47 protein-coding genes (1 of these 47 running past the window's edge) are annotated in these 57671 nt (G+C 70.1%); 27 read left to right on the top strand and 20 right to left on the bottom strand.

All coding sequences use genetic code 11. From position 1 onward, the window contains the following. From ACYVKI_RS14650 to ACYVKI_RS14635, 4 genes are all read left to right on the top strand, one after another. A protein-coding gene (locus ACYVKI_RS14650) for an organic hydroperoxide resistance protein (protein WP_460691105.1) crosses the window boundary here: on the top strand, window positions 1-325 show its 3' portion. 98 nt of this gene lie to the left of the window's left edge; 325 of the gene's 423 nt are visible here — the last part of the coding sequence; its start codon lies off the left edge, out of view; its stop codon occupies window positions 323-325. 503 nt (window positions 326-828) lie between these two features. Then, window positions 829-1965: a pirin family protein gene (locus ACYVKI_RS14645; RefSeq protein ID WP_460691104.1), complete on the top strand. Its 1137-nt coding sequence runs from the start codon at window positions 829-831 to the stop codon at window positions 1963-1965. 178 nt (window positions 1966-2143) lie between these two features. After that, window positions 2144-2479 (top strand): hypothetical protein, encoded by a 336-nt coding sequence (locus tag ACYVKI_RS14640; RefSeq protein ID WP_460691103.1) that lies wholly within the window; start codon window positions 2144-2146, stop codon window positions 2477-2479. A 120-nt stretch (window positions 2480-2599) separates the two neighbouring features. Next, window positions 2600-3139, top strand: a complete 540-nt coding sequence (locus tag ACYVKI_RS14635; RefSeq protein WP_460691102.1) for an NADPH-dependent FMN reductase — start codon at window positions 2600-2602, stop codon at window positions 3137-3139. Between the two features lie 129 nt (window positions 3140-3268). Here the strand turns inward: ACYVKI_RS14635 and ACYVKI_RS14630 are convergent, their stop codons facing one another. After that, window positions 3269-4462 carry a glycerate kinase gene (locus tag ACYVKI_RS14630; protein WP_460691101.1) on the bottom strand — a complete coding sequence of 398 codons (1194 nt, stop codon included), beginning with the start codon at window positions 4460-4462 and terminating at the stop codon, window positions 3269-3271. 10 nt (window positions 4463-4472) lie between these two features. Then, a complete protein-coding gene (locus tag ACYVKI_RS14625) occupies window positions 4473-5618 on the bottom strand; it encodes a mandelate racemase/muconate lactonizing enzyme family protein (RefSeq protein ID WP_460691100.1) in 1146 nt (381 codons plus the stop codon). Between the two features lie 471 nt (window positions 5619-6089). Between ACYVKI_RS14625 and ACYVKI_RS14620 the strand changes: the two genes are divergently transcribed. The 4 genes from ACYVKI_RS14620 to ACYVKI_RS14605 all read left to right on the top strand — a co-directional run bounded on the left by ACYVKI_RS14620 (window position 6090) and on the right by ACYVKI_RS14605 (window position 10542). Continuing rightward, window positions 6090-7022 carry a carbohydrate ABC transporter permease gene (locus tag ACYVKI_RS14620; RefSeq protein ID WP_460691099.1) on the top strand — a complete coding sequence of 311 codons (933 nt, stop codon included), beginning with the start codon at window positions 6090-6092 and terminating at the stop codon, window positions 7020-7022. Window positions 7023-7140: 118 nt separating this feature from the next. Further along, window positions 7141-7989 (top strand): carbohydrate ABC transporter permease, encoded by an 849-nt coding sequence (locus ACYVKI_RS14615; RefSeq protein ID WP_460691233.1) that lies wholly within the window; start codon window positions 7141-7143, stop codon window positions 7987-7989. 215 nt (window positions 7990-8204) lie between these two features. Beyond that, on the top strand, window positions 8205-9599 hold the full coding sequence (locus tag ACYVKI_RS14610) for a Gfo/Idh/MocA family protein (RefSeq protein ID WP_460691098.1): 1395 nt from the start codon (window positions 8205-8207) through the stop codon (window positions 9597-9599). A 37-nt stretch (window positions 9600-9636) separates the two neighbouring features. After that, window positions 9637-10542 (top strand): NAD-dependent epimerase/dehydratase family protein, encoded by a 906-nt coding sequence (locus ACYVKI_RS14605; protein WP_460691097.1) that lies wholly within the window; start codon window positions 9637-9639, stop codon window positions 10540-10542. A 107-nt stretch (window positions 10543-10649) separates the two neighbouring features. Here the strand turns inward: ACYVKI_RS14605 and ACYVKI_RS14600 are convergent, their stop codons facing one another. The 6 genes from ACYVKI_RS14600 to ACYVKI_RS14575 form a co-directional block, all read right to left on the bottom strand. Beyond that, window positions 10650-11078 (bottom strand): universal stress protein, encoded by a 429-nt coding sequence (locus tag ACYVKI_RS14600; RefSeq protein WP_460691096.1) that lies wholly within the window; start codon window positions 11076-11078, stop codon window positions 10650-10652. 161 nt (window positions 11079-11239) lie between these two features. After that, complete coding sequence (locus ACYVKI_RS14595; RefSeq protein WP_460691095.1) at window positions 11240-12370, bottom strand: M24 family metallopeptidase; 1131 nt, start codon at window positions 12368-12370, stop codon at window positions 11240-11242. A 92-nt stretch (window positions 12371-12462) separates the two neighbouring features. After that, window positions 12463-14568 carry a DUF6807 family protein gene (locus tag ACYVKI_RS14590; protein WP_460691094.1) on the bottom strand — a complete coding sequence of 702 codons (2106 nt, stop codon included), beginning with the start codon at window positions 14566-14568 and terminating at the stop codon, window positions 12463-12465. Window positions 14569-14700: 132 nt separating this feature from the next. Continuing rightward, entirely contained in the window at window positions 14701-15618 is a 918-nt protein-coding gene (locus ACYVKI_RS14585) for a sugar phosphate isomerase/epimerase family protein (protein WP_460691093.1), read from the bottom strand. Continuing rightward, window positions 15615-16844, bottom strand: coding sequence for a dihydrodipicolinate synthase family protein (locus ACYVKI_RS14580; RefSeq protein WP_460691232.1), 1230 nt, complete (start codon window positions 16842-16844; stop codon window positions 15615-15617). Before ACYVKI_RS14580 ends, ACYVKI_RS14585 begins: the two co-directional genes overlap by 4 nt. Before the next feature lie 26 nt (window positions 16845-16870). Then, window positions 16871-18037 carry a Gfo/Idh/MocA family protein gene (locus ACYVKI_RS14575; protein WP_460691092.1) on the bottom strand — a complete coding sequence of 389 codons (1167 nt, stop codon included), beginning with the start codon at window positions 18035-18037 and terminating at the stop codon, window positions 16871-16873. A gap of 109 nt (window positions 18038-18146) precedes the next feature. Here ACYVKI_RS14575 and ACYVKI_RS14570 point away from each other — a divergent pair, with 109 nt between their 5' ends. The 4 genes from ACYVKI_RS14570 to ACYVKI_RS14555 all read left to right on the top strand — a co-directional run bounded on the left by ACYVKI_RS14570 (window position 18147) and on the right by ACYVKI_RS14555 (window position 25031). Beyond that, window positions 18147-19178 carry a LacI family DNA-binding transcriptional regulator gene (locus tag ACYVKI_RS14570; RefSeq protein WP_460691091.1) on the top strand — a complete coding sequence of 344 codons (1032 nt, stop codon included), beginning with the start codon at window positions 18147-18149 and terminating at the stop codon, window positions 19176-19178. A 163-nt stretch (window positions 19179-19341) separates the two neighbouring features. After that, complete coding sequence (locus ACYVKI_RS14565; protein ID WP_460691090.1) at window positions 19342-20676, top strand: ABC transporter substrate-binding protein; 1335 nt, start codon at window positions 19342-19344, stop codon at window positions 20674-20676. A gap of 325 nt (window positions 20677-21001) precedes the next feature. After that, window positions 21002-22306, top strand: a complete 1305-nt coding sequence (locus ACYVKI_RS14560) for an ABC transporter substrate-binding protein (protein WP_460691089.1) — start codon at window positions 21002-21004, stop codon at window positions 22304-22306. A 91-nt stretch (window positions 22307-22397) separates the two neighbouring features. Then, entirely contained in the window at window positions 22398-25031 is a 2634-nt protein-coding gene (locus ACYVKI_RS14555; RefSeq protein ID WP_460691088.1) for a glycosyl hydrolase, read from the top strand. Here the strand turns inward: ACYVKI_RS14555 and ACYVKI_RS14550 are convergent. Then, window positions 24938-26119, bottom strand: coding sequence for an alkylhydroperoxidase domain protein (locus ACYVKI_RS14550; RefSeq protein ID WP_460691087.1), 1182 nt, complete (start codon window positions 26117-26119; stop codon window positions 24938-24940). The genes ACYVKI_RS14555 and ACYVKI_RS14550 overlap by 94 nt on opposite strands. Window positions 26120-26187: 68 nt before the next feature. Continuing rightward, on the bottom strand, window positions 26188-27189 hold the full coding sequence (locus ACYVKI_RS14545) for an LLM class flavin-dependent oxidoreductase (RefSeq protein ID WP_460691086.1): 1002 nt from the start codon (window positions 27187-27189) through the stop codon (window positions 26188-26190). Window positions 27190-27366: 177 nt separating this feature from the next. On the opposite strand from ACYVKI_RS14545, the gene ACYVKI_RS14540 reads away from it, so the two are divergent. The 10 genes from ACYVKI_RS14540 to galK all read left to right on the top strand — a co-directional run bounded on the left by ACYVKI_RS14540 (window position 27367) and on the right by galK (window position 40618). After that, a complete protein-coding gene (locus tag ACYVKI_RS14540) occupies window positions 27367-28341 on the top strand; it encodes a Bug family tripartite tricarboxylate transporter substrate binding protein (protein WP_460691085.1) in 975 nt (324 codons plus the stop codon). A gap of 13 nt (window positions 28342-28354) precedes the next feature. Then, window positions 28355-28831 carry a tripartite tricarboxylate transporter TctB family protein gene (locus ACYVKI_RS14535; RefSeq protein ID WP_460691084.1) on the top strand — a complete coding sequence of 159 codons (477 nt, stop codon included), beginning with the start codon at window positions 28355-28357 and terminating at the stop codon, window positions 28829-28831. Further along, a complete protein-coding gene (locus ACYVKI_RS14530; RefSeq protein ID WP_460691083.1) occupies window positions 28828-30351 on the top strand; it encodes a tripartite tricarboxylate transporter permease in 1524 nt (507 codons plus the stop codon). Before ACYVKI_RS14535 ends, ACYVKI_RS14530 begins: the two co-directional genes overlap by 4 nt. A gap of 125 nt (window positions 30352-30476) precedes the next feature. Beyond that, window positions 30477-32531 (top strand): DUF2264 domain-containing protein, encoded by a 2055-nt coding sequence (locus tag ACYVKI_RS14525; RefSeq protein WP_460691082.1) that lies wholly within the window; start codon window positions 30477-30479, stop codon window positions 32529-32531. After that, the gene (locus ACYVKI_RS14520; RefSeq protein ID WP_460691081.1) at window positions 32528-33313 is read left to right on the top strand and encodes a sugar phosphate isomerase/epimerase family protein; all 786 of its coding nucleotides are present in this window, start codon (window positions 32528-32530) and stop codon (window positions 33311-33313) included. Before ACYVKI_RS14525 ends, ACYVKI_RS14520 begins: the two co-directional genes overlap by 4 nt. Window positions 33314-33638: 325 nt before the next feature. Beyond that, window positions 33639-34928, top strand: coding sequence for an ABC transporter substrate-binding protein (locus ACYVKI_RS14515; RefSeq protein ID WP_460691080.1), 1290 nt, complete (start codon window positions 33639-33641; stop codon window positions 34926-34928). Next, window positions 34925-37465 carry a beta-galactosidase gene (locus ACYVKI_RS14510; RefSeq protein WP_460691231.1) on the top strand — a complete coding sequence of 847 codons (2541 nt, stop codon included), beginning with the start codon at window positions 34925-34927 and terminating at the stop codon, window positions 37463-37465. The genes ACYVKI_RS14515 and ACYVKI_RS14510 overlap by 4 nt, the downstream gene beginning before the upstream one ends. Window positions 37466-37548: 83 nt before the next feature. Then, window positions 37549-38346: a DeoR/GlpR family DNA-binding transcription regulator gene (locus ACYVKI_RS14505; protein WP_460691079.1), complete on the top strand. Its 798-nt coding sequence runs from the start codon at window positions 37549-37551 to the stop codon at window positions 38344-38346. Next, window positions 38343-39449 (top strand): galactose-1-phosphate uridylyltransferase, encoded by a 1107-nt coding sequence (galT, locus tag ACYVKI_RS14500; protein ID WP_460691078.1) that lies wholly within the window; start codon window positions 38343-38345, stop codon window positions 39447-39449. The genes ACYVKI_RS14505 and galT overlap by 4 nt, the downstream gene beginning before the upstream one ends. After that, complete coding sequence (gene galK, locus ACYVKI_RS14495; protein WP_460691077.1) at window positions 39446-40618, top strand: galactokinase; 1173 nt, start codon at window positions 39446-39448, stop codon at window positions 40616-40618. The genes galT and galK overlap by 4 nt, the downstream gene beginning before the upstream one ends. Before the next feature lie 22 nt (window positions 40619-40640). Here galK and ACYVKI_RS14490 read toward each other — a convergent pair whose 3' ends face one another. Genes ACYVKI_RS14490 through ACYVKI_RS14480 form a run of 3 tightly spaced genes read right to left on the bottom strand, consistent with a single transcriptional unit; the run spans window position 40641 to window position 41674 of the window. Next, window positions 40641-40892, bottom strand: coding sequence for a CopG family ribbon-helix-helix protein (locus ACYVKI_RS14490; RefSeq protein WP_460691076.1), 252 nt, complete (start codon window positions 40890-40892; stop codon window positions 40641-40643). 45 nt (window positions 40893-40937) lie between these two features. Next, window positions 40938-41327, bottom strand: coding sequence for a VOC family protein (locus tag ACYVKI_RS14485; protein ID WP_460691075.1), 390 nt, complete (start codon window positions 41325-41327; stop codon window positions 40938-40940). Further along, window positions 41324-41674, bottom strand: a complete 351-nt coding sequence (locus ACYVKI_RS14480; protein WP_460691074.1) for an ArsR/SmtB family transcription factor — start codon at window positions 41672-41674, stop codon at window positions 41324-41326. Before ACYVKI_RS14480 ends, ACYVKI_RS14485 begins: the two co-directional genes overlap by 4 nt. A gap of 211 nt (window positions 41675-41885) precedes the next feature. On the opposite strand from ACYVKI_RS14480, the gene ACYVKI_RS14475 reads away from it, so the two are divergent. Next, complete coding sequence (locus ACYVKI_RS14475; RefSeq protein ID WP_460691073.1) at window positions 41886-43184, top strand: ABC transporter substrate-binding protein; 1299 nt, start codon at window positions 41886-41888, stop codon at window positions 43182-43184. A gap of 145 nt (window positions 43185-43329) precedes the next feature. Then, window positions 43330-45369, top strand: a complete 2040-nt coding sequence (locus ACYVKI_RS14470) for a beta-galactosidase (protein WP_460691072.1) — start codon at window positions 43330-43332, stop codon at window positions 45367-45369. A gap of 170 nt (window positions 45370-45539) precedes the next feature. On the opposite strand, the gene ACYVKI_RS14465 is transcribed toward ACYVKI_RS14470, so the two are convergent. Next, entirely contained in the window at window positions 45540-46295 is a 756-nt protein-coding gene (locus ACYVKI_RS14465) for a DUF305 domain-containing protein (protein ID WP_460691071.1), read from the bottom strand. 195 nt (window positions 46296-46490) lie between these two features. Between ACYVKI_RS14465 and ACYVKI_RS14460 the strand changes: the two genes are divergently transcribed. Continuing rightward, on the top strand, window positions 46491-47936 hold the full coding sequence (locus ACYVKI_RS14460; RefSeq protein WP_460691070.1) for an LVIVD repeat-containing protein: 1446 nt from the start codon (window positions 46491-46493) through the stop codon (window positions 47934-47936). A 108-nt stretch (window positions 47937-48044) separates the two neighbouring features. Here the strand turns inward: ACYVKI_RS14460 and ACYVKI_RS14455 are convergent, their stop codons facing one another. The 6 genes from ACYVKI_RS14455 to ACYVKI_RS14430 all read right to left on the bottom strand — a co-directional run bounded on the left by ACYVKI_RS14455 (window position 48045) and on the right by ACYVKI_RS14430 (window position 54853). Further along, window positions 48045-49658: an aldehyde dehydrogenase (NADP(+)) gene (locus ACYVKI_RS14455; RefSeq protein ID WP_460691069.1), complete on the bottom strand. Its 1614-nt coding sequence runs from the start codon at window positions 49656-49658 to the stop codon at window positions 48045-48047. Window positions 49659-49700: 42 nt separating this feature from the next. Continuing rightward, a complete protein-coding gene (kdgD, locus tag ACYVKI_RS14450; RefSeq protein ID WP_460691068.1) occupies window positions 49701-50669 on the bottom strand; it encodes a 5-dehydro-4-deoxyglucarate dehydratase in 969 nt (322 codons plus the stop codon). Window positions 50670-50876: 207 nt separating this feature from the next. Continuing rightward, window positions 50877-51755 carry a LysR substrate-binding domain-containing protein gene (locus tag ACYVKI_RS14445; RefSeq protein WP_460691230.1) on the bottom strand — a complete coding sequence of 293 codons (879 nt, stop codon included), beginning with the start codon at window positions 51753-51755 and terminating at the stop codon, window positions 50877-50879. A 145-nt stretch (window positions 51756-51900) separates the two neighbouring features. Then, complete coding sequence (locus ACYVKI_RS14440; RefSeq protein ID WP_460691067.1) at window positions 51901-52575, bottom strand: FadR/GntR family transcriptional regulator; 675 nt, start codon at window positions 52573-52575, stop codon at window positions 51901-51903. Window positions 52576-52606: 31 nt separating this feature from the next. Further along, window positions 52607-53740 (bottom strand): L-talarate/galactarate dehydratase, encoded by a 1134-nt coding sequence (locus ACYVKI_RS14435; RefSeq protein WP_460691066.1) that lies wholly within the window; start codon window positions 53738-53740, stop codon window positions 52607-52609. A 105-nt stretch (window positions 53741-53845) separates the two neighbouring features. Further along, a complete protein-coding gene (locus ACYVKI_RS14430; RefSeq protein ID WP_460691065.1) occupies window positions 53846-54853 on the bottom strand; it encodes a LacI family DNA-binding transcriptional regulator in 1008 nt (335 codons plus the stop codon). 117 nt (window positions 54854-54970) lie between these two features. On the opposite strand from ACYVKI_RS14430, the gene ACYVKI_RS14425 reads away from it, so the two are divergent. Both ACYVKI_RS14425 and ACYVKI_RS14420 read left to right on the top strand, forming a co-directional pair. Beyond that, complete coding sequence (locus ACYVKI_RS14425) at window positions 54971-56644, top strand: flavin monoamine oxidase family protein (RefSeq protein WP_460691064.1); 1674 nt, start codon at window positions 54971-54973, stop codon at window positions 56642-56644. A 13-nt stretch (window positions 56645-56657) separates the two neighbouring features. Then, a complete protein-coding gene (locus ACYVKI_RS14420) occupies window positions 56658-57500 on the top strand; it encodes a carbon-nitrogen hydrolase family protein (protein WP_460691063.1) in 843 nt (280 codons plus the stop codon). The last annotated feature ends 171 nt before the right edge of the window (window positions 57501-57671 follow it).

Genomic DNA, 57671 nt, shown 5'->3' with positions numbered 1-57671 from the left:
CCCGCAGGCGATGGGCGGATCCGGGGAGGGCTCCAACCCGGAGCAGCTCTTCGCCGCCGGCTACGCGGCCTGCTTCCACGGCGCGCTGCAGCTGGTCGCCAGCCAGGAGAACGCCGAGCTGGGCGACTCCTCCGTCGGCGCCAAAGTCGGCATCGGCAAGCTGCCCGAGGGCGGCTTCGGCCTGGAGGTCACCCTCGAGGTGGTCGTGCCCGACCTGCCGCAGGACGAGGCGCAGAAGCTGGCGGACAAGGCCCACGAGGTGTGCCCCTACTCCAACGCCACCCGCGGCAACATCGAGGTCAAGGTCGTCGTCTCCGACGACTGATCGAGCAGGTGGCAGAGAAGCGTCCGCGCTTCCGCCGCGCGTGCGACGGCCCGCCTCCCTGTTCCGGGAGGCGGGCCGTCGTCGTCTCAGCGGCGGTGGACGTCCAGGGCGGCCGATTCCTGAGGGGCCAGCCTCCGACGGTCCGAGGCGTCCGGGGGGTGTGAAAGGGTCGACTTAGTGCGGCTGATCCCATGCTGGCCGAAGGTCGACGCGACGGCTCCGGCGGGGACGGCCGACGGAACCACGGTTTCCGGGTCGGGATCTGTGGGGTGATGAGGCTGTGGGGTGATGGGGTCCAGGGGCGCCGTAGGCTCGGCCTGGATGCTGGATCAGCCTGAGCGCTCGTGATCACCTGGGCACCAAGATGGTCGCTCACTGTCAGCGTCTGATGAGAGAGGCGATGCTGCGAGGCTCTCGCCCCCGCGCTCCTGTCGGCTACAGTGGAGATCATCAGAAGATTCAAATCTGAATGACCCTCGTGGTGGATCGTCGGAGGTGCCGGGATGAGCAACGTCGAGCGTTCCCCGCAGGAGCGCGTCTGCGCCAATGGCCCGCAAGGCGCCGGCCCCCAGGGCAGCCGCGGCCTCCGCGACGGGGTCACCGTGGCCGCCTCTGGCATCGAGATCCTCGAACCCCGGGAGGTCCCGCTCGGAGGGCCGCGGGCGATGACCGTCCGCCGGACCCTGCCCCAGCGGGCGCGCTCGCTGGTGGGAGCCTGGTGCTTCCTGGACTTCTACGGCCCCGACGACGTCTCCGCCGCCACGCCGATGCGGGTGCCCCGCCATCCGCACACCGGGCTGGCCACCGTCTCCTGGCTGTTCTCCGGACGCATCGACCACCTGGACTCCGCCGGACACTGGGCCACCGTCCGCCCGGGCGAGCTGGCCCTGATGAACGCTGGGAGCGGCATTAGCCACTCCGAGTACTCCACCGAGGACACCACGGTGCTGCACGGCGCGCAGCTGTGGTTCGCCTTTCCGCAGGACCACCGGTTCTCCGAGCCCTCCCTGGCGGCGCACCGCCCCGAGACCGTCACCGGACGGGGCTGGGAGGCGAAGGTCTTCCTCGGCGAGCTGCTCGGCAGCAGGTCGCCGGTGCCCACGCCTCTGCCGCTGACGGGGGCCGAGCTGCGCTTGGAGCCCGGGGCGAGCCTGGAGCTCACGATCCCCGCAGACCACGAGCACGGCCTGCTCCCGGTCTCCGGCCGGGTGCGCGTCGACGGCGCGGACGTCCCCGCCGACCATCTTGCCGTCTCCGACGTCGGACGCACCACCCTGCGGATCGACGCCGCCGAGGAGCCCGTGGTGGCGCTGCTGCTGGGCGGCCGCCCCCTGGGGGAGCAGATCGTGATGTGGTGGAACTTCGTCGGCCGCAGCCACGAGGACATCGTCGCGTATCGGGCCGCCTACCAGTCGGAGATGGGCTTCGAGCCCCCTCCTGCGGGTTCCCCGCTGCACCGGCACCTGTCCGAGGGCGAGTCGCTCGGCGCGCCGCTGTCCGGGGAGCTGCGCGACGCGCTCGCTGGGGAGACCTACGACGACGGCCGCCCCTTCCCCCAGTTCGGCGACTTCCCGCCGCACACCGCGCCGCCCCTGCCGGCCCCGGCACTGCCGAACACTCGGATGAAGCCCCGCGGCTGAACTGAACCCCAGGCGTTGACCTCGGAGCTGTGGTCGCTGAGCCTCGCGTCAGTGCGTGCTCTCCGAGCAACGGTCCAGGGGCCACGTGGTGTCCGAGGGGACGGGTTCTCCGGCGGGGGAGTCCGGGCGCCCCTGATGCGGACGGGATCTGTCCTCATCGCTCCGTAGCGTGAGATTCATGATCACCACAGCGCCCCGTCAGTCGCCCCGTCAGTCGCCACGTCAGTCACTCTGCCCGTCCTCCCTGCCGGCGTCCGTGCCGACCGCCGAAGCTCCCACGCATCCGCCCCTGCTTCCCACGCCCCGGCCGAACAGCCCCACGTCCGAGAGGCCGGACACTCCGCCCCGTCGGCAGGATCGCGCCGCAGGTCGGGAGGCGCGGCGCCGTCGTCGGGCTCTGTCCCGCGAGGTCCGACTCGTCCGCGCTCGCGAGCAGGCCCTGCTGCGACTCGACGCCGAGCGGGCGGCCCGCGGGTGGCGCCTCGGGAACTCCGGGGACTTCCGCTGGCTCTGAGCAGCGGTTCCCGCGGGCTGGGACGGCGCCGCCCGGGGAGCTCACCGTCCCGTCACCTCCGCGCGTCTGTGGGGCCAGCCGTGCCAGACTGGCACCGTCGACGACGGGAAAGGAGCGCAGATGGTGCGGATCGGGTACATCGTGGGCAGCCTCGCGGAGGAATCGGTGAATCGGAAGCTCGCCGAGGTGCTGGTGGCTCAGGCGCCGGAGCGGGCAGAGCTGACCGAGATCGAGATTCGATCCCTGCCGCTCTATGACCGGCACCTCGACGACGACTTCCCCGCCGAGATGACTGCCTTCAAGGAGCAGGTCTCGGCCTGTGACGGCCTGCTGCTGGTCAGCCCGGAGCACAATCAGAGCTTCCCCGCCCCGGTGAAGAACGCGATCGACATCCTTACCCGGCCCCCGCGGCAGGGGGTGCTGCGTGGCACACCGATGGGTATCGCCGGTGCCTCACCGGGCAGATTCGGGACCATCAACTCGCAGACTCAGCTGCGGACCTTCCTGCCGCTGCTCGGGGTCAAGCTCATGGGCACCCCGCTGATGGCCGTACAGGTCACCGAGGACACCTTCGGCGACGGCGGGCCTGACGAGCAGCTCGCCACGCGCGCCGCGAAGTACATGGAGGCGCTCACCGCCTGGGTGGAACAGCACTCCTGAGCAGGTCACATGAGGTCCGCGCCACGATGACTCCGCGGTTCGGGCCCTTCTGAGGGCTCACAGCGCCGGATAGGGGCCCACACCGCGGAGGCAACTCGGTCGGCGGAGGAGACCCGGCCGGGAGGGTGTTCAGCGGCCGTGCGCCAGCAGCCCGCAGGCCTGTGCTGCGGTCTGGGTGATCAGCTCGGGCGCGCGCTCCAGCAGCTCCTGGAGCTCCGCAGCCCCGGGCGCGATGGAGAACGCCCCGGTCAGGCCCGCCCCCCGACACTCACCGGCGGTCAGCTTCACCGTGCCGGCGATGACGACGACGGCGGCGGCCTCCGGCGCGTTGCGCCGCACCGCCTCCACGACCTTCCCGCCCAATGACTGGGAGTCCAGGGAGCCTTCGCCGGTCAGCACGATGTCGGCCGCGGCCAGTGACTCGGCCAGGCCCACGGCCTCGCCCACCATCTGCGACCCCGGCACCACCTCGGCCCCGAGCAGGCTCACCAGCCCCACCGGGATGCCGCCGGCCGCCCCGAATCCGACGGCCTGCCGGTAATCCTCGGCGGCAGCACCGGTGTGGGCGGCGAGCACGCCGGCCAGGTGGGTGAGCCCGGCGTCGAGCGCGGCGACGTCGTCCTCATCCGCGCCCTTCTGCGGACCGAAGACGGCGGCTGCTCCGCGCTCGCCGGTCAACGGATTGTCCACGTCCACGGCGATCCGCCACCGCACCTCGGCGGCGCGGGGATGCAGTCCGGAGACGTCCACCTCGGCGATCTCGGCCAGCCCCTGCCCGCCGGGCGCCACCGGGGCCCCGGCGTCGTCCAGGAACTCCGCGCCCAGGGCGCGCAGCAGCCCGGTGCCGCCGTCGGTGCTGGCCGAGCCACCGATGCACAGCAGGATCTCCTCCACGCAGGTGCCTCCGGGCGCGGAGTCCAGCAGATGCCGCGCGATCAGCCCCACCCCGTAGGTGTCGGCCCGGCGCGGCTGCAGGGGCACATCGCTGACCTGCGGGAGGCCATTGCCCTGCGCCGCCTCCAGCACGGCGGTCCGCCCGTCGGCGGAACGGCCCACCAGGGCCGTGGCGGGACGCCCGATGGCGTCGAGGACCTCCAGCTCCTCAGCCTCCTGCCCCCAGACCGCCAGCAGCGCCTCCAGGGTCCCCTCGCCGCCGTCGGCGAAGGGGAGCTCGGTGATCTGCGCCTGCGGGAACACCTCCCGGGCGCCGTGGGCCAGCGCGGCGGCGGCCTGGGCCGCGGTGGCGGAGCCCTTGAACGAGTCGGGGACGCAGACGATGCGCGGGGCGGCGCCGGAGAGCGAAGCGGAGGTGAGATGGCCCATGTGCACGACTCTACGACGCCTCGACCACGGCCCGGCGCACCAGATGATCGGCCAGCACCTGCTCATCCGGGGCGAAGCCCAGGCCGGGCTCCTCGCTCAGAGTGATCGTCGGTCCCGCACCGTGCAGGCGATGCAGCCGCTGAGGCCAGTGCAGGAACGGCACCTCCAGCTCGACCTCCTCGCCCAGAGTGGCGATCAGCTCCGCCGAGGCATTGAGGGCCGGACCATAGTAGAAGCAGTGCGGGACGACGGCGACGCCGGTCTCCTGCCCGACCGTGATCACCTCCCGCATTCCGGAGATCCCGCCGATCTTGCCCACACTCGGCTGGGCATAGGCCACCGCCCCGGCACGCATCTGCTCGACCATGCCGTGGACACCCGAGGCATTCTCCCCGGCGGAGATCCGGCCGGAGGCACGGTTCAGCCGAGCCAGGGCGCCGGTGTCGTCGGGCGGGAAGACCGGCTCCTCCAGCCACAGCAGGTCCGCCTCGGCGAAGTCCTGCAGCGCCGCCGCGGCACCGGACTCGTCCCACCGGCAGTTCACATCGGTCATCAGCTGCGCCGCAGGTCCAGCCTGGGCCCGGGCGGCGGTGACCGCCTCCGGAGTGGACTCGTGCAGCTTGAACGAGGTGTATCCCGCCTGCTGGGCCCTCCCGATGTGGTGGGCCACCTCCGCCGGGTCCTCCCCGTAGTGGACCAGCGAGGCGTAGCAGCCGATGCTGTCCCGCGCTCGGGGGTCCAGCAGTCGGCGCAGCGGCATCCCGGCACGGTGGGCGGCCAGATCCCACAGGGCGATGTCGATCGCGGAGAGCGCATAGTGGACCGGCCCGGTCCGCCCGAACGCATGGAACGCGTATTCCGATTCGCGATGAACGGTCTGGGGGTCGGCGGGGCGGTCGAGGTGGAACGGGGCGACGATCTCCTCCAGGGCGGCCCATGTGGCCGGGTTCGATCGGTGTCCGAAGGCTTCCCCCCATCCCGCGACGCCGTCGGAGTCCGTCACTCTGACCAGCAGTGATTCCATCCGCGTGAAGGCCTGGGAGGAGGCGTTGTACTCATCGACGGACTCTTCGCCGACCACGCGGCGCCCCGCGGAGAAGGGCATGGAGGTCAGCAGCAGCTCGATGCGGGTGACAGTGGGGAGGCTCGGGGTCATGTCTCTCCTGGGTCTCGCCTGGGTGGGCGGTGGTGCGCAGTCTCGCCTGGGTGGGCGGTGGTGCGCGCCCCGGCGCCGGGACGGGAGTGGGGTGTGGGCCGGCACGCGCGGACACTCCGGGGTGCCCCTGAGCCTAGTACCAGCCTGTCATGCCGTCCACGGTCGAGAATGTATGGAGTGATGCTCAGGCAGCATCACAAAAATCGATTCAATTCGGGTTCCCCGACTTTCCGGGGATCTCGGGGTCCTCCGGGGTGGATCAGGCGCCGCGCGAGCCCCCTGTCGGGCGGCGTGCCCGGACTGGCGGCGTTCCGTGTGCTTGACCTCACAATGTGACCTCACTTACCGTTGACGACACGTACCTGGAAAGCGATTTCCCAAAGTTTTGGAGGAGGCAGCCGTGCTGTCCCAGACGCAGAGCAACGACCCCGAAGCGGAGCACCGCCGCGCGACGGGTCGGAAGGTGGCGCCATGAGTGTCGTCGCCGAGCTGCAGCAGCTCAAGAAGGGCCCCGAAGGTGCGCGCAAGCGCAGACACCGGGACAACAAGGCAGGCCACCTGTTCCTGCTGCCGTGGACCATCGGCCTGCTCGGCATCACGCTGTTCCCGATGGCCGCCTCGCTGTACCTGGCCTTCACCGACTACAACCTGCTCCAGCCGCCCGAGTGGATCGGCATGGACAACATCACCCGGATGATCAGCGACGACCGACTCCACAACGCGATCCAGGTGACCTTCACCTACGTGTTCGTCGGAGTCCCGGTCCAGCTCGCGGTGTCACTGGCGATCGCCATGCTGCTCGACCGCGGCATGCGCGGGCTGTCCTTCTACCGTTCCGTGTTCTACCTGCCCTCGATGCTCGGCTCCTCCGTGGCCATCGCCGTACTGTGGCGCCAGATCTTCGGCCACTCGGGACTGATCAATCAATTGCTGGGCATGGTCGGCATCGAAGGCCAGGGCTGGGTCTCCAGCCCGGACACCGCCCTGGGGACGCTGATCATCCTCCACGTGTGGACCTTCGGCGCCCCGATGGTGATCTTCCTGGCCGGCCTGCGCCAGATCCCGGACATGTACTACGAGGCCGCCTCGATCGACGGGGCGAGTCGGCTCAAGCAGTTCTTCACCATCACCATCCCGCTGCTGACGCCGATCATCTTCTTCAACCTCGTGCTGCAGCTGATCGGCGCCTTCCAGAACTTCACGCAGGCGTTCATCGTCTCGGGCGGCTCCGGCGGCCCGGCGGACTCCACGCTGTTCTACACGCTCTACCTGTACCAGCAGGGCTTCGGTCGGTTCGACATGGGCTACGCCTCCGCCATGGCCTGGCTCCTGGTGCTGATCATCGCCTCGATCACCGCCATCAACTTCTGGCTCTCCAAGTATTGGGTGCACTACGATGACTGATTCCACGACGACCACCCCGGCCGGCGCGCCCACGATGAGCCGCGCCGACGCCACCAAGTCCGACGCCACGGCCGCCCTGGCCGGCGCCAGCTCCCTCTCCTCGGAGGACCGGGAGCCGATGAAGTCGACCACTCCGGCGCAGCGGGCCATCAAGTCCACGATCAAGCACATCCTGATGATCCTCGCCTCCCTGGCGATGATCTACCCGCTGCTGTGGATGCTGGTCTCCTCGCTGCGTCCCAACGAGGCGATCTTCCGCGAGCCCGGGATCCTGCTCACCACCCTGGAGTTCAACAACTACGTCCAGGGGTGGAACGCGCTGAGCCACCCGTTCAGCCACTTCCTGTGGAACTCGGCGATCGTCGTCTTCGCCTCCATCCTGGCGAACCTCCTCGCCTGTTCGATGGCGGCCTACGCCTTCGCCCGCCTGGACTTCAAGTTCAAGATCCCGATGTTCGCGGCCATGCTGCTGACCATCATGCTGCCGGTGCACGTGGTGATCATCCCGCAGTACATCCTGTTCTCGAACCTCGGCTGGGTGAATACGTTCCTGCCGCTGATCGTGCCGAAGATCCTCGCCACGGACTCCTTCTTCATCTTCCTGATGGTGCAGTTCATCCGGGGCATCCCCAAGGACCTGGACGAGGCCGCCCGCATCGACGGGGCCGGCCACATCCGGATCTTCTTCCAGGTGATCCTGCCGCTGATGGTCCCGGCCCTGGCGACCACCACGATCTTCACCTTCATGTGGACGTGGAACGACTTCTTCAGCCAGCTGATCTTCCTGACCTCACCGGACATGTACACCGTGCCGCTGGCGCTGCGCGCCTTCATCGACTCCACCGGCGAGTCGAACTGGGGCGGCATGTTCGCCATGTCGATCATCTCGATCCTGCCGCTGTTCCTGATCTTCCTGTTCGGTCAGCGGTTCCTCATCAAGGGCATGGCCACCACCGGCATCAAGTGATCCGCCCGACCGCACGACGGTCGTCCGCCGCAGCCTGCGGCGGGCGGCCGTCGTCGGCGTCTGGGGGGGGGGGAAGATACCCGCGCAGCACATGTGCCATCCACGGAAGGCATGGACGGAGTGCTTCTCATTCCCCGCCGACACGACAAGACTGCTGGGGAGGACCTCCCCGGACGCACGCCACCTGTTCACCGCATGAAGGAGCTGGCTCACCCGTGAGCACTGAGAACCCCCGCACCCGCTACGTGATCATCGGCATGGGCAGCCGGTGCCGGATGTACACCGACGCGATCGCCGGCCCCCACGCCGACGTCGCCGAGCTCGTCGCTCTGGCGGACACCAACCCCGGCCGCGTCGAATACCACCGCAGCCGCATCCGCGAGGAGCACGGCGCCGACGTCGCCACCTTCGACCCCGCCGCGCTGACCTCCGTCATCCAGGAGCGCCGCATCGACCGGGTCATCATCACCAGCCCGGACTTCACCCACGCCGACTACATCGTGGAGTCTCTGCAGGCCGGGGCCGACGTCGTCGTGGAGAAGCCGCTGACCGTGGACGCCGCCTCCAGCGCCCGGATCGCGCGCACTGTGGAGGCCACCGGGCGCGAGGTGATCGTGACCTTCAACTACCGGTACTCCCCGCGCAACACTGCGCTGAAGGCCGCGATCCTCGAGGGCCGGATCGGGCAGGTGACCTCCATCGATTTCACCTGGGTGCTGGACACTGTCCACGGCGCGGACTACTTCCGCCGCTGGCACCGGGTCAAGGAGAACTCCGGCGGACTGCTGATCCACAAGGCCAGCCACCACTTCGACCTGGTCAACTGGTGGCTTGCCGATGCCCCCGAGCGCGTCTACGCCTCCGGCGGACTGAAGTTCTACGGCGCGGAGAGCGCCGCCGCCCGCGGCATCACCCCCGCCGAGCGCGGGACCCGCGAGGACTCCGACGCCGACCCCTTCGCCCTGGACCTGCGCAGTGACGAGACGCTGCAGAAGCTCTACCTGGACACCGAGCACCACGACGGCTACATCCGGGACCAGGACGTCTTCGGCGAGGGCATCACCATCGAGGACAATCTCGCGCTGATCGTGGACTACACCCGCGGTGCGGTGCTGAACTACTCGCTCAACGCCCATGCGCCCTGGGAGGGGTACCGGGTGGCGGTCAACGGCACCGAGGGCCGGCTGGAGCTCGAGGTCGTGGAGCGGGCCGCCGTGCTGCCCGCCTCCGGCGGTTCCCCGGTGGACCCCTCGGTGTCCGACGACGGCCGTTCCGGGGCGGTCCGCGCCAAGGGCGAGCGTCTGGTGCTGCAGCGCCACTGGGGAGAGGCCGAGGAGCTGGCGATCGTCCAGGGCGAAGGCGCCCACGGCGGCGGGGACCGGCTGCTGCTGGCCGACATCTTCAACGGACCCGGTGAGGACCCGTACTCCCGTCCCGCCGGCCTGGTCGACGGCATCCAGGCCATCGCCGTCGGTGTCTGCGGCAACCGCTCCCTGCAGACCCGTGGGCCGGTGACAGTGGCCGACGTCGACCTGGGGCTGGCATCCGCGTCGTCTTCCGGGGCCGACGCTGGGGACGCACGCGCCGACGCCGCCGTCGTCGCGCACTGAGCAGGGACTGAGGAGCAGGGGAGCGAGGAGGACAGCCATGGCAGAACGCATCATCGTCACCGGCGGGTCGGGGAGACTGGGCCGCAGCGTGGTGGCCGGCTTCGCCGCCACCGAGCATGAGGTCATCAGTGTGGACCGGGAGCTGCCCGACGAGCCCACCGCGGGGGTCGAGCACCGCTGCGTGGACCTGCTCGACGCCGCGGCCACCCAGGCGCTGTTCGAGGAGATCTCCCCGACGGCGGTGGTCTCCCTGGCGGCCATCGCCGTGCCGTTCAGCGCCCCGGAGGAGGTGATCCTGACGACCAACGCCGGCATCGCCCACCACGTCACCGCCGCGGCAGTGGCCTCCGGGGCGTCGACGGTGGTCATCGCCTCCAGCCCCTCGATCATGGGGTACGGCTCGCCGGCCGGCTGGGTGCCGCCGCGGCTGCCCCTGGACGAGGACGTCCCTCCGCGGCCCTGGCACGCCTACGGGCTGAGCAAGCATGTGGCCGAGCAGGTGGCGGCGATGTTCGCCCAGCAGACCGACGAGGTCACCTTCGTGTCCTTCCGGCCCTGCTACGTCATCGCCCCCGAGGAATGGGAGGGCGCACCCACCCAGCAGGGACATACGCTCACCGAACGGCTCGACGACCCGGCCCTGTCCGCGGTCGCGCTGTTCAACTATGTCGACGCCCGGGACGTCACCGACTTCCTGCTGACGCTGCTGGAGCGGATCGAGCGGGTGGAGAACGGTTCCGTGTTCTTCGTCGGGGCGAAGGACGCGCTCGCCCGCCGGCCCCTGGCAGAGCTCATCCCGGAGCATTTCCCAGATATGGCGCACCTGGCCGGAGAGCTCACCGGGGACGCCCCGGCGTTCTCCATCGAGAAGGCCCGCCGCGTGCTCGGCTGGGAGCCGACGCGCTCCTGGCGCACCGAGCTGGTGGGCGAGCGGATCCCGTGATCCGCGATGAGGAGATCGATCTCGAGATCTGAGACGAGATCTGAGACGACGGCGGCCCCGGCAGTGATCTGCCGGGGCCGCCGTCGCGCTGAGTCTGACGCGGGGCGTCAGTCCGCGTAGGTGTTGGCGATGTAGACGTCGCAGGTGGCGTTGTGCGAGACCGAGTTGGCCACGCTGCCGAGCACTCGACGCACCCCGCGCATGCGCTGGTTGCCGACGACGACGATGTCCGCGTCGACCTTCTCCGCATAGCTGATCAGCGCGTCGGCCGGCTTGCCGTGCACCGAGCGGGGCAGGATCTCCACGCCGGCGGCCTTCAGGGACTCGGTGACCTTCTCGGCGATGTACCGGGCGTTGTCCGCATCGGAGACCACCCACTGGTCCGACCCGCTGTTGACGACCTCGGTGCGGTCGTCGGCATAGGCCGAGACCACATGCAGCGGGGCGTTCAGCCTGGTGGCGAGCTCGCGGGCCTTTTCCGCGGCCTTGCGGGCCGTGGGGCTTCCGTCGACGCCGACGATGATCGGACCTGACATGGTGTGCTCCTTCGTGGACTGCGCGATGTGACGTGTTCAGCCTAATCGAGGATGTCCGGTTGTGGGAGACCGATGGCCCCGGTCACATCTGGGAGGGGAGCCCCCAGGCGCGCCTCGGCGCCGTCGAGCCCTCACGAGACGAGTCGGACTGACCCACTCGCTCAGCGGCGCAGCACTGCCGGACGGAATCGTCCCGCCACCTCCGCCGTCGGCCAGCGGTCGTCGACGCTCAGGACGTCGATCCAGTGCCCGCCGTCTGGGCCGTCCCCAGCTCGCAGCACCACCGTGTCCTCCACCTTCGCACCCAGGCCGAGCTGTTCGCTCCAGCCGGTGGGGTTGAAGGCGAACGCCTGGTCCTCCCGGATCAGGTCCGGCACCCCCGGCTCCACCCGGGGGTCGCGTCCCTGGTAGCCGGCCGCCCCGCCCTGGTGGTGCTTCGTCCATTCGTCGGCGTCGAACCCATGCCGGGTGTAGGACTCCTTCAGCGTCTCCAGCACGGACTCCAGCCGGGTGCCCGGGCTCAGCGCGGCGAAGGCGTCGGCCTCTACGGCGAGGATTCGGGCGTCCAGCTCTTCCTCCCCGGCCACGGGGTCGCCGAAGCCCACCCAGCGAGTGACGTTGGCGATGAGCCCGTCCCGGCGGGCGCACACCACGGCCATGGCGCGTCGGCCCAGCGGTGCTTGGGTGGGCAACGGGTGACGGTGCATGGCCCGGGACTCCCCGTTGACCAGCAGCACCACCGGATCCGCCCCGGCTTCGAGGAGCCGTGGGGCCAGCGCGGCGGCCAGCTGCCGCTCAGTGGTCTCCGGAGTGATCTCGGTCAGCACGTCGGTCAGCGCCTCGGCGGAGGTCCGGCACAGGGCTCGATAGCGTTCGATCTCCACGTCGAGCAGGGAGGCGCGGGCGCCGCGCAGCGGCAGGGCGACGGCGGTCTCGTCGGTCAACGTCCAGTCAGCGGCACGGGGCAGCCAGCCGGTGACGTCGTCGACGTCGGCATGCCAGGGGAGCTCGTGGAGACTCACCGTGCCGTCGTCGAGCAGGGAGACCAGGGGTGCGAGCTCCTCCTGGCGGATCCGGGCGAGCTCATTGGTGAACACCCCCACGGCGACGCCGTCGCGATGCACCACCGCCCGCAGGATCGGAGGACCGGCGAGGCTGATGTGCACCCGCGCCCCGGCCAGCAGCCAGGACAGTGCGCCGGCGGAGGAGAGCACCAGCGCGTCGGCGCCGGTCTCGTCGAGGACTCCGAGGAGTCGTGCGTGCTTGGTGTGGAACTCCTGCTCAGGGGTCATGCTGCTCCTCGTGGTGGGGTGCTCGGCGTCGCCTCCGCGGTGTGGGCCCTGAGGAGCGACGATCAGCGATCTCCGGGGCCCACCGTGCAGAGTCATCGAGGGGTGCGGGTCGCGGTCAGCTCTGCCGACAGTCCGCTCCCCAGTGCGGCGGCCTCCGCACGGTCCATCCGGCCGTCGAGGACGACGGCGCGCACCCGTCGGGCCACCGGCTCGCCCGGGCGGGCCACCACGGGGGCGTCCCAGGCCAGGGACATGCCCACCCCCGGATAGCCGGCGTGCCGGACGAACCAGGGGTCCTCGTCGGCGGAGGCCAGCACCAGTGTGGCCTCCCCGGCCCCCAGGCCCGGGGCGAACTGCACCGCATCGAAGTGCCCGCTGATCGCCAGCCAGTCGCTGACGCTGCCGTGCGCCTCCTCCTCCCCGGAGGCCTGTGCGGTGAAGATCTCGGCCTCCCGCAGGGCGGGAAGCCGCCAGAAGAAGCCGCCGTAGCCGCCGCCGGCGCGCCCGTTGGAGCCGGGGCTGCCCAGCGAGACCTCCCGGTCCACGGCCGGGGTCAGCGCGAAGCGGAAGTCCAGCTCCCAGGAGCGTTCGTCGCGGCCGGTCACCGTGACCACTCGGTGCTCCTGCAGCAGCGCCCCACCGGTGCGGTCGATCCACTCCAGCTGTTGGGCCAGCCGCTGGCCGGTGTCGACGTCGGCCACCTGCTGCTCGCGGATGAGGATCCGGCCGTGGTCGTTGCGCCAGATGTACCGGCCATGCTCCCGGGTGTAGGTGCGCCCGCCCCAGAAGTTCGTGCCGTCGACGTCCTGAAGTGCTACGGACACGCCCAGATGCCAGGTGTGGTCCAGCGGCTGCTGGTCGGTGACGACGACGCCGCCGCGCGTGCGCACCCGGTCCAGGAAGGGGCGCGGGGAATCGGTGGGGGAGATGTCCTCGCCGGTGCGCAGCTCCGCCACGGTCCGCGCCTCGCCGGCGGCCGGACCGGGAAGCGCCAGGGAACCGCTCGTGGCGGCAGCGGTCGCCCAGGGTGCCCCCAGCGAGGAGAACGTGGAGGGGGCCTTCACCGCGCGGGCGGCATAGTCCTCGATATGCGGGATCACCGGGTGCCGCTCGGGGCCGGAATCCACCTGCGCCACATGCTCGGCGCCGATCTGTGCCGGATCCTCCGCGGTGCGGACCGCCTCCAGCACGCGCATGAACGCCCCGGACTCGCGCAGCGGAGAGAGCAGCCTCTCGGCCTCCCCGGTGCGCACGTCGATCAGGTTCTCCAGCAGGTCGGTGCGCTGGAAGTCCAGCGTCCGCGGCTCGCCGGCCTCCCCGGCGTTGAACGGCGCCTCCCGGTTGGGCGTGATCTCCAGGCGGTCCTCGGTGTAGTAGAGCACCGCCTGGCCCTCGGTGCCGTCGATCGTCACCCACGGCGGCCGGTGGTCCTCCGGCGCGCAGAGCGTCAGCGCCGCGGTGACGGGGATCCCCGCGGTGGTGCGCAGCGAGACGGTGGAGGTGTCGTCGGCCTCGATGTCATGGGCGTGCAGCAGCTCGGTGCTCAGCTGGGCGACGTCGTCGGCGTCCCGGGCGCCGGCGAGGTGCAGAGCGGTGCGCACCGCGTGGGCCAGCGGGTTGGTGATCACCCCGTCGACCACCTGGACGCCGTCGAGCACCCGTCGGCCCGCCCAGGGGGCGCGGGCGTAGTAGGCCTCCCGGCGCAGCCACAGTCCGGTGGCGCCGACCGCGCGCAGCTGTCCGATGGCACCGGGAGCCTCCGGGGCGGCCAGCAGCTCCTCCAGGGCGGGCAGCGCATGGGACCCCAGGGACTGGAAGCCCACCTGGATGCGTCGGCCGAGCCGATCGGCGACGGCCAGCAGCTCTTCGTACTGGGCGAAGGTCGCCGTGGGGGGCTTCTCCAGCAGCACGTCGGCGCCCATCTCGAGGGCCTCCAGCGCGAGGTCGCGGTGCGTGCTGATCGGAGTGGAGACGATGACGACGTCGGGGCGATGTCCGGCCTCGCGCGCCTCGGTGAGCGTGTGGTGGACGGGGATGGCCCCGCGGACCTCGGGCCCGGGGTCGCTGTAGCTGGCGCCGGCGATGAGCCGGGCCTTGCCCGATGCGGCCAGGCGCTCCAGGTTCAGCAGGTGCTGGCGGCCGAAGCCGTCCAGGCCGACCAGCAGCACCGACGTCGGGGCGGATCCTTCAGCGGTCATGGCTCTCCTCGGAGTGACAGGCCTGTCGAGACTGGCATATCGAGTGGCCACGAATCCCGGGATATGCCCTCCCGACGCGGCGTGTCAGACAGGACGTCTCGGGATTCGTGACCACTCGATGGGTGGGGATGGTCAGACGGCGGCGGACGGGGTGTGCGGAGCCGAGGCGGCGGCTGACGCTGTCAGGAACGGCTCCACCAGCTCGGCGTAGCGGGCCTTCATGGTCTCCAGCGTCACACCGGCGTCCTGGGCGTTGATCTCTGCATTGAAGATCTCCACCTCGACCGGTCCCGTGTAGCCGGCCTCGGCCACCCACCGGGAGATCGTGGGGAAGTCCACGTGACCGTCGCCCATCATCCCGCGGGACTTCAGGGCGTCGGCGGCGAGGGGCAGGTTGAAGTCGCACACCTGGTAGCTGGCGAGGCGACCCTCACGCCCGGCGCGGGCGATCTGCTCCTGCAGCTGCGGGTCCCACCACACGTGGAAGGTGTCGACGACGACGCCGACCGTCTCCGCCGGGTGCGGGGCCGCCAGGGCCAGGGCCTCTCCGAGGGTGGAGAGCACCGCACGGTCCGCGGCATACATCGGGTGCAGCGGCTCCAGCACCAGCCGCACTCCGTGCTCGGCGGCGTAGGGCACCAGCTCGGCGATGCCGTCGGCCACGCGGGCGCGGGCGTCCACGATCGACTTGTCCGCCCGGTCCCCCTCGCCGCCCAGCAGGTGCGCGGCCGAGGGGAGCCCGCCGACCACCATGATCAGCTCACCGGTGCCGATGGCGGCCGCCTCGCGGATCGCCGCCCGGTTGGACTCCAGCGCGGCGGCCCGCCCTGCGGCATCGGCCGGGGTGAGGAATCCCCCGCGACACAGCGTGGTGGCGGTCAGCCCGGCACCGGAGATGACCTGCGCGGCCTTCTCCGCCCCGCCGGCGGAATCCAGCAGGTGCCGCCAGGGTCCGATGTGGCTCAGCCCGGCGGCGGCGACGGCGTCGACGGCCTCCTGCAGGGACAGCTGCGGGGTGGTGCCCGTGTTCAGTGACAGCTCGAAGCTCATGCGAGTCCTCCGGTCTTCAGCAGCGTGGTCATCCGCTCGGCGGCCAGCTGCGGGTCGGTCAGCAGGCCCGCCTGATCGGCGAGCACGAAGGTGTGCGCCAGATGCGGCAGCGAGCGGCCCGCGTGCAGGCCGCCGACCAGCTGGAAGCCGGTCTGGTGCCCGTTGAGCCAGGAGAGGAAGGCGATCCCGGTCTTGTAGTAGAGCGTCGGGGCGGAGAAGATGTGCTTCCCCAGCTCCCGGGTGGAGTCCAGGATCGCCCGGCCGCGGACCGCATCGCCGGCGTCGTAGGCCTGCAGGGCCGTGGAGGCCGCCGGGTAGATGGCGGCGAAGATGCCCAGCAGCGCATCTGAATGGGCGGTCTCGTCGCCGTCGATGAGCTCCGGGTAGTTGAAGTCGTCGCCGGTGTAGAGCCGCACGCCCTCGGGCAGGGCGGCGCGCAGGCGCTTCTCGTGCTCGGCGTCCAGCAGGGAGACCTTCACACCGTCGACCTTGTCCGGGTGCTGCCGGATCAGCGTCAGGAAGGTCTCGGTGGCCTCGGCGACGTCGTCGGAGCCCCAGTAGCCGGCCAGCGCCGGGTCGAACATCGGCCCCAGCCAGTGCAGGATCACCGGCTGTTCGGCGGCCTGAAGGAGATGCGAGTAGATGTCCAGGTAGTCCTCGGGGCTGGCGGCGACCTTCGCCAAGGCACGGGAGGCCATGAGGATCACCTTGGCGCCGGACGCCTCGACGACCTCGAGCTGCTCCAGATAGGCCTCCAGCACGGCGGCGACCCCGGTCTCCCCGGGCTCGACCGTGGCGGGGTCCAGCTGGTCGGTGCCGGCGCCGCAGGCGAGCAGATCGCGCACGGTGCGGCCCGCCAGGGCCGGGTAGGTGCCGGCCTCGACGACGGTCGCCGCCTCCTGGGCAGACCGGCTGATCAGCTCTTGGGTGGCCGCGTAGTCCAGGCCCATGCCGCGCTGGGCGGTGTCCATGGCGTCGGCGACGCCGAGCCCGTAGGACCACAGTTCGTGCCGGTAGGCCAGTGTGGCCTCCCAGTCCAGCTGGGCCGGCGCGCCGGGCACGTTCTCGGCGGTCATCACCGGCACCACGTGGGCGGCGGCGTAGACCGTCCGGGAGGTCAGGGGCGTCTCCGGGCGGGTGAACGGACCCAGGGCGGGGTCGGCCTGGCCGGTCATCGTGTATGCGGCGGTGGCGCCGTCGAGGGTGGGTAGGGTCAGCGTGGGCAGGTCCGTGGCCTGCTGGGTGGTGGTGCTCACAGGGTGATCTCCGGGATGTCGACGGTGCGGCGCTCGGCGGCGGACTGCAGGCCGAGCTCGGCGAGCTGGACGCCACGGGCGGCGGAGAGCAGGCCGAAGCGGTGCTCACGACCGGCGACGACGTCGGCGAGGAACTCCTCCCACTGCAGCTTGAATCCGTTGTCCAGCTCGGCGTTGGCGGGGACCTCCTGCCACTGGTCGCGGAACGACTCGGTGACGGGCAGATCCGGGTTCCACACCGGTTTCGGGGTGTGGGCGCGCTGCTGGGCCACACATTTGTTCAGCCCGGCGACCGCTGAGCCGTGGGTGCCGTCGATCTGGAACTCCACGAGTTCGTCACGGTAGACGCGCACGGCCCAGGAGGAGTTGATCTGTCCGACGACCTCGTCCCCGGCCGGGGTCTCCAGCTCGAAGATGCCGTAGGCGGCGTCGTCGGCGTCCGCCTCGTAGGGCTCTCCGTTGTCGTCCCAGCGCGTCGGGATGTGGGTGGCGGTCTTGGAGGTCACGGACTTGACCGTCCCGATGATGCCCTCCAGCACATAGTTCCAGTGGCAGTACATGTCGGTGGTCATGGAGCCGCCGTCGGCCAGGCGGTAGTTCCAGGAGGGGCGCTGGGCCGGCTGGACGTCTCCTTCGAAGACCCAGTAGCCGAACTCGCCGCGCAGCGCGAGGATGCGGCCGAAGAAGCCCTCGTCCACCAGGCGGCGGAGCTTGACCAGACCGGGGAGGTAGAGCTTGTCGTGCACCACGCCGGCGGTGATGCCGGCGGCGTCCGCCTGGCGGGCCAGCTCCACGGCCTCCTGGAGGCTCTCGGCGGTGGGCTTCTCAGTGAAGATGTGTTTGCCGGCGGAGATGGCCTTGGACAGCGTGGCCGGACGCAGGGAGGTCATCGAGGCGTCGAAGACGATGTCCACGGAAGGGTCGTTGATGGCGCCGTCGAGGTCGGTGGTGAAGTGTTCGACGTCGTGCCTGGCCGCGAGTTCGGAGATCTTGGCCTCGTTGCGGCCGACGAGGATCGGTTCGACGGTGACCCGGGAGCCGTCGGGCAGCGTGATGCCGCCCTGGTCGCGGATCGGAAGGATGGACCGCAGCAGGTGCTGGCGGTAGCCCATCCGACCGGTGATGCCGTTCATGGCGATGCGCAGGACGCGGGGTTCAGTCATGGGATCGGAGCTCCTTGCAGGTGGATGGCGAGGCGATGATGTTGGAATGCGCTTTCCACGGTAGTATCACCTGAAAGTATGTGTCAACTGTCACAGGTAGGAGCGTCAGATGGCTGTCCGCCTGGCTGATGTCGCCAAGGCCGCCGGGGTCTCCCAGTCCACGGCGTCGCGTGTGCTCAACGGATCCACGCGTCGCCCGAAGCCCGAGATCGCCGATCGCGTGCGCGCTGCGGCCGAGGAGCTCGGCTATTTCCCCAATGCGCAGGCGCAAGCGCTTGCCCGATCATCGGCGGGGCTCATGGGGCTGATCGTCCATGACATCGCTGACCCCTACTTCTCCTCGATCGCCCGCGGAGCGCAGCGCGGCCTGGCCGGGACCGGGGTGCAGCTGATGCTGGCCTCCACCGAGCGCGAGGCTGCCGCGGAGGTGGAAGCGGTCCGGGCGTTCATGTCGTACCGGACGGATGCGGTGCTGCTGGCGGGGTCTCGCGGCATGGAGGACGACGCACTGCTGCAGAAGGTGCTTCAGACGTACCAGGACAACGGCGGGAAGGTGGCGATGATCGGCCAGCCCTTCCCTCACGCCGGAGGTGTCCAGATCGACAATGAGGGCGGGGCCGCGGCCCTGGCCGTCGAGCTGCTGAAGGTGGGGCACCGCCGCTTCGCCGTGCTCGGCGGCGAGCCGCAGCTCTCCACCTCGGCGCAGCGGTCGGCGGGCTTTCTGGCGAAGCTGAAGTCGGCCGGCGTCGCACCTGAGGTGGTGAAGGAGGGGGCCTTCACTCGCGACGGCGGCTACTTCATGATGAGCGAGCTGATCGGCTCCGGAATCGTGGCCTCGGATGCGGCACGGGAGGGCCGGGCGTCGCCGTTGTGCGTGTTCTGCGTCAACGACGTCATGGCGCTGGGGGCGATGGCCGCGATCCGCGAGGCTGGACTGCGCGTTCCGCAGGACGTCGCCATCGCCGGCTTCGACGACATCCCGACCCTGGCCGACCAGCACCCGTCGATCACCACGGTGCGACTGCCGCTGGAGGAGATCGGTCGGATGACGGCATCGATGATGCTGGCCGTCGGGGAGGCGGGGCGCCGCATGGTCATCGAGGGCACGCCGGTGCTGCGCGAGTCCACCCGACTCGAGTGAGCCCGCCCGGCTCGATCGGACCCTCGGTACTGCCGGGCTCCGCTCGGCCGATGGGTGTCGTGCGGTGCCATCGCGGTGCCATCGCGGTGCCATTATTGACCTGTGATCTGGATCACTCTAGATTGGCCGCATAGAGTGAACGATCACATCTCAGGGGGGCATCATGAATCACCCACGTTCCACAGCTGTATCCGATCCTCGGCTCGGATCGCCGACGACTCCGCGCCGCCGTCGTCGCAGCACAGCCCTGGCCGCCGGGCTGGCCGCCGCCATGCTCGCCGTCACCGCCTGCGGGGGAGGGGGAGGCGGCGACAGCGACGGCGACGTCACCCTCCGCTTCGCCTGGTGGGGCTCGGATGCCCGCCACCAGAACACCCAGGAGATCATCGACGCCTTCGAGGCGGAGCACCCGCACATCACCATCGACGGAGACTTCAGCGACTGGGACGGCTACTGGGACCAGCTGGCCACCCAGACCGCCGCCGCCGATGCCCCGGACATCATCCAGATGGACGAGCTCTATCTGCGCGAATACGCCGACCGCGGCTCCCTGCTGGATCTGGACCAGGTCGACACGTCGCAGATGGACGAGACGGTGGTGGACAACGGGCGGGCCGAGGGTGGGCTGTACGGCATCACCATCGGCATCAATGCGTTCACCATCCTCGCCAACCCCGACCTCTTCGAGGAGGCGGGCGTGGGCATGCCGGATGACGCCACCTGGACCTGGGGCGACTACCGGGACATCGCTGTCGAGCTGAGCGAGAACCTCGACGGCGCCTGGGGCGCCGGAGGATTCGACGAGACCGGCGGATTCCAGACCTGGGTGCGCCAGCAGGGCGGACACCTCAGCGACGCAGAGGGCGAGCTCGGCTTCACTGTGGACGATGCCGAGAGTTACTTCGAGTACCTCGTCGAGCTGCTGGAGGTCGGTGCCACGCCGTCGGCCTCCGCACTCGCGGAGGACCAGGGGGTGGGCCCGGACCAGTCGCTGACCACCGCTGGTCAGGTGGCGATGCGCGCCTGGTGGTCGAACCAGTCCGTGGCGCTCTCCGAATCGGCCGGCACCGAGCTGGAGCTGCTGCGCTTCCCCAGCCATACCGGCAGCGCCGAGGACGCCAGGCCCTGGTACAAGTCCTCGATGTTCCTCTCCGGCAGTGCGACCACCGATCATCCGGAGGAGGTCCAGCAGTTCATCGACTTCTTCGTGAACTCGGAGGAGGCCGCGCTGATCGACATGGCCGAGCGCGGCATCCCGCCGAACGACGAGATCCGCCAGGTGGTCACCGAGGAGCTCGACGGCGCCCAGCTGGCCATGGCCGAATACATCGACCAGATCGAGGATGAGCTCGGTCCCTCCGAGCCCGTGCCGGCGATGGGTGGGTCGGCGTTCCAGCAGATCCTCTACCGGTACCAGGATGAGGTGCTCTTCGATCGGATGTCCCCGGCCGACGCCGCGGAGGCGATGATCTCCGAGATGGAGGCGGAACTGCGCTGACGGCGAGTCGGACCTGCAGATCGTCTCCCGGTGAGAAATCGTCGCCGAATCCGGCCACGATTTCTCGCCGGGAGACGATCTGCGCGTGGGTGGGGTGGTGCGCCGGGGTGATGTGACGACGCCGAAGCCGACGCCGACGTCGGGGGCGCGGGGAGGCATCGTGCGATAGGGAGTGGGCATCGCCGAATGTGAATCGATTCATTGACTGTGCCGTGCATCACACATAATGTAGTGGCCAGCCTGATCCGTTACGGAGCGGGGCGCCGAATTGAATCGTTACAACCGCTGGCGGATGCTCCGCCACCGCACACATGAGGGGACACACATGAGACACAGGAAGCTGGCCAAGCTCTCGGCCGCCGCCGTGATCGGCGCCGTCGCGCTGACCGCCTGCGGCGGCGACGGCGGCAACGGCGGCACCAGCGGCAACGGCTCGAACGGTGAGGGAGGGGACGAGGAGGTCTCCCTGCGCTTCGCCTGGTGGGGCTCTGACCACCGGACCGAGGCCACCCAGGAGATCATCGCGGACTTCGAGGATGAGCACCCGCACATCACCATCGTCCCGGAGTTCAGCGACTGGCAGGGTTACTGGGACACTCTGGCCACCCAGACCGCCGCCGGAGATGCCCCAGACATCCTGCAGATGGACGAGATGTACGTCCGAGAGTACGCCGACCGCGGATCCCTGCTGGAGCTGACCGATGTCGACCTCTCCGAATTCGACGAGGGCATCATTGAGGCCGGGCAGGTGGACGGTGCCCAGTACGCCATCACCACGGGCGTCAACGCCTTCGTGATGATGGCGAACCCGGACGTGTTCGACGAGGCCGGGGTGGAGCTCCCCGACGACACCAGCTGGACGTGGGACGACTTCGCCGAGGTCACCCAACAGATCAGCGAGGGCACAGACTACGTCGGCGTCGCCCGCTCTGCCGAGCCGCAGCTGATGCAGAACTGGTTGCGCCAGCAGGGCAAGCAGCTGGTCACCGACGACGGTGAGTTCGGCTTCGACGTCGAAGACGCCGAGGAGTACCTGACCTTTCTCAAGCAGCTGCTCGACGACGGCTCCTTCCCCTCGGCCCAGCAGCTCGTCGAGGACGGGGGCGTGGGCCAGGATCAGTCGCTGACCGGCACCGGCCAGGCCGGCATCGGCCTGTACTGGACCAACCAGCTGCCCGGCCTCTCCGCCTCCGCGGGCACCGACCTGGTGCCGCTGCGATTCCCCAGTCACACCGGCGACGTCGAGGACAACGGAATCTGGTTCAAGTCCTCGATGGTGATGTCCGCCGCAGCGACCACCGACCACCCCGACGAGGCGCAGCTGTTCATCGACTACTTCGTCAACTCTGAACAGGCCGGCCTGCACAACCTGATCGACCGGGGGCTGCCTTCCAACCAGGCGGTGCGGGAGGTCGTGATGGAGAACATCGACGGCCAGGACCTGGTCTCCAGCGAGTTCATCGTCGACATCGAGGACGAGGTCGGCCCCTCGGAGCCGATCCCTCCGGCCGGCTTCTCCGCCCTGGGTGAGGACATCTTCCGCTACCAGGAGGAGGTCTTCTTCGAGCGCATGACGCCGGCCGAGGCCGCAGAGGCCATGGTCGCTGAGATGGAGAACTCACTGCAGTGACCCCAGGCCCCACGAGGGGTCATGGAGGGGACGGTCCTGGTGCGAGGCCGTCCCCTCCAGTCTGACCGCACGCACCAGCACGGAGAGGCCCATGACGGCAGAACAGATCCCCGCTCCCACCCCCCGCGCCGCGCTGCTTCAGGGCTTCCGTGCCCCCGACCCGGCCGCCCGGCCCATGATGCGCTGGTGGTGGTTCGGTCCCGACGTCGTCCGGGAGGACCTGGTCCGGGACCTGGACCGGATGCGCGAGGCCGGCCTGGGCGGCGTCGAGGTCGCCGTGGTCTACCCGCTCAGCGCCCGGACGGACCGCTACCTCTCGGAGACCTTCCTGGCGGATCTGCGGTTCGCCGCAGAGGCCGCACAGCAGCGGGGCCTGCGCTTCGACGTCACCCTGGGCTCCGGCTGGCCCTACGGCGGACCCCATGTGGACGAGTCCACGGCGGCCCGGAAGATCAGCTGGACCCACGAAGAGGTCCCGATGGCCGCACACCGGCTGCCGATCCCCGCCGTCTGGCCCGGCGACGAGTTCATCGCCGGCTACATCGGCGACGGCACCACCCACGAGACTCCGGAGAGTTTCGCGGAGCTGGAGATCGACGGCGACGACCTGCTCATCCCGGAGGGTCGTGGACCGCGGGTGGTCCTCATCGCGGTCTCCCGGCTGACCCGGCAGGCGCTGAAGCGTGCCGCCGTCGGGGCCGAGGGCTGGGCGCTGGACCATCTCTCGGCCGAGGCCGCGCGGGCGCACGTCGAGGCGGTCGCCGAGCCGCTGGTCGACGCCGTGGGCGTCGAGCGGATCGGCACGGTGTTCTGCGACAGCCTCGAGGTCTACGACGCCGACTGGACGCCGCGGCTGCCGGAGGAGTTCGCCGCCCGGCGCGGCTACGACGTCGTGCCTCACCTGTGGAAGCTGCCCCTGCCCGGGCAGGAGGGAGCGGCGTTCCGCGCGGACTACCACCGCACGCTCACCGAGCTGCTGGAGGAGAACTTCATCCGCGTGGTCGGCGACTGGGCGCGGCAGAAGGGCGTGCCGTTCCGGATCCAGGGTTATGGGGAGCCGGCCGCCACGGTGAGCTCCTACCGGTACGCGGACCGCTATGAGGGCGAGGGCTGGGGCTGGGATGTGGTCACCGCCTGCCGGTGGGCCAGCTCGGCCGGGCAGCTCCACGGCCAGCAGGTCATCTCCTCCGAGGCCTGGACCTGGACTCACTCGCCGTCCTTCCGCTCCACTCCGCTGGACATCCTGGCCGAGGCCCAGGACCACCTGCTGATGGGCATCAACCAGTTCATCGGCCACGGCTGGCCGAACACCTCCCGACCCGAGGACGGCAGCCTGGGGCGGGTCTTCTACGCCTCCGGGGCGTTGGACGACCGCAACACCTGGTGGGCCGCCGCTCCGGCGCTGTGGGGCACCATCCACCGGCTGTCCTGGCTGATGCGGCAGGGGCGTCGCCTCTCCGACGTCGGGATCTACGTGCCCGCCCGGGACGTCTATGCCGGATTCGCGGCCGCTGGCCGCAACGACCTCTACAAGGAGACCCGGCGGCACATCGGCGACGAGCTGCCGCATGCGCTGCGCACCGCTGGGGCGGACTTCGACCTGTTCGACGACGACGCCGTCGGCCACCTGGATCCGGGACGGTTCCCCGTGGTGGTGCTTCCGTACGCCCGCGACATCCCTGAGTCCACGCGGGCCTGGCTGGCCGCCGTGCTGGAGGCCGGCGGCACCGTGCTGGATCTCGGCGGCACCGCGCGGCTCGGGGTGAGCGTGGACTCCGCCGCCGAGGCGGCCCGCTGGGCTCGCGGCCCGGTGAGCCTGGCCGGAGCCGACGGCGCGCCGAACGAGACCGTCGCCGTGACCACCCGGCAGCTCGGCGAGGGCCCGTCAGCCCTGCGGGTGCATTTCGTGGCGAACACCGGCTCCGCGCCTGCCGAGGTGGCGCTGTCCTTCCGACAGGGGATCGAGGGGGACCCCGCCGGGTCCACGATGGAGCGTTGGGATGCGGAGACCGGCGAGGTGCTCAGCGTCCATGACCTGGATCCGGGCGGCGACGGCGGCGACCTGTCGTGGCGTCTGGAGGCCTATGAGGCCGCCGTGCTGATCCAGCACGACGGCGAGTCTCAGGAGCACGACCAGGGGCACCCGAGCAGCACCTCCGCGGCCGGGGGCGAGGCCGCCGTCGAACTCGCCGACTGGACGGTGCGCTTCCCCGATGAGTCTGTGCCGCGTCCTGCGTCGGTGCCGCACCAGTGGGAGCAGGTGCCCGGGCGGGAGCTGTACTCCGGCACCGCCGAGTACACCACCACTCTCCACGTGGACGACCACGCCCGGCAGGTGATCCTCGACTTCGGAGCCGCCGAGCCGCACGAGCTGGCCGACCCCGCCTCCAGCGGACTCATGGAGGCCTCCTTCCGAGCGGAGGTGACGCCGCCGGTGGGCGTGGTGGCGGTGGTCCGGGTGGACGGGCACGCGGCCGGCGTGGTCTGGCGGACCCCTTACCGGGTGGACCTCACGGAGCTGGTCACCCCCGGGGGCACCCATGAGCTCAGCGCGGAGGTCGCCAATGTCACCAGCCACCGACTGGCCGCCGATGAGGCCCTGACCCGCATGGTGGAGACCGCCCGGGAGCATCACGGCCGCCGCTTCGGCATGCAGGCCCTGGAGCTGGCGCTCGCCGACGTGGCCTCCGGGCTGCTGACGGTGCCACGGCTGCGGGTGCGCTGAGTCCGGCTCAGCGGGGGCGGGACGATGCCACAGGTTCCCCCCAGGGAGAGCATCAGGCGATTCGCCCAGTTGAAGAACGCGGCCCCGTTGATGGCGTCCACGATGTCGGCCTCACCCAGTCCGGCCCCCTGGAGGCGCTGCACATCCTGGGGGCCGAAATCTCCCGGAGACCGGGTGAGCGCCGCTGCGGAACGAGCGATGGCCGACCACCGTTCGCCCAGGTCGGCCTCCGTCCCGTCGTCGAGCAGGAGTTGCACGTCCGCATGCCGGCCTGATTCCTGGGCGGCGCGTCGGGCGTGCACGGAGGCGCAGTAGACGCACCCGTTGAGACGCGAGGCGGCCGTGGCGGCGATCTCCCGGTCCGCCCGGGGCAGACCTGTGGTGACGGTGTAGAAGATGTCCTTGTCAGTCAGAGTGCGCGCCTGGAGCGCCTCCGGGTTGCGGACCAGGAGGCGGAAGTAGTCGCTCCGGATCCGGAAGTCGTCGACCAGGGCCTCCCGCTGGGCGGTCGTCAGCTCCTCCTCGGGGACCGGGGCCAGCCACGGTTTCCAGCCGAGGCTCTCCTGGGTGAAGCCGTCGGCGCCGTGCGGCAGGTCCGGCGCCGCGCCGGTCACGCCGGCCGGTCCGGAGAGGCCGGCCAGCGTGCGCAGGCCCTCGACGACGCGGATCTGGAAGGCCAGGAAGGAGACCAGCTGGCTGAGCGTGACGATGTCATCGACTGACCATCCCGCAGCCTCGAGAGCGCGGAGGTGGTGCGCCCGGGCGTCCCACGGGTGCAGAGTCAGCAGACGGGTGTGGTCCAGGCCGGCGGCGAGCTTCCGGCTGACGTCCTGGCTAGGATCACCGCTCTCCTCCTCGCGCAGCTCAGCGTAGAAGGCGGCGGCCACCGAGTCAGGAGCCTGGAGGGCGGCCGCACGGGCCGCCACCGCATAGCGGGCCTCCAGCGGGAAGGTGCCCGGCTCCTCGGGCTCCAGCAGCACCTCGAAGCTGCGCTGGGCGTTCTCGACGGCCTGGGGCCGTTCTCGGCGGATGGCCGCCAGGGCGCTGTGCGGCTGGATTCCGGCCAGGGTGTCGATGATGTCGGCCATGCCGTCTCCTCTGTGTCGTCTCCTCCGTGCCGGCTCCTCGCTGAGCCGTCAGCGCTCGTCAGCGCTCGTCAGTGCTCGTCAGCCAGCTGCCAGCCCAGCGCCGGGGCGACCTCCGTGGCGATGAGTTCCAGCGATCTCAACGTCAGCTCGTGGCCCGGATCCACGGAGTGGACCTGGACGCTCACGTCAGTGGATCGGGCGACGACCTCGTCCCCGGCGAGCCGTTCGACGACCTCCTCGACCGTGCCGAAGTACGTGTGGGTGTACTCGTAGAGTTCTGCGTCGCTCAGCGTGGCGGGGTCGATCCGCAGATTCCTCCGGGCCAGCGCGCCCACGCGCTCCCGCGCCCGGCGGGCGGCGCGGTCGCGGTCCTGCTCATCGACCACCACCAGTGTGCGGGAGGCCAGGATCCGCGGTGCGGCATCCGCAGGCAGGTTCGCCAGGTAGGCGTCCACGAGGGGGTTCTGCTGGTCGCTGAGGAGATCGCCGGGGGTGCTGCCCGGCTGGATGCGGGAGAGCATCACGCCGTCGCCGGCCTGGCCGGCGCGAGTGGCTCCGCGGGCGGAGAACGTCGCCTGCCAGATGCGGGTGTCGAGTCCCTCGGGCAACGGCTGCAGGGTGAACCCCGCTGCGCCGAGGGGCTCGCCGCGCAGGGCGGCGCGCATCCGGGAGAACGTCTCGGTGAAGATCTCCCGGGCGTCGGCGTCGCCGTGGCCGAAGGCCTCCAAGGAATCCGGGGAGGCGCCGGGTGCCACGCCGAACTCGAATCTCCCGTCGGAGAGGACGTCGACCACCGCCGCGTCCTCCGCAGTGCGGATCGGGTTCTCGTGCGGAAGGGTCACCACGGCGGTGCCCAGCCGGATCCGCGATGTCGTCGCCGCCGCGGCGCCCAGCAGCGGCCAGGGGGAGGGCAGCCCGCCCTCGTCCGCGGAGAAGTGATGCTGAGCGACCCAGGCGGAGTGGAAGCCGAGCCTCTCGGCGTGCTGGATCTGCTCGAGTGCGTACTGATAGCGCGAGGCGGCGTCGTCGTCCTCGAGGAGTCGGCTGAAGAACCCGATGCGTGGTGCCAAGACGGTGTTACCTCTCATTGCGGAGCAGCGCGCACCGTCGGTCTGGCGCGTCGCCTCGCGTACTACGATAAGCACACCGACCGGCCTCCCGGGATCATGCGTCACAGTTCTTTCGCAGGCCGCCTCCGGGCCTGCGTGATCCCCGCACCGACATCGAAGGACAGGTCTCCCATGAACATGAGTCCGACAGTCGTCAAGAGCCTCGGCGTGCTCGCCGCCGCTCCTCTGGTGCTCACCGCCTGCGGCGACGACGCCGCCGAGTCGGGTGCCTGGCCTGAGGAGAACCTGGAGATCATCGTCGGCTTCGGTGCGGGCGGCACCCCTGACCTGCTGGCCCGGGGCGTCGGTCGTGAGCTGGAGTCCGCGACCGACGTCAGCGTGTCGGTGACGAACCGGACCGGAGCGGCGTCGACCATCGCAATGAATGAGGCGCTCTCGGCGGCGCCCGACGGCAGCACGCTCGCCCTGGCGACCTCGAACGGTCTGCTCTGGCAGCCCCTGGTCGACGACGGGCTGGAGTACACGGACACTGAGGGCTATGACGCTCTGGCCAAGGTCGGAGAATCCGCCTTCTCGCTGATGGCCGCCGCCGACGGCGAGTTCCAGTCCATGGACGAGTTCGTCGACGCCGCTGAGGCGGGGGAGCAGATCTCGGTGGCCGTGACCGGGGAAGGGGCGCAGACCGATCTGACGGTCCAGCTGCTCAATGAGCAGAACGGCTGGAACCTGCGCAGCGTCCCCTACGCCGACGGCGCCGACGCCGGGATCCTGGCCGTGCTGCGCGGGGAGGTCGATGCCCAGATCAGCACCACCGCCGGGGTGCAGGGACAGATCGACTCCGGCGACATCGAGATCCTGAGCATCCTCTCCGACGAGACCGAGCCGAACAACCCCGACGCCGCGACGCTCGATCAGTTCGATCTGGAGGTTCCGATGGGCACCTCCTTCTACGTCATCACCTCGGACGAGGTCGACGCCGAGGTGCGCGCCGAGATGGCCGCCCAGCTGGAGGAGATCGTCGTCTCGGGCGCATGGACGGACCAGCTGGACGAGATCGGGCTGCCCCATGAGGTGCTCGGCCATGACGAGACTCAGGCAGAGATCGCCGAGATGATCGAGCAGTACTCGGTGCTCGACCCGGACGACTTCTGAGCACCGCACCGGAGTGACGGAACAGACGGAGTCCCGCGCGTCAGCCCGGATCGCCTGGCGGATCGCCGGAGGGGGCGGGCTGGTGATGGCAGCCCTGGTGGGCTGGGTCAGCTTCACCGGCTACCACCTGGGCAGCCTCGACCGGCCCGGCGCGGGAGTCTTCCCGCTGCTCGTGGCCGGAGTGCTGGCTGCTGCCTCCGCACTGACCCTGCTGCAGTCCGGGGGAGCCACCAGCTCCGCCCCGTCCCTGGGGGAGGACCGGGCCTGGCTGCGCCTGGTGCTGGGCGGCGCTGTGCTGCTGGGCTCGGCGCTGCTGATGCCGCATGTGGGGTTCCTGCCGGTGGTGGTCGTGGGAGGTCTGATGACCGCGGTGCTCATCGAGCGTGAGTTCCGGTGGACCATGCCGGTGACCATGGTCATCATGGGTGTCACCGTCTGGGCCGTGTTCGAGCTGCTTCTGGGCATCCGTCTGCCGGGGGTCGATCTGTGAGTCCCCTGGAGGGCCTGCTGCACGGGCTCAGCGTCGTCGCGACGCCGGAGCACCTCCTCGCCGCCCTGGCCGGGGCGCTGCTCGGCACCATCATGGGGCTGGTCCCCGGCATCGGCCCGGTCTCCGGAGCGGCGATCCTGCTTCCGCTGACCTATGTGTTCGACCCGCTGACCGGCATGATCGTGATCGCCGGGATGTTCTACGGCATCATGTACGGCGGCTCGACCACGGCCATCCTGCTCAACATCCCCGGGGAGGCCCCGTCTGTGGTCTCTGCTCTGGAGGGGTATCCGCTGGCGCAGCAGGGCCGCGCCGGTCCCGCCCTGGGCATCACCGCCGTCGCCTCGTTCGTCGCCGGCACCGGTGGGGTGATCCTGCTGAGTCTCGTCGCCGCCCCGGTCGCGCAGGCCGCCGTGATCTTCGGTTCGGCGGAGTACTTCGCCCTGACGCTCGGCGGACTGATCGTCATGGCCCGCATCATGGGCGGCTCCCTGGCTCAGGGGATGCTCCCCCTGGCCTTCGGCCTGCTCCTGGGCGTCATCGGAGAGGACGCGATCAGCGGAGACCCTCGCTTCACGTTCGGCATCCGGGAGGTCAACCAGGGGGTGAGCATCGTCGCGCTGGCCGTCGGGCTCTTCGGGCTGGCGGAGATCCTGCGGATCGTGGTGCACAAGACCGATGTCCCCTTCGTGAGCTCGCTGCGCTGGCGGCAGCTGATCCCCACCGCCGAGGACGCGCGCAATTCTCTGGGAAGCTGGTTCCGCGGCGGCGCGGTGGGCTTCGGCCTGGGGCTGCTGCCGGGTCCGAGCATCTCACTGGCCACCCTGCTGAGCTACAAGCTGGAGTCGATGGTCGGCCGGGACCGACGGAAGTTCGGGCGCGGCGCGGTCTCCGGGCTCGCCGGTCCCGAGGCGGCCAACAATGCCGCCGCCACCTCCAGCATGATCCCTCTGCTGGCCCTCGGGCTGCCGTTCTCCGCCACGCTGGCGGTGATGCTGGTGGCCATGCAGGTCCACGGGATCCAGCCCGGTCCGCGACTGGTGACTGACCACCCGGACCTGTTCTGGGGGCTGATCGCCTCGCTGCTGATCGGCAACGCCATGCTGCTGGTGCTCAACGTGAACTTCATCCGGCTGTGGGTGTCGATGCTCCGGGTGCCGCAGTGGATCCTGCTGCCCACAGTGATCGCGCTCTGCCTGGCCGGGATCTACAGCTTCCGGCTCTCGTGGTTCGATCTCGCGGTCGCCGGCGTGCTGGGAGTGCTGGGCTACTTCCTGGTCCGGCAGGGCTTCCATATGGTGCCGATCCTGCTGGGGGCGCTGCTCGGCCCCCTGGTGGAGCAGCATTTCCGGCAGGGCCTGACCGCCGCGAACGGAGAGCTGAGCTACTTCATCACTCAGCCCATCGCGATGACGATCTGGGTGATCGTGGGGCTCATCGTCGTGGTGCTTCCGGCGGTGCGGTGGTGGGTGGCGCGGAGCCGTGGTGCTGCGGCTGAGGTGGTCTCCGCACGGGGCTGACCGACGCCGGCGGCCCCGCTCCAGTTCTTGACGTGTGGTCCGGAGCACATCATGCTGAGATGTGAATCGATTCATATTCAGGTGTGACATCGATGGAACCAGACGAATGAGAGGCGAGGCCCGCGATGACCTCAGATGGAGTGCACACCACCCGGCCGGGCGCAGTCCGGCCCGGAGTCATTCGGCCCGGAGTCATTCGGCCCGGAACCATCCTGCCCGGCTCCGGGGTCCGGTTTCCCGAGGAGGACCGCGAGGCGAGTCCCTACACCGGATACACCCGCGACCACTGGGAGGCTATGGCCGATCACCTGGTCGGCTCCGCCTGGCGCTGGGCCAGCCCCGGGAAGGCCCATCTGAACCTCCCTGGCCGGGCCTCGCGCAGCGGAGTGCGCTCCGACGGGCTCGAAGGGTTCGCCCGATCCTTCCTCGCGGCGGCCTTCCGAGTCCGCGGTGCCGACGGCGCCGACCCGCACGGCTGGCTGGAGCGCTACGCCGCGGGCCTGCGGGCCGGGACGGCGGTGGCCGACGTCGACGGGGCCGAACCCTGGCTGGCCATCCGCGACCATGACGTCCAGGGCCAGCCCATGGTGGAATCGGCCTCCATCGCCCTGTCCCTGCGGCTGACCCGCCCCTGGCTGTGGGACCGGCTCGACGCCGACGTCCAGGACGCCGCGGAGGCGTGGCTGCGCGGGGCCATCACGTCGGTGCCCGCCGCCAACAACTGGTACCTGTTCCCCTATGCGGTGGCCGGCTTCCTGGAGTCGGTGGGCCGCGGGGACGAACTCACCGCCGCCGCCCGGGAGCGGGCGCTGCACCTGTTGGAGGGCTGGGACCGGGGTCAGGGCTGGTACACCGACGGCGACGGGCAGGCCTTCGATCACTACAACGGCTGGGCGCTCCACCTCTACCCGGTGTTGGACGCTCACCTGCGCGGAGAATCCGGGGTCCACGGCTCCCGGCTGGAGGAGTTCCTCCAGGAGTACCGGCACCTCTTCGGCGCCGACGGCGCCCCGCTGTTCCAAGGCCGCTCGATGACCTATCGATTCGCCGCGGGCGCCGCCGTCGCCCTCGGCGCGGTCACCGGTGACACCCCGCTGGCACCGGGGGAGTCGAAGCGGCTGCTCAACTCCACGCTGACGCACTTCCTGGACCGCGGGGCGCTCACCGAGCACGGGCTGCTGAGCCTCGGCTGGCACGGCCCGCACCCGGCCACCGTCCAGCCCTATTCCGGGCCGGCCTCGCCGCTGTGGGCGACCAAATCGCTGATCGGGCTGCTGCTGCCCGCCGAGGCCCCGCTGTGGAGCGTCACCGAGGGGGACCGCCCCCTGGACCACCACGACGTCGCCTTCGGCATGACCGCCACCGGCTGGGCCGTCCAGGCCACCCGCGACGACGGCATCGTGCGGGTGCACAACCACGGCAGCGACCACCTGCGGCCGCACCAGGGGGAGGACGCCCGGACGGCGGACCCGCTCTACTCACGGCTGGCCTACTCGACGGCCACCGGCCCCACCGCGCGGGACGATGTGCCGGACAACCACGTGGCGCTGCGGTTCCGGGGTCGCAGCAGCGCCCGCTGCCGCCTCCACCCGCTGGGCGCCGGCGGCGGGGGCGGCTGGGCCTGGGCCGCCTCCTGGCACCGGCCCATCTTTCCCGGCGGCTCAGGGGCCATGCCCGGACTGCGCCTGGAGTCCTTTGTGGTGGCCCGCGGCGCCGAGGAGATCCGCATCGACCGTGTCCTGGGAGCCTGCTTCCCGATGGAGCTCCAGCACACCGGCTGGGCGGTCCAGCCCGGTGGTGGGCTCAGCTCCACCCTGGAGGGCCTGCACGGCTGGGAGGCCCACGAGCGGCTGACCGCCCCGGCCGGCACGGCCTTCGCCGAATGGTGTGAGATCCCCTGCCTGCGCGCCGGAGTGCGCGGTGCGGCGGTGCTGGTCTCCCGGGCGCGGCTCGGCGGTGCACCAGCTGCGCCCGAGCCATCAGGTCTTGCCGCCGGTGAGGCTGGCGGTGACACTGACCGGACAGCCGACGTCGCGGCTGGCGAGGCACCGGTCGACGTCGTGGACCTGACCGTGACCTCGGACGGGGTGTCCTTCCGGTGGGCGGACGAGGACGTGCTCACCACAGTGCGTTTCGACCCGGTGGAGGTCAGCCGACATGGAGGAGGCGAAGGACCATGAGCTGGAAGCTCAGCGTCAGCACGCTGGGGATGCCGGGCCGCCCGGTGGTGGAGGCGGTGCGCACCGCCCTGGACCACGGATGCGACGGCGTGGAGCTGCGCGTGCACCCTGACGAGGAGATCACCCTCGGCATGGGCGACGCCGCCGCACGGGACGCAGCCCGGCATGTCACCGACGCGGGGCTGCAGATCTCCTGCCTGGCCGGCTATGTGCGGGTCTGCGGCGGCACCGGAGAGGACGACGACACCGTCGTCGAGGAGCTGCGGGCGCTGATCCGGCTGGCCGAGGTGATGGGCGCCCCGGCGATCCGCGTCTTCCCGGGCGGCACCCACGCCGGGCGTGACGCCGCTCGCCGCCGGATCGAGGCGGTGCTGGAGGATCTCGAGGCCACCGGAGTCCGCCTGCTGGTGGAGACCCACGACTCCCATCCGACCGGGAAGGACGTGCTGGAGCTGCTCGCGTCCTTCGGGCAGGATCCGCGCGTGGGGGTGCTCTGGGACATCCTGCACCCGTACATCAATGGTGAGGAGCCGGCGACCACCGCCGCCTTGCTGGGGGAACGGGCAGACTACGTGCAGGTCAAGGACGCCTTGCTGGCCCAGGACTGGAAGCCTGCGGTGACCGGCCAGGGGGATCTGCCGCTGGAGGAGGTGGGCCGGCTGCTCGCCGGCGGCTCGGGCTGGATCTCCTTGGAGTGGGAGCGCGCCTGGTACCCGGACATCCCGGAGATCTCGGTGCCGCTGGCCGCCACGGCCCGGTGGTTCGAGGCGACGCTGCGCTGACCGTTCTGCCCGTCCTGTCCGTTCTGCCCCGTCAAGATTCTCAGACCTCATCCATATTGGTGGGGTCTGAGAATCTTGACGGGGGGGGCGAGGTGGCTGGCGGATCGCCATGATGCGCGAACGCTCAGATGAGCAGCGCCGACCATACGTCTGGGGAATCACTGCATGTCGAAGCGGCAATGGAGCGGGGCCGAATGGCCGTTGACTCGCGGTTCATGCCCCGCCTACAGTCATGGAAACCGCTTGCCAAGTGATGCTCGTCACACCGAGCATCAGATGATGCCGGCGGCGAATCGCACCGCTCCATCCGATGAATGAGGATCCCATGACGAACTTCACGCGACTGTCCCAGCTGGTGGCAGTGACCTCTCTCTCCGCCTTGGCGCTGACCGCCTGCGGCGGCGACGCCGAGGGTGGCGGAGACGCCGGCGGTGGGGACGACGGCGTCCAGCTGCGCTTCACCTGGTGGGGCTCGGACTCCCGCCACCAGACCACCCAGGAGATCATCGACGCCTTCGAGGAGGAGCACCCGCACATCTCGATCTCCGCCGAGTACGGCGACTGGTCCGGCTACTGGGACCAGCTGGCCACCCAGTCCGCCGGCGGAGAGATGCCGGACGTCATCCAGATGGACGACAAGTACCTGCGCGAGTACGCGGACCGCGGTGCCCTGCTGCACCTCAGCGACGTCGACGTCTCCGAGTTCGACCAGGACGCCGTGGACAACGGCCGCACCGAGGACGGCCTGTTCGGCATCACCACCGGCATCAACTCCCTGGCGCTGATCGCTAACCCGGAGCTCTTCGACGAGGCCGGCGTCGAGATGCCCGACGACACCACCTGGACCTGGGACGACTTCGCCGAGATCAGCGCTGAGCTCAGCGAGAACCTCGACGACGGCTACGGCACCAACGACCCCAATGAGCCCGGCGGCTTCCAGGTCTGGCTGCGTCAGCAGGGCCAGCACATGACCACCGACGAGGGGGAGCTCGGCTTCGACGCCGACGACGCCGCCGACTACTTCCAGTACTACCTGGACATGGTGGGCGAGGGCATCCCCTCGGCTGCCGTGATGTCGGAGAACCAGTCCAGCGGCCCGGACCAGTCCCTGCTGGGCACCGGTCAGGTGGCCATGGCCCCGTGGTGGACCAACCAGATCAACGGCCTCTCCGAGGCCTCCGGCGTGGACCTGGAGCTGCTGCGGTTCCCCAGCCGCACCGGCCACGCGGAGGACAACGGCATGTGGTACAAGTCCTCGATGCTGATGTCGGCTGCGGCCACCACGGACCACCCGGAGGAGGCGCAGCTGTTCATCGACTACTTCGTCAACTCCGAGGAGGCCGGGATGCTGAACCTGGTGGATCGCGGACTGCCGGGCAACAACTCGGTGCGCGAGGCGATCCTGCCCGAACTCGAGGGCCCGGACCTGGTCTCCGCTGAGTTCATCGCAGACATCGAGGACGAGCTCGCCGGCCCGGAGCCCGTCCCCTCGCTGGGCTTCTCCGGCCTGCAGGACATCATCTACCGCTATGAGATGGAGGTGTTCTTCGAGCGCCAGTCGCCCCAGGAGGCCGCGGAGAACATGATCACCGAGATGGAAGCAGAGCTGAACTGAGCCGCAGGAGCACACCGACGACGCCGTGGGGCGGCACCTCAACCGAGGGGTCGCCCCACGGGGCTGCCCGGGCGCCCGACAACGCCACCGACAACGCCACCGATGACGCCACCGACAACGCCACCGATGGCGCCACCGACAACGCCACCGATGGCATCGCCGTCACTCCGGGCTGGATCGTCCGAGGTGGCGCCCCGTGGTTCCCGGTCACCGGGGAGATCCACTACAGCCGGATTCGCCCGGACCGCTGGTCGGACGTGCTGGGGCTGGCCCGCGCCGGCGGGCTGACCTCCGTGGCCACCTATGTCTTCTGGCGGCACCATGAGCCGCGTCCGGGCGTCTTCGACTGGTCCGGCGGACGTGACCTGCGGCGATTCGTGACGCTCGCCGCCTCCCAGGGGCTCGATGTCGTCGTCCGGATGGGTCCCTGGTCCCATGGGGAGGCGCGCTACGGCGGGTTCCCGGACTGGCTGGTGGACTCCGGGGTCCCCACGCGGCGGGACCATCCGGAGTATCTGCGGCATGTGCGCCGCTTCTTCGCCCAGATCATCACCCAGCTGGACGGACTGACCCAGGACGACGGCGGCCCGGTCATCGCCGCGCAGGTCGAGAACGAGTTGGCGGACCAGCCCGAGCATCTGGCCACGCTGCGACGGCTGGCCGAGGAGCTGGGCCTGCGGGTGCCGCTCTGGACCGCCACCGGATGGGGCGGCGCCCGTCTGCCGACGAGCCTGCTGCCGGTCTGCAGTGGATATGCGGACGGCTTCTGGGCGGACTCGCGGACCGACTGGCCCTCCTTCTGCCGGGTGCACTTCCACTACGAGGAGGTGCGCGACGACCTCGGAGTCGGTGACGACGTCGCCCGCGCGGTCGCCGGCGGCGAGGGTCCGCCGTCGCCCGCAGGGGCCCCGGCCTCCGTAGTGCCGGATGCTGTGGCGCCGGATGCTGTGGCGCCGGATGCTGTGGCGCCGTCGGTCGAGCGTCGGGGCGCCGCCGCCCGGACGCCGTTTCTCACCTGCGAACTCGGTGGCGGCATGCATGTCGCCTACCACCGGCGGCCCCTGGTCGGTGCCGAGGACGTCGCCGCCCTGGCCCTGGCCACCATCGGCAGCGGCTCGGTGTGGCAGGGCTTCTACATGTACGCCGGCGGCAGCAACCCGTTCGGGGCCGGCGGCGCGCACCCCGACGGGGAGCAGGAGTCCCAGGCCACCGGCTACCCCAACGACGTCCCGCAGATCAGCTACGACTTCGGCGCCCCGATCGGCGAGCACGGCGCGGTCCGCCGGCACTACGGCATGCTGCGGCGCCAGCATCTCTGGCTGGCCGAGGACGGGCCGCGGCTCGCCGCGATGCGCAGCACGGTCGGAGGTGGGTCCGCTGGGGATCCGCACAGTCTGCGCTGGGCGGTGCGCGCCGACGGCGACTCCGGCTACCTCTTCCTGAGCACCTACACCCCGGGGGGCCACCTGGACGCGCAGCCGGGGCTGCAGCTGGGCCTCGGCCCGGAACACGGTCTCGACGAGCCGCTGACCGTTCCTCCGGCACCGGTGGACCTCCCAGCCGGACTCTCCACTGTGTGGCCGCTGAACCTGCCGCTGAGTGCCGAGGTCCGGCTGGTCAGCGCCACGGCCGAGCTGCTGACCCGCACCGGGCGCGGTGGCGAGGAGGGTGACGTCGTCGTGCTCACCGCCCGGCGCGGGGTGCCGGTGCAGCTGCTGCTCGCCGGGGCGGTGCAGATCGCCGGCCCGTGCCGGTCCACCCGCACCGATGACGGTGACACCTCCGTGGTGCTGACCGCGGACCCCGGCCCGCAGACTCTGCTGACCTGTGGGGATGCACGGCTGCTGATCCTCGACGAGGCCACCGCCGACCAGGTGGCGATGCTGCCGGTCGACGGGGTCGAGCGGCTGGTGCGCTCCTCCGTCCCGGTGCATGGGGGACCGGCGGGCACAGCGTCGTCCGGAGCCGTCGGAACGCAGCTGGTGGTCCACACTGACGAGCCCGAGGCGGAGGTCGACCTCTGGGGCGGCGTCGTGGGGGAGGGTGACGACGCGCGGCCGCGCTGGCGCCGTCACTGGGTCTCAGCGCCCCAGGCCGGGCTGCGTGAGGTGCTCTGCCGGCGGCTCCGTCTGTCGGCGGTCGCACCGGAGCCCCGCGTGGGCGGTCCGGAGAGCAGGCTCGCCGCACCCACGGATCTCCGCGGCGCCGCCGTCGTGACGTGGCAGATCCCCGAGGAGCATCTGGAGGTCAGGGCGGGCGGTCAGCTGCTCCTCCGCGTGGACTGGACGGGCGACGTCGGCCGTGCCCGCCTGGGCGACCGGCTGATCAGCGATCATTTCTGGCACGGCCGGGAGTGGGAGATCGACCTGACGCCGTGGCTGGAGGTGCTGCGTAGTGAGCCGCTGACCCTGGAGCTGCTGCCCTGGCGGGCCGCCTCCGGAGTGTGGGTGCATCCGTCGGTGCGTGACGTCGAGGACGGAGTGACCGTGCGCGCGGCACGGCTCATCCGGCGGGAACGTGTGGTGCTGACGGTCTGACGCACCCAGTGGGTGTTGATTCATGTTTGAATGTGATGATATCAATGCTGTGACACGCATGACCCGACCCAGTGAGGCCCTCCATGCTGGCAGCCCAGCGTCAGACCCGCATCACCGAGATCGTCCAAGCCCAGGGTGCCGTGAGCGTCACCGACCTGGTGGACCAGTTCGGCGTCTCCGACATGACCATCCGCCGTGATCTCGACGCCCTCGCCGGACGCGGAGTCGTCGTCAAGGTCCACGGCGGAGCCGTGCTCAGCCAGGCCCGCCGCACCGAGGAGCCCGGCTTCGACGCCAAGTCCGGACAGATGGAGGCGGAGAAGGCCGCCATCGCCGAACAGGCCGCCCAGCTGGTCCAGCCCGGCACGTCCGTGGCGCTCTCCGCCGGCACCACCACCTGGGCGCTCGCCCGCCGTCTCTGCGCCGTCGAGGATCTCACGGTGGTCACCAACTCCACCCGGATCTCCGACGTCTTCCAGTCCGACCCCCGGCCGGACCGCACCGTCATCCTCACCGGAGGCGTCCGCACCCCCTCTGACGCGTTGGTGGGACCCCTGGCGGCGGCCGCGCTGCGCACCCTGCACGTCGACCTCGCGTTCCTGGGTGCCCACGGAGTGGCCGTCCCGGAGGGCTTCACCACCCCCAACTTCCTCGAGGCCGAGACGAACCAGGCGCTGCTCGCCACCGCTCAGCGGCGCATCGTCCTGGCCGACCACAGCAAGTGGGGCGTGCTGGGCGTCTCCACCTTCGCCGAGCCCGCCGACGTCGACACCGTCATCCTCGACGACGCCCTCCCCGACGGGGCGGCCACGGCCCTGCGCGACCACATCGACGAGGTCCTCCTCGTCAGCCCCCGCCATTCCAGGAGAGAGCACCGGTGAACAGAACCCACGCCACACTCGCCGACGGCCGCGAGGTCTTCTTCTACGACGATGCCCCCCGCAGCCGCACCGTCCATGACCGGCGAGACATCACTCGGCCCGGCGGCGGCTCGGAGCTGCGCTGGGACGCCTACCTGGGGGAATGGGTGACCGTAGCCGCCGCGCGTCAGCATCGCACGCACAAACCCGCCACGGACGACTGCCCGCTGTGCCCCTCCACCGCCGAACGTGCCACCGAGATTCCGCAGGAGGACTACGACGTCGTCGTCTTCGAGAACCGCTTCCCCTCGCTGGCCGGAGGTCCCGCGCTGCCCGGGGACTTCGCCGGACAGGCCATCGCCGCCGGGGAGGACCTCACCGCGCTGCGGCATCCAGGCGCAGGCCGCTGCGAGGTCGTGTGCTTCACCCCGGAGCACACCACCTCGCTGGCCCAGCTGGACGCCCGCCGGCTGCGCACCGTCGTCGACGCCTGGGCGGACCGCACTGCCGCCATGCTGGACCGGCCGGAGGTCGACCAGGTCTACTGCTTCGAGAATCGGGGAGAAGAGATCGGGGTGACGCTGCACCATCCGCACGGGCAGATCTACGGCTACCCGTTCACCACTCCGCGGACGGCTCGGATGCTCGAGCAGGCCCGGGCCACGCGGGAGGCCACCGGGGAGGACCTCTTCGCCCGCATCCTGGCCGCCGAGCAGGCCTCCGGGGAGCGCATCATCGCCAGCTCCGCACACTGGACCGCCTTCGTGCCCGCCTGGGCCCGCTGGCCGGTGGAGATCCACCTCATGCCCCACCGGGGGGTGCGCACTCTGCCGGAGCTCACCGATGCCGAGCGTGACGACTTCGCCGCCCTTTATCTGGACGTCCTGCAGCGGGGGGACCGGATCTTCGGCGCCCCGCTGCCCTATATCTCAGGCTGGCATCAGGCTCCCGCCTCGGCCGAGGGCACGGACTTCCGGCTGCACCTGCAGCTGTTCTCCATCCGCCGGGCCGAGAACAAGCTGAAGTACCTGGCCGGCTCGGAGTCCGGGGTGGGCGTGTTCATCAACGACATCCCGCCGGAGCAGATGGCCCAGCGGCTGCGCGAGGCAGGTGAGGCGGCGTGACCCTGCAGGACGGTCGGCTTCGCGCCGAGACGCTCCAGGCCCGGTTCGGGGAGATCTTCGGTGAGGCGGCCGACGGCGTCTGGGCCGCCCCGGGACGGGTGAACCTCATCGGCGAGCACACCGACTACAACGACGGCTTCGTGCTGCCCTTCGCCCTGCCGCAGTCCACCCAGGTGGCAGGCCGAGCGCGCGGCGACGCCACGGTGTGCGTGCACTCCCTCTTCACCGGCGAGACCGTCGAGTTCGCCCTGGCCGAGCTGCGGCCAGGGGGCGTGGACGGCTGGGCCGCCTATGTGGCCGGCATATGCTGGGCGCTGCAGGCCGCCGACGTCGCCCTCACCGGTGCCGACCTGCTGATCGACTCGGACGTCCCGCATGGGGCGGGGCTGTCCTCCTCGGCGGCGCTGGAGTGCTCGGTGGGGCTGGCCGTCGTCGAGCTCTCCGGCGTGGGGCTGGAGCCGCTGGAGATGGCGCGGATCGCCCAGCGGGCGGAGAACGAGTTCGTGGGCATGCCGTGCGGACTGATGGATCAGATGATCTCGATGCTCGGACGGGCCGGGCATGCGGTGCTCTTCGACACCCGCTCGCTCACGCCGTCTCCGGTCCCGCTCGCACCCGAGGGCGACGCCGAGGTGCTGGTGATCGACACCCGAGCCCCGCACCGCCTGGTCGACGGCGCGTACGCGGCACGACGTCGGCAGTGCGAGCAGGCCGCAGACGCGCTCGGGGTGGGCTCCCTGCGTGAGCTCAGCGACACCACCGTCGAGGTGGAGGAGCTGCTGGCCCCGCTGAGCGAGGAGACCCTGCGTCGTCGAGCCCGGCATGTCATCACGGAGAACCGCCGGGTCCTCGAGACGGTGGAGCTGCTGCGCGTCGGCGACCTCGCCGCCGTGGGGGAGCGGATGACCGCCTCCCATGTCTCGCTGCGGGATGACTATGAGGTCACCGTCGAGGAGATCGACCGGGCCTTCGAGGCCGTCTGCGGCGCCGGGGTCCTCGGGGCGCGGATCACCGGCGGCGGCTTCGGCGGCTGCGTGATCGCCCTGGCCCCGGTGGGTGTGCATGATCAGGTCGCGGCGGCGGTGGCGGACGCGTTCGCAGAGGCCGGATTCACCGCCCCGACGGTGTTCCGGGCGCCGCCCTCCGACGGCGCCCGCCGCGTTCTGTGAGGGGCAGAGGAGACGGCCCTGCTCATGCATGCAGTCCGAGGACGCGGCCCAGCCCGTCGTCGATGGCACGCATGAGGTGCGCAGGCATCGATCCATCGGTGTTCACGACATCCACCACGCTGTCGATCGTCGAGGTGGTATCGGTGGCGTCGAGTTCATCGGCATAGCGTTCCGCTGCCCTGGCGGAGAACTGGGACCTGTTCATCCCGTGTTTCTGGGCGACACGTTCTGCGCGCCTGAACGTCGCATCTGGTACGGAGATGGCGGTCTTCATGGCACGTGTATCACTGAGTATGACTCGGTCGACCAGGGGGTGCGGTCAGCCCTTGTGCTGGAGCAGCTGGATGAGATTGCCGCAGGTGTCGTCGAGGACCGCCATCAGGGCAGGGCCGACGTCCATCGGCGGCTGGGTGAACTCGACGCCCAGAGCGGTGAGCCGCTCGTGCTCGGCGTGGACGTCGTCCACGGCGAAGGAGGCGAAGGGGATGCCGTCGGCGACCAGCGCCTCCTTGAACGGTTCCACCGCCGGGTGTCCGCTGGGTTCGAGGACCAGTTCGGTGCCGTCCGGGTCCTCGGGGGAGACCACGGTGATCCATCGCGCCTCCCCCAGCGGGATGTCGTGGCGGACCTGGAACCCGAGCGTCTCGGTGTAGAAGGTCAGGGCGCGATCCTGGTCGTCGACCATGATGCTGAACTGATGCAGTCTCATGAGGGGTCCTCTGTGCTGGGGGTGCTGGGGGTGCTAGGGGTGCTGGGGGTGCTGGGCCCGGCTGCCCGAAGGGCCCGTGCCGGGCGGAGCCAGCGGTCCACGAGGGACTCCAGCGGTGTGGTGTCGAGGCGGTGGATCTTGAATCGGCCGCGGCGCGAGGTCTCCACCAGGCCCGCCTCCTCCAGCATGTCGATGTGCTGGGAGATGGCCTGGCGCGAGAGGCCGAGCTGGTGCGTGGCATAGAGCCGCGAACAGATCTCGAACAGCGTCTGCTCGTCGTGCTCGAGGAGCCCGTCGAGGATCGCCCGCCGTGTGGGGTCGGCCAGGGCTTTGAAGACGTCGGCCATGAGCTGACTTTAGGCAAGTGATCACTTGCCTGTCAAGGGTTGATCTGCCGATCGCACCGCCCGCCTCGCCGGCTCGGACTGCGCTTTCCGACCCGTATTGACAGGTGAGTGGCGTCACATCTATCGTGAGAGAAAATCGTTTCAACGCCGGATGGTCAGATCTCTGATGATCCAGGCGGCATTGCACGCACCTGCAGATGGAGTTCCCCTCATGCCCAGCCCCCGTTCATGCGCGATCGGCCGCACCGGCCGTCCCCTCCGTTCCGCCAGACTTGCCGCGGCGGCCACTGTCGGTGCCCTCGCCCTGACCGCCTGCGGGGGCGACGACGGCGGCGACGTCGAGCTGAGCTTCGCCTGGTGGGGCTCCGACTCCCGTCATCAGGCCACCCAGGAGATCATCGACGCCTTCGAGGAGCAGAACCCCGGCATCACGGTCACTCCGGAGTTCGGCGACTGGTCCGGCTACTGGGACCAGCTGGCCACCCAGACCGCCGCCGGAGAGATGCCGGACATCGTCCAGATGGACGACGCCTACCTGCGCGAATACGCCGACCGTGGTGCCCTGCTCGACATGGACCAGGTGGACACCTCCGCCCTGGATCCGGACGTGGTGGAGAACGGCCGCACCGAGGACGGGCTGATCGGCCTCACCACCGGCATCAACGCCATGGTGATGATGGCCAACCCGGACATCTTCGACCAAGCCGGCGTGGATCTGCCCGATGACACCACCTGGACCTGGGACGACTACCGGGAGATCACCTCCACCATCAGCGAGAACGTCGACGGCGTCTACGGCGCCACCGGCCCGGGTCAGCCGGCCGACCTGCAGATCTGGCTGCGCCAGCAGGACAAGAACCTCACCACCGACGACGGCGAGCTCGGCTTCACCGAGGAGGACGCCGCCGAGTACTTCGAGCACCTCTACGAGCTCATGGAGGAGGGTGGCTATCCGCCGGCCTCGGTGATCGCGGAGGACCAGACCCCCGGTCCGGACGAGTCCATGACCGCCTCGGGTGAGGTGGCGATGGGCATGTGGTGGACCAACCAGCTCTCTGCGATGTCCGGTGCGGCCGGCACGGACCTGGTCCCGCTGCGCATGCCCTCCCACACCGGCAGCGCCGAGGACAACGGCATGTGGTTCAAGTCCACGATGCTGATGTCGGTGGCCTCCACCACCGATCACCCGGAGGAGGCCCAGCAGTTCGTGGACTTCATGATCAACTCTGCGGAGGCCGGTGAGGCCAATCTGACCGACCGCGGTCTGCCGACGAACCTCGAGGTCCGTGAGTCAGTCGTCGACCAGATCGACGGCGCCGACCTGACCTCGGCCGAGTTCATCGAGGAGATCGAGGGAGAGATCGGGGAGCCCGAGCCCGTGCCGGCCATGGGGTTCTCCGCGATGCAGCAGATCCTGCAGCGCTATGAGCTGGAGGTCTTCTTCGACCGGCTCTCCCCGCAGGACGCCGCCGCGCAGATGATCTCTGAGATGGAGACCGAGCTGCGCTGATCCCCTTGCACCCCGTCAAGATTCCCTGACCCCTGTCATATTCGAGGGGTAGGGGAATCTTGACGGGGCTTCATCGACCCGGGGTCCCCGGCCCGGGGCTTCACCGACCAGGGCTCCCCGGCCCCGCGATCAGGAGATGAGACGCATGACCGCCCCGGAGCACGACACCACCTCCCGCGACACCACCCGCCTCGGCTGGCCAGCGGTGCACGGCCTCGCCTACGGCGGCGACTACAACCCCGAGCAGTGGCCCCAGGACGTCCGGGAGGAGGATGTCGAGCTCATGCAGCAGGCCGGGGTGAACCTGGTCAGCGTGGGAATCTTCTCCTGGGCGATGCTCGAGCCCCGCGAGGGTGAGTATGACTGGGGCTGGCTCGACGAGGTGCTGGACCGTCTCCACGGTCGCGGAGTCTCGGCGGCACTGGCCACCGCCACCGCCTCCCCGCCGCCCTGGCTGACCCACCGGCACCCGGAGATCCTTCCGCAGGATGCCGACGGCACCGTCTACTGGCCGGGTGCGCGGCAGGCCTATTCCGTCTCCTCCCCAGTGTTCCGCGAGTATGCGCTGCGGATGACCCGGGCGATCGCGGAACGTTATGCGCAGCATCCGGCCCTGGCCCTGTGGCATGTGGGCAATGAGCTGGGTTGCCACAACGCCCATGACTTCTCCGACGACGCCGCGGCGGCCTTCCGCGCCTGGCTTCAGGCCCGCTACGGCACGGTGGAGGAGCTCAACGCCGCCTGGGGGACGGCGTTCTGGTCCCAGCGGTACAGCAGCTTCGAGGAGGTCCTGCCGCCGCGCAAGGCTCCGATGTTCGTGAACCCCACCCAGCAGCTGGACTTCCATCGGTACTCCTCGGACGAGCTGCTGGCCTACTTCCGGGAGATGAAGGACATCCTGCGCGAGGTGACCCCGAGCGTCCCGGTGACCACGAACTTCATGTGCACCACCCGGTCCAAGACCATGGACTACTTCTCCTGGGCCGCAGAGATGGACGTCATCGCCACCGATCACTACACGATCGCCGACGACGACGAGCGCCACATCGAGCTGGCCTTCAGCGCCGATCTCACCCGTGGTGTGGCCGCAGGGCGCCCCTGGATGCTGATGGAGCACTCCACCAGTGCGGTGAACTGGCAGCTGCACAATCGCACCAAGTCCCCGGAGGAGATGCTCCGCGATTCGCTGGGGCATGTGGCCCGCGGAGCGGATGCGGTGATGTTCTTCCAGTGGCGGCAGTCGGCCGCCGGGGCGGAGAAGTACCACTCGGCGATGGTCCCGCATGCCGGCCCGGACTCCGAGGTCTTCGGCACCACCGTCCGGCTGGGGGAGACGCTGCGGGCTCTGGAGCCGGTGAAGGGGGCCACCGTGGACGCGCGCGTGGCGCTGGTGTTCGACTATGAGGCCTGGTGGGCCTCCGAGCTGGACTCCCATCCGCGCAACGACTTCTCCTATCCGGAGGAGGTCATGCACCTCTATCGGGCGCTGTGGCTGGCCGGGGTGACAGTCGACGTCGTCCACCCCTCCGCCGACCTCGCGAGCTACCGTGCCATCGTGGTGCCCTCCCTGTATCTGGTCCGGGATGAGCACGTGCAGGCGTTGGCCGATACCGCCGAGGCCGGGGCGTCGGTGCTGATCAGCTTCTTCAGCGGCATCGTGGACGAGCACGACGCCGTCCGGCTGGGCGGCTATCCCGGGGCGTTCCGTGAGCTGCTGGGCATCCGCACCGAGGAGTTCTGGCCCCTGCAGGGCGAGGAGTCCCACGCCTTCCACGGCGGCGGCCGTGGCGAGTTCTGGGCGGAGAACACCCATCTGGGGGGTGCCGCCGCGGTGCACACCTGGGCCGAGGGTCCGCTGGCCGGGCGGCCGGCGGTCACGCGACGTCCGGTTGGCCAGGGTGCGGCCTGGTACTTGGGCACCCGCCCCGACGCCGCCACGCTGCGTCGGCTCATGGGCTCGGTGCTCGATGAGGCCGGCGTGACGGCTGTGGTCGAGGCGCCGGAGGGCGTCGACGTCGTGCGCCGCCACGGCGAAGACGGAGAGACGTATCTCTTCGTGCTCAATCACACGGGGCAGGACGCCGTCATCGCCGCCGATGGCCGTGAGCTGATCACCGGCGCCGAAGTGGGTGGAGACCTGACCGTCCGGGCGGGGGAGGTCGCCGTCGTCGCGGAGGGTGGCTGAGGCCCCGGTGTCGGAGCCGACAGGAGTCGGCTCCACGCGCGAGTCCCCTGGAATCGTATCCCGTTGACGAGATCTTATGAGCTCGCACCCCCCCCAATGTGGAGGGTGTGATCTCCCACATGGGGTGCTTTCTGTGTGCGGCTGAGCGGGGAGGGCCTGACGCTTTCGCCTCAGAGCTCGTCCAGCAGCTGCTCCAGTCGGGAGATCTCCGCAGCCTGGTCGGAGTGCACGTGGCCGGCGAGCTCCTGGACGGCCAGGTCGATGCCGTGGGCCTGGGCGCCTTCGCTCATCTCCAGGGCGCCCTCATGGTGGACGATCATGCCTTCGAGGAAGAGGCGGTCGAACTCCTCGCCCTCGGTCTGCCGCAGTGCTGTCATCTCCTCCTGGCTGAGCATCCCCGGCATCGGAGTCTCGCCGTGGGAGTGGGTGCCCGGTGAGGGGATCTCGCCCTCGGCGACCTCCCGGGCCTCCTGAGGGACCGGCTGATCGCGGGCCTCCAGCCAGTCCGCCATGTAGCCGATCTCGCCCTTCTGGGCCAGGTGCATCCGCTCTGCGAAGGTGACCAGCTGCTCAGACTCCGCGCGGGCCGGGACCAGGGCGGTCATCTCGAGGGCCTGGGCATGATGGGCGATCATCATGGTCATGAACTCCGTGTCCACGTCATTCCACTCGTCGCTGAGAACCTGTACACCCTCAGAGTCCTCCGGGTCCACCCGCTCGGTGTCCTCCCCGGGCCCGGAGGGCAGCAGCACCGAGGATGACGGCGCGGCCGCCTCCTCGGGCCCCGGGCCCTCATTCCCGCAGCCGGCCAGGGCGAGTGCGCCGCCCAGCAGCGCTGCGCACAGGACCATCCGATGACGATCAGACGTCGGCCGTGCGGCGGAGCCTTGATGCTGACCTGGGGTGATGAGGGTGAGGAGTGTCACAGAGAAGTCTCTCCATCAGTAGGTGATCGGGCGAACAATTCTGTGGTCAACCCTAGACCTGAACTAGTTGATTCGTAATACTACCTGTATCCGATCTAGGAGGTGTTGACGCCCGTGCGTCTTCCACGAATCACTCGACATCAGGCGAAGGCCGGTGCGGGTGCGACCATGTCCGTGTTGCTGGCTGGAACTGTCATGACCCTGTCGGCCCCGCTCGCCGCCGCTGCCCCGGACGACGGCTCCACCGTCCCCGAGGACGCCTTCAACGAGGGTGCCTTCCACGAGGACTTCTTCAGCGAGGAGGAGGTCAGCGAGGAGGCCTTCGACGAACAGGAGGTCATCGAGCGGCTGAACCAGCTGGAGAGCGGCCCCGGGGAGCCCGACGTCGGGCCCGGCGAAGTGGCCAGCCACAACATGGAGCATCTGAGCAACGTGCCGAAGAACGGGCCGCTGCAGTCCACCGGCTCCGACATCGCCTTCCAGGGCGAGTACGCCTATGTGGGCAATTATGACGGCTTCACCGTCTACGACCTCGCCGACCCGGCGAACCCCGAGCAGCTCGTGCAGGTCCACTGTCCGGGCCCGCAGAACGACGTCTCGGTGTACAAGGACGTTCTGGTGCTCTCCGTCGACGCTCGTATGGAGGACGACACCTGCGGCGCCGACCGCACCTCCGACACCCAGGAGTACTGGGAGGGGCTGCGGATCTTCGACATCAGTGACCCGTCCTCGCCGGAGTATGTGAAGGCTGTGGAGACGAAATGCGGCTCCCACACCAACTCGCTGGCGCCGGCGAAGCACGGCAACATGCTCTACGTCTACGTCTCTTCGTACTTCCCGAACCCGGCGCTGGCGAACTGCCAGCCGCCGCATGACCTTATCTCGGTGGTGCAGATCCCGGTCAACGCGCCGCACGCCGCCAAGGTGGCCTCCGAGCCGGTGCTGTTCCCCGACGGCGGCTACGAGGGCGATGACCGCGGCGGGTACACCGCGACCAGCGGCTGCCATGACATCACCACCTACATCGAGCACGACCTCGCCGCCGGCGCCTGCATGGGCGACGGCATCCTGATGGACATCTCCGACCGCAAGCGGCCGAAGGTCATCAGCCAGGTGCGTGATGTGGAGAACTTCGCCTTCTGGCACTCGGCGACGTTCAACAATGACGCCAGTAAGGTGGTCTTCACCGATGAGCTCGGCGGCGGCGGCTGGGCCACCTGCACCGAGGAGTTCGGCGAGACCCTCGGCGCGAACGCCATCTATGACATCGTCGACGGCGAGCTGGAGTTCGCCTCCTACTACAAGATCCCGCGCATCAACTCGGAGAACGAGAACTGCGTGGCGCACAACGGCTCGCTGATCCCGGTGGAGGGCCGCGACCTGATGGTGCAGTCCTGGTATCAGGGCGGCGTCTCGGTGTTCGACTTCACCGACTCGGCGAACCCGGAGGAGGTCGCCTGGTTCGACCGCGGCGAGGGCATCAGCGACGGCGGCACCTGGTCGTCGTACTACTACAACGGCTACGTGTACTCCTCGGACCTGTCCATCGGCTTCGACACGTTCCAGCTGGACCCGTCCATCGACGGTGATGCCCGCCGGGACCTGACCGAGCTGAACCCGCAAGGTCAGGAGAGCTTCTGATCACCCCTGGCTGATCACGCGTGACTGATCAGCGCTGATCTGCACAGACAGAAGGGCCGAGCCGGAGATCCGGCTCGGCCCTTCTGTCTGTGTGTGGATGGGGCGGGGTCAGCCGTTGAGCTGGATCTGTCCGTCCACCCGCCGGTTGAGGCTCCACGGGTTGGCGGCCTGCATGGGGGCGGGCAGCAGCTCCTCGGGCAGGTTCTGGTAGGCCACCGGGCGCAGGAACCGCTCGATCGCCAGCGTGCCCACGCTGGTGGTCCGGGAGTCGGAGGTCGCGGGGAACGGTCCGCCGTGGACCATCGCGTGGCCGACCTCCACACCGGTGGGCCACCCGTTGGCCAGGATGCGCCCGGCCTTCTGCTCCAGGACCGGCACCAGGGGCCGGGCGGTCTCGTGGTCGGCCTCGGTGAGGTGCAGGGTGGCGGTGAGCTGGCCCTCCAGGCGGCCTGCAGCGGCCAGCAGGTCCTCGACGCCGTCGTAGCGGACCACCAGGGAGGCCGCGCCGAAGATCTCCTCGTGCAGCACCGAGTTGTCCAGGAACTGCGCGGTCGTCGCGCTGAACACCACCGGGGCGGGGGCGTTGGCGCCGTCGCCGGTGCTGCCGCGGCCGACCAGCTCCACGCCGGCCTGGGTGCCCAGCTGCTCGACCCCGGCGTTCCAGGATTCGGCGATGGACCGGGTGAGCATGGTCTGGCCGCTGAGCCCGGCGGCGGTCTCACCGACGGCGGCGACGAAGGCGTCACCGGCCTCACCGGTCGGCACGAAGACCAGGCCCGGGGAGGTGCACAGCTGCCCGGAGGACCCGGTCACCGAGGTCAGGTAGGCGGAGGCCAGGTTCTGCACGGACTCCGGGCCGCCGGAGAGTGCGCCGTCGAAGAGGAACACCGGGTTGATGGAGCTCATCTCCGCGTACACCGGGATCGGCACTTCCCGTGCCGCGGCGGCCTTCATCAGGGACACCCCGGCAGCACGGGAGCCGGTGAAGCCCACCGCCTGGATGACCGGGTCGGAGGCCAGCGCCTGGCCGATGGAGGCGCCCGGGCCGTAGATCAGCGAGAACACGCCGGGGTGCAGGTCGAAGGCCGCGACGGCGTCGGTGATCGCCCGGCCCACCAGCTCGGAGGTCCCGGGGTGGGCGTTGTGGGCCTTGAACACCACGGGGCAGCCGGCGGCCAGGGCGGAGGCGGTGTCGCCGCCGGCGGTGGAGAAGGCCAGCGGGAAGTTGGAGGCGCCGAAGACGGCCACCGGCCCCAGCGGGATGCGGCGCTGGCGGACGTCCGGCTTCGGCAGCGGGCTGCGCTGCGGGTCGGGGGTGTCCAGTCGGGCGCCCCGGAAGTCGCCCTGCCGCACGACGGCGGCGAAGAGCCGCAGCTGGTTCACGGTGCGTCCGCGCTCACCGACCAGGCGTGCCTCGGGGAGGCCGGTCTCCGCCATGGCGCGGGTGGTGAGCTCCTCGTCGAGGGCGTCGATGTTCGCGGCGACCTGCTCCAGGAAGGCGGCGTGGGTCTCGGGGTCGAGCTGGGAGAAGCTCGGGCACGCCTCCGCGGCCGCGGCGGTGGCCTCGGCGAGCTGGGATTCGTCGATCAGCGTGTACCCCGGTTCGAGCACCTCATCGGTGGAGGGGTCGAAGCCGGTGACGGTGCGGCCGGTGCCGGTCACGGAACGTCCGGCGATGAGCGACTGCCCGGTGAGGGTGGATGCGGTGGTCTGTGCGGTCATGCTCAGCTCCTTGTGGGTGCGGGGCGTCTGATGCCGATCCTCTCAGACGGCGGAGAGGGCGGGGGTGGGGTTCGCGGGGCGGATTCCGGCGGCCTCGATCAGGTCGCGGAGGTCCTGCAGGTCCTCGGCGGCGAGGTCCTGCAGCGGCGGGCGGACGGGGCCGGCGTCGCGTCCCACGGCCTTCAGTCCGCCCTTGACGATGGAGACTCCGTAGCCCTTCACCCGGTCCCGGATCTCCAGGTACGGCAGCACGAAGCGGGTGAGCTTCTCGGTGACGGCGGCGCGGTCCTGGCGGCGCACGTCGGCGTAGAACTCCAGGGCGAACTCGGGGACGAAGTTGTACATGGCCGAGGAGTAGGTGCTCATGCCCAGCTGCAGCATCGGCAGGGCGAAGGTCTCGGCGGTGGGCAGTCCGCCCAGGTAGAAGAGCCGGTCGCCGTTGGCGGCGACCACTTTGGTGACGGCCTCGATGTCACCGGTGGCGTCCTTGAAGCCGATGAAGTTCTCGTGGGTCTCCGCCAGCCGGGCGACGGTCTCGGCGGAGTAGACCGCATTGGCGCGGTTGTAGACGATCACGCCGATGTCCGTGGCCGCGCAGACGGCGTCGACGTGGGCCTGCAGGCCCTGCTGGTCGCATTCGGTGAGGTAGGGCGGCAGCAGCAGCAGTCCCTGGCAGCCGGCCGCCTCGGCGGCCTGCGCGTTGGCCACGGCCTGGGAGGTGGACCCTCCGGCGGAGCCGAGCACCGGCACGTGGGCGCCGGCCTCCTCCACCGCGAGCCGCACGATGCGGGCGTTCTCCTCACCGGTGAGGCTGAACCCTTCGCCGGTGCCGCCGGCGGCGAACAGCCCGGCCACGCCCTGGCGCGCCTGCCAGTCGAGGTGCTCGCGGTACCGGTCCTCGTCAATTGTGAGGTCCTCGGTAAAGGCCGTGACGGGGAAGGAGAGCAGTCCGTCCTTGAGGTGGGCGGCGAGCTCGGCGGGGCTGAACTGCTGGGCTGGGTGCTGGGACACGAAGGGACCTTCCGATGAGAGGCGGGGCCGGATGTCGGCCGTCGGGGAGGAGCACTCGGGTGCGGCGTGTGCCGCGGGCGAGCCATGACCTTCACTGTAGGAACGCGCTCGGAGGGGCGTCCAAGGCCGCTTTTGTATGGGGATATGCCGTGGAGGTATGACAGAGGCTGCAGTCATGCGCCTGAGGTTCAGTCAGCTCCGCGTGGTTCACGGTGACTCCTCGAGGACGGCGAGCAGTCGGCGCAGGGCCGGGTTCTGGTGCCCGCGGCGCCAGATGGCGTGCAGCTCGACGTGGTCGGTCTGGTCCGCCAGGGGCAGGTGCCGCACTCCGGGGACACCGAGCCGCTGAGCGGATTCGGGGACGAAGGCGACTCCGCGTCGGGCGGCCACCAGCGAGACCATCGTGAGGATCTGGCTGACCGTGTGGACCACGTTGCCGTGCTGGATCGGCACGTTGCGGATGGCGAGGTCGTAGAAGTAGCGGGCGGTGGTGGGGGAGTACATGATCAGCGGGGCCTCCTGGAGGTCCTCTCCGGTGATCGGCCGGCCCAGGGCAGTCAGCGGGTGCTCCTCCGGGACGGCGAGCAGCAGCGCCTCGGACTGCAGGAGCCGTGATTCGAAGTGCTCGGGGTCGATGGGCGGGCGGGCGAGGCCGAGATCGAGTTCGCCGTGGGTCAGAGCGTCGACCTGTTCTCGGGTGACCTGCTCATGCAGGTCGATGTCGACGTCGGGCAGCTGCTCGGCCAGGGTGGTGAGCAGGCTGCCCAGCACGGAGAAGCCGGAGGCGGCGGTGAAGCCGATGCGCAGCACTCCGGCCTGTCCGCGGGCGATGCGCCGGGCGGTCAGCGGAGCCTGCTCGGAGGCGATGAGCAGCTTTCGTGCATCGGCGAGGAAGGCGGTGCCGGCCGTGGTCAGGGCGACCTTCCGGTTGTCGCGCTCGATGAGCTGCACGCCGACCGTCTTCTCCAGCTTCTGGATCTGGCGACTCAGCGGCGGCTGGGTCATGTTGAGCCGCTCGGCGGCGTGGCCGAAATGCAGCTCCTCGGCGACGGCGACGAAGCTGCGGATCTGGTCCAGCGTGAACACCATGCACTCCAAGTATTGATAGAGGGAATTGTGATCCCTTTCCGGCATCATCGTGTCATGTAGGTGACAGGCCTTCAAGGTGATGCGCCCGCGATCCGGTCGTGATGCCGAAGAGGCATGGCACGGTGCCGGGTGGGGAGGGTGCTCAGTCCGCGAGCACCCGCCGTCGTGAGGCGCTGAGGTGGCTGCGCATCGCCGCGGCGGCCGCGGCGGGATCACCCTCGCGGACGGCGTCGAGCACTGTCTGATGCTCGGCCAGCGGCTGGCTGACCGGTCCGGCGTCCTCCCCGGAGGACAACCGGGTGCGTGGCATGGCGATCATCGCGGGGCCCAGCTGTTCGACGGCGGCGAGCAGGTGCGGATTCCCGGAGGCGACGGCGAGCTCGCGATGGAAGGCGTAGTCCTGATCGACCGCGGTGGCCGGATGATCGGCGCCTGCGGTGAAGGCGTCGAGCGTGGCCTGCAAGGCTGCCAGCTGGGCGGGGCTGCGGCGTCCGGCGGCCAGGGCGGCGGTCTCACACTCCAGCGCCGTCCGGTACTCGATGAGGGCGACGCGCTCCTCGGGAGTGCGCGGCGGTGGCGGAGCGTCAGCTCGGTGCTGGACCGGCGGGGTGAGGACGAAGCTGCCGGCCCCGCGCCGGGTGCGGATCAGCCCGGCCGCCTGCAGGCGCCCCAACGCCTCACGGACCACGGTGCGGCTGACGCCGTGGGCGGCGATCAGCTGCGCCTCGGAGGGCAGCTTCTCGCCGACGGCGATCTCGCCGTCGAGGATCTGACGGCGCAGGGCCTCGGTCAGCGCGGCGGTGCGGTGGATGCTCATGCGCAGATTCTGCCTGACGGAGGGGGCCGGCTCAGCGGGTGCCGAACTCCACCGTCTCGGTGGTCCAGGCGCGGGCCTGCTCGCTGAGCGTGATGCCCAGGCCCGGCCGGTCAGGCACCAGCATGCGGCCGTCCGCGATCTCCAGGCGTTCCTCGAACAGCGGGTTCAGCCAGTCGAAGTGCTCCACCCAGGGTTCGGTCGGGTAGGCGGCGGCCAGGTGCAGGTGGATCTCCATCGCGAAATGCGGGGCCAGTCCGAGCCCGGCGCGGTGAGCCAGGGTCGCGAGCCGCAGGAACGGGGTGATGCCGCCGACGCGTGGCGCGTCCGGCTGGATGATGTCGCAGGAGCGGGCATCGATCAGCCGCTCGTGCTCCGCGACCGAGGCCAGCATCTCCCCGGTGGCGATCGGGGTGTCCAGGGCGGTGGCCAGCGCGGCATGACCGTCGGCGTCGTCGGCGTCGAGGGGCTCCTCGATCCAGGTGAGGTCGAACGCCTCGAGGCGGCGGCCCATGCGCAGGGCGGTGGTGCGGTCCCACTGCTGGTTGGCGTCGACCATGAGCGGGACCTCGTCGCCGAGGTGTGCGCGCACCGCGGTCACCCGGCGCAGGTCCTCGGCGGTGTCCGGCAGGCCGACCTTGATCTTGATGCCGCCGATGCCCTCGGCCAGGGACCGATCGGCGCGTGCGGTGATCTCCTCGACGGAGGCGTGGAGGAAGCCGCCGGAGGTGTCATAGGTGCGTACGGAGTCCCGGTGGGCGCCGAGCAGCTTGGCCAGCGGCAGGTCCGCTCTCCGGGCCTTCAGGTCGTAGAGCGCGATGTCGATGGCAGCCAACGCCTGGGTGGCCACGCCGGAGCGCCCCACCGAGGCCCCGGCCCAGAGCAGCATGTCGTACAGCTTGGCGATGTCGTTCGGATCCTCGCCGATGACGTTCCCCGCGACCTCCCGGGCATGGGCGTACTGCGCGGGGCCGCCGGCGCGTTTGGAGTAGGAGAACCCCACGCCATGATGGCCCTGGGCGGTGGTGATCTCGGCGAAGAGGAAGACGACCTCGGTCATCGGCTTCTGGCGGCCGGTGAAGACCTTGGCGTCGGAGATGGGGGTGCCCAGCGGCAGCGTGGCGGTGGAGAGCCGGATGTGCCGGATGGTGTCAGGGGAGCAGGTCATGGCAGTGATCGTATAAGTGGATAACCTGTATGACTACTGCTGCTTCAGCATCGTGTGATGCCTGTGCGGTGATGCCCGTGCGGTGGTGCTCCTGAACGCCTGAGCTCAGGCCCCGACCGTGGACTCGCGCGGCACCAGCGTCGGGGTGAACACCGGATGCTGGACCGGCGCGTCCGGATCGTCGATCGCCGAGACCAGCAGCTCGGCCGCCCGCTCACCCATCTCTGCCGCGGGCTGCCGCACGGAGCTGATCGGCACCGTCGCTGAGGCGGCGAACTCGATGTCGTCGTAACCGATCAGCGCGATGTCCCCAGGGACCTGCACACCGGCACGGGCGAGCTCCTGGAGCACCCCCAGGGCCACCAGATCATTGGTCGCGAAGATCGCATCAGGCCGCTCGGCCGCAGGCAGGTCCAGCAGGTCACGGGTGGCCTGGCGTCCGGACTCTGAATCCATGGCGCCGGTGTCGCACATGCGCACGCTGACGCCGTCGTGCTCCTGCGCCGCAGCCTCGGCACCGGCATAGCGGTGCGCCACCTGCCGGATGTTCAGCGGGCCACCGATCACCACGAGACGTCGTCTTCCGTGGCTGATCAGATGGTCCGCGGCCAGGCGCCCGCCGAGACGGTCGTCGGTGGAGACCGAGGAGAACTCGTCCGCCCCGGATTTGCGGTCCACGATCACCACGGCGGTGCCCCGTTCCTTGAGGCGCCGCAGGCGGGGCAGCACGTCCCCGACCGGCGAGATCAGCAGGCCGGCCACCCGCTGCTCCTCGAACAGGCGTAGGTGGGCCAGCTCGCGCGTGCTGTCCTGCCCCGAATTCCCCAGCAGCAGGGGGCGGTTCATCTCGACCAGCCCCTTCTCCGCGCCGGAGGCGACGTCGGCGAAGAACGGGTTGGCGACGTCGAGCACGATCATCCCCACGGCGCGATTCTGCCGCTGGCGCAGCTGCCGGGCGGCGTCGTTGCGCACGTAGCCCAGCTCGTCGATCGCGGCCAGGACCCGCTCACGCGTGGCGGAGGAGACCTTCTCCGGGTGATTCAGCGCGTTGGAGACGGTCGCCGGCGAGACGCCGGCATGTGCTGCGACGTCCCGCACTTGAGCCATAGCCATGGGGACAGGATACCCATGACCTCCCGTCGGGGAGGAGTTCACGGGCGGATGCCTCGGTGACATGGTGCGATGCGTGAGGTGTTGCTAGCATCACCTCGACTGACCAGAGAGGATGCAATGACGCAGACGCCAGACCGGTTGACGGCTTTCGGGCCTGACTTTCCCTTCCCCTACGACCGGTGGCTGGAGCACCCCGCCGGGCTGGGGAGCCTGCCACCCGCGGCCCACGGGCGAGAGGTGGCGATCATCGGCGGCGGCATCGCCGGACTGGTGGCAGCCTATGAGCTGATGCGTCTGGGGCTGCGCCCGGTGGTCCACGAGGCCGAACGACTCGGCGGACGGCTGCGTTCCGAACCGTTCCGCATGCCCGGCCAGGATTCCTCAGAGGTCATCGCCGAGCTCGGCGGCATGCGGTTCCCCCGCTCCTCTGCGGCCTTCTACCACTACGTCGACATGCTGGGCCTGCAGACCGCCCCGTTCCCGAATCCGCTCACCGAGGCGGCCGGCAGCACTGTGATCGAGCTCGGTGGTGAGTCCTGGTATGCCCGCACGCTCGAGGATCTGCCGCAGCTGTTCCAGGAGATCGCCCATGCCTGGGACGGCGCCCTGGACTCGGTGCTGCACCTGAACGCGCTCCAGGAGGCCATGCGCCGGCGGGACGCCGCGGCGGTCAAGCAGATCTGGGACGAGCTGGTGCCGGCCTGGGACGACCACAGCTTCTACGAATTCATCGCCTCCTCCGAGGAGTTCTCCCGGCTGTCCTTCCGGCACCGGGAGGTCTTCGGCCAGGTGGGCTTCGGCACCGGCGGCTGGGACTCGGACTTCCCCAACACCATGCTGGAGATCCTGCGGGTCGCCGTCTGCGAGTTCGACGACGACCAGCACCTCATCCGCGGCGGCGTCGAGCAGGTGCCCCGCGGCATCTGGGCCCGCCCGGTCGACGACGCGGCCCATTGGCCGGCGGGCACCTCACTGGCCGAGCTGCACGAGGGTACCCCCCGAGGTGCGGTGACCCGGGTGTCCCGGGCTGCGGACGGGCGATTCGCCGTCGTCGACGACACCGGGGAGGAGCGCCGGTACGACGCCGTGCTGGCCACCTGCCAATCCTGGCTGCTGACCACCCAGGTGGACGTGGAGGAGGAGCTGCTCTCCCAGGAGCTGTGGATGGCGCTGGACCGTACCCGCTACATGCAGTCGGCCAAGACCTTCGTCGTGGTGGACCGTCCCTTCTGGCGCGACGTCGACTCCACCTCCGGGCGGGAGGCGATGAGCATGACGCTGACCGACCGGCTGACCCGCGGCACGTACCTGTTCGACGACGGCCCCGACCGGCCCGGGGTCATCTGCCTGAGCTACTCCTGGATGAGCGATGCGCTCAAGATGCTGCCCCACCCGGTCCAGCGCCGAGTGGACCTCGCCCTGGATGCGCTGAGCCGGATCTACCCCGACGTCGACATCCGCTCCCACGTGATCGGCGAGCCCATCACGGTCTCCTGGGAGAACGACCCCTACTTCCTCGGAGCGTTCAAGGGGGCCCTGCCCGGGCATTACCGCTACAACGAACGCATGTACTCCCACTTCGTCCAGCGGGACCTGCCGGAGGCCGAGCGCGGGATCTTCCTGGCCGGAGACGACATCTCCTTCACGCCCGCCTGGGCGGAAGGGGCGGTGCAGACTGCGCTCAACGCCGTCTGGGGGATCATGACGCACGTCGGCGGATCGAGCGCCCCGGAGAACCCGGGCCCCGGGGACGTGTTCGACGAGCTGCGGCCCGTGCGGCTCCCGGACTGAGGCGGGTGAGGAGATGACGGCTGTGGACGCCACGGTGGAGTCCCTGACCCTGGCTCTGGCGCAGGTGCCGCCGGTGGAGATCGGCGACGACGCCGTCGAGCGTGCGCTGTCTCGGACGGACCGTCTGGCCGCCGAGGCCGCGACGGCCGGTGCGGACCTGCTGGTGCTTCCGGAGATGCACCTGAGCGGCTACGCCATCGGCCGGGCCGCCGTGGAGGCGTTCGCCGAGGAGTCGGGTGGGCCGGCGCGGACGCGGATGGCGGAGATCGCCAGGACGCACGGCGTAGCGATCTGCCACGGGTTCCCCGAGCGCGACGGTCCGTGCGTGTACAACAGCGCGGCGTTCATCGACGAGCGGGGGACCGAGCTGCTGCGCTGGCGGAAGCTGCACCGCTTCGGAGACGTCGACGCGCGGCAGTTCGACAGGACAGGTTTTGCCGAGGAGGGGCTGTCTGGTGCGGGGTTGGTGGCCGACTGGCGCGGCTGGAGCATCGGCCTGGCCATCTGCTACGACGTGGAGTTCCCCGAGACCGCGCGGCGGCTGGCGCTCGCCGGAGCGGACCTGGTGGTGGTGCCGACAGCGAACATGGTCGGCTTCGAGGCGGTCTCCCGACTGCTGGTGCCGGCCCGAGCGCTCGAGAACCAGATGTATGTGGCCTACGCGAACTACACCGGGGCCGACGAGTCGTTCGAGTACAACGGGCTGAGTCTCATCGCTGGGCCCGACGGCGCCCCGGTGGTCTCTGCCGGTGTGGGCGAGGAGCTGCTGGTCGGCCGGGTCAGCGCAGCGGAGTTGGCGGAGTCCCGCCGGGCGAACCCCTACCTGCGGGATCGGCGCGACGACCTGCTGAGCTGAGTGGGTCAGGCGACGGAGAGGCGTCAGTGCGGCAGCGGGGCCGTAGGCAGCAGACGTACGGCTCAGTGTCGTCGTCGGCTGGTCTCGTAGAGGACGGTCACACCCGCACGGGAGCCTGCGGTGGCCTGGTGTGTGGCGATGAGGTCGGCACGGCCGTGGGGTGTGAGGGCA

This window comes from Nesterenkonia suensis (assembly GCF_054782935.1).
The sequence above is the reverse complement of the archived record's forward strand: the minus strand, read 5'-3'. Positions and strand labels throughout refer to the sequence as shown.

Excerpts from the sequence above, each read along its gene's own strand:
- ACYVKI_RS14645 (WP_460691104.1), top strand. The coding sequence starts at position 829 with ATGAGCAACGTCGAGCGTTCCCCGCAGGAGCGCGTCTGCGCCAATGGC.
- ACYVKI_RS14640 (WP_460691103.1), top strand. The coding sequence starts at position 2,144 with ATGATCACCACAGCGCCCCGTCAGTCGCCCCGTCAGTCGCCACGTCAG.
- ACYVKI_RS14635 (WP_460691102.1), top strand. The coding sequence starts at position 2,600 with ATGGTGCGGATCGGGTACATCGTGGGCAGCCTCGCGGAGGAATCGGTG.
- ACYVKI_RS14630 (WP_460691101.1), bottom strand. The coding sequence starts at position 4,462 with ATGGGCCATCTCACCTCCGCTTCGCTCTCCGGCGCCGCCCCGCGCATC.
- ACYVKI_RS14625 (WP_460691100.1), bottom strand. The coding sequence starts at position 5,618 with ATGACCCCGAGCCTCCCCACTGTCACCCGCATCGAGCTGCTGCTGACC.
- ACYVKI_RS14620 (WP_460691099.1), top strand. The coding sequence starts at position 6,090 with ATGAGTGTCGTCGCCGAGCTGCAGCAGCTCAAGAAGGGCCCCGAAGGT.
- ACYVKI_RS14615 (WP_460691233.1), top strand. The coding sequence starts at position 7,141 with ATGAAGTCGACCACTCCGGCGCAGCGGGCCATCAAGTCCACGATCAAG.
- ACYVKI_RS14605 (WP_460691097.1), top strand. The coding sequence starts at position 9,637 with ATGGCAGAACGCATCATCGTCACCGGCGGGTCGGGGAGACTGGGCCGC.
- ACYVKI_RS14600 (WP_460691096.1), bottom strand. The coding sequence starts at position 11,078 with ATGTCAGGTCCGATCATCGTCGGCGTCGACGGAAGCCCCACGGCCCGC.
- ACYVKI_RS14595 (WP_460691095.1), bottom strand. The coding sequence starts at position 12,370 with ATGACCCCTGAGCAGGAGTTCCACACCAAGCACGCACGACTCCTCGGA.
- ACYVKI_RS14590 (WP_460691094.1), bottom strand. The coding sequence starts at position 14,568 with ATGACCGCTGAAGGATCCGCCCCGACGTCGGTGCTGCTGGTCGGCCTG.
- ACYVKI_RS14585 (WP_460691093.1), bottom strand. The coding sequence starts at position 15,618 with ATGAGCTTCGAGCTGTCACTGAACACGGGCACCACCCCGCAGCTGTCC.
- ACYVKI_RS14575 (WP_460691092.1), bottom strand. The coding sequence starts at position 18,037 with ATGACTGAACCCCGCGTCCTGCGCATCGCCATGAACGGCATCACCGGT.
- ACYVKI_RS14570 (WP_460691091.1), top strand. The coding sequence starts at position 18,147 with ATGGCTGTCCGCCTGGCTGATGTCGCCAAGGCCGCCGGGGTCTCCCAG.
- ACYVKI_RS14565 (WP_460691090.1), top strand. The coding sequence starts at position 19,342 with ATGAATCACCCACGTTCCACAGCTGTATCCGATCCTCGGCTCGGATCG.
- ACYVKI_RS14560 (WP_460691089.1), top strand. The coding sequence starts at position 21,002 with ATGAGACACAGGAAGCTGGCCAAGCTCTCGGCCGCCGCCGTGATCGGC.
- ACYVKI_RS14555 (WP_460691088.1), top strand. The coding sequence starts at position 22,398 with ATGACGGCAGAACAGATCCCCGCTCCCACCCCCCGCGCCGCGCTGCTT.
- ACYVKI_RS14550 (WP_460691087.1), bottom strand. The coding sequence starts at position 26,119 with ATGGCCGACATCATCGACACCCTGGCCGGAATCCAGCCGCACAGCGCC.
- ACYVKI_RS14540 (WP_460691085.1), top strand. The coding sequence starts at position 27,367 with ATGAGTCCGACAGTCGTCAAGAGCCTCGGCGTGCTCGCCGCCGCTCCT.
- ACYVKI_RS14525 (WP_460691082.1), top strand. The coding sequence starts at position 30,477 with ATGACCTCAGATGGAGTGCACACCACCCGGCCGGGCGCAGTCCGGCCC.
- ACYVKI_RS14520 (WP_460691081.1), top strand. The coding sequence starts at position 32,528 with ATGAGCTGGAAGCTCAGCGTCAGCACGCTGGGGATGCCGGGCCGCCCG.
- ACYVKI_RS14515 (WP_460691080.1), top strand. The coding sequence starts at position 33,639 with ATGACGAACTTCACGCGACTGTCCCAGCTGGTGGCAGTGACCTCTCTC.
- ACYVKI_RS14505 (WP_460691079.1), top strand. The coding sequence starts at position 37,549 with ATGCTGGCAGCCCAGCGTCAGACCCGCATCACCGAGATCGTCCAAGCC.
- ACYVKI_RS14490 (WP_460691076.1), bottom strand. The coding sequence starts at position 40,892 with ATGAAGACCGCCATCTCCGTACCAGATGCGACGTTCAGGCGCGCAGAA.
- ACYVKI_RS14485 (WP_460691075.1), bottom strand. The coding sequence starts at position 41,327 with ATGAGACTGCATCAGTTCAGCATCATGGTCGACGACCAGGATCGCGCC.
- ACYVKI_RS14480 (WP_460691074.1), bottom strand. The coding sequence starts at position 41,674 with ATGGCCGACGTCTTCAAAGCCCTGGCCGACCCCACACGGCGGGCGATC.
- ACYVKI_RS14475 (WP_460691073.1), top strand. The coding sequence starts at position 41,886 with ATGCCCAGCCCCCGTTCATGCGCGATCGGCCGCACCGGCCGTCCCCTC.
- ACYVKI_RS14470 (WP_460691072.1), top strand. The coding sequence starts at position 43,330 with ATGACCGCCCCGGAGCACGACACCACCTCCCGCGACACCACCCGCCTC.
- ACYVKI_RS14460 (WP_460691070.1), top strand. The coding sequence starts at position 46,491 with ATGACCCTGTCGGCCCCGCTCGCCGCCGCTGCCCCGGACGACGGCTCC.
- ACYVKI_RS14455 (WP_460691069.1), bottom strand. The coding sequence starts at position 49,658 with ATGACCGCACAGACCACCGCATCCACCCTCACCGGGCAGTCGCTCATC.
- ACYVKI_RS14440 (WP_460691067.1), bottom strand. The coding sequence starts at position 52,575 with ATGAGCATCCACCGCACCGCCGCGCTGACCGAGGCCCTGCGCCGTCAG.
- ACYVKI_RS14435 (WP_460691066.1), bottom strand. The coding sequence starts at position 53,740 with ATGACCTGCTCCCCTGACACCATCCGGCACATCCGGCTCTCCACCGCC.
- ACYVKI_RS14430 (WP_460691065.1), bottom strand. The coding sequence starts at position 54,853 with ATGGCTATGGCTCAAGTGCGGGACGTCGCAGCACATGCCGGCGTCTCG.
- ACYVKI_RS14425 (WP_460691064.1), top strand. The coding sequence starts at position 54,971 with ATGACGCAGACGCCAGACCGGTTGACGGCTTTCGGGCCTGACTTTCCC.
- ACYVKI_RS14420 (WP_460691063.1), top strand. The coding sequence starts at position 56,658 with ATGACGGCTGTGGACGCCACGGTGGAGTCCCTGACCCTGGCTCTGGCG.